Origin of the sequence: Novosphingobium cyanobacteriorum, from assembly GCF_029436685.1 — a bacterium.
Taxonomy (GTDB): domain Bacteria; phylum Pseudomonadota; class Alphaproteobacteria; order Sphingomonadales; family Sphingomonadaceae; genus Novosphingobium; species Novosphingobium cyanobacteriorum.
This window is the reverse complement of sequence record NZ_JAROCY010000007.1, coordinates 1-57,671: the sequence shown is the minus strand read 5'-3', so window position 1 is coordinate 57,671 and position 57,671 is coordinate 1. Positions and strand designations below refer to the sequence as shown.

The 57,671-nt window shown below is 67.0% G+C and carries 47 protein-coding genes, 1 tRNA gene and 1 pseudogene (1 of these 49 running past the window's edge); 38 read left to right on the top strand and 11 right to left on the bottom strand.

Going from position 1 to position 57,671, the window contains the following annotated elements; genetic code table 11:
- From POM99_RS09030 to POM99_RS09020, 3 genes are all read right to left on the bottom strand, one after another.
- Positions 1-673, bottom strand: partial view of an alkaline phosphatase family protein gene (locus POM99_RS09030; RefSeq protein ID WP_277276933.1) — the beginning only. Its footprint begins 692 nt before the window's first position; only the first 673 of its 1,365 coding nucleotides appear in the window; it begins with the start codon at positions 671-673; the stop codon falls past the left edge of the window.
- Positions 674-690: 17 nt separating this feature from the next.
- Positions 691-3,069, bottom strand: coding sequence for a TonB-dependent receptor (locus tag POM99_RS09025; protein ID WP_277276931.1), 2,379 nt, complete (start codon positions 3,067-3,069; stop codon positions 691-693).
- A gap of 211 nt (positions 3,070-3,280) precedes the next feature.
- A complete protein-coding gene (locus POM99_RS09020; RefSeq protein ID WP_277276928.1) occupies positions 3,281-3,598 on the bottom strand; it encodes a 2Fe-2S iron-sulfur cluster-binding protein in 318 nt (105 codons plus the stop codon).
- Positions 3,599-3,724: 126 nt separating this feature from the next.
- Between POM99_RS09020 and POM99_RS09015 the strand changes: the two genes are divergently transcribed.
- Together POM99_RS09015 and POM99_RS09010 are read left to right on the top strand one after the other, a co-directional pair.
- Positions 3,725-4,342 (top strand): DNA-3-methyladenine glycosylase family protein, encoded by a 618-nt coding sequence (locus tag POM99_RS09015; protein WP_277277221.1) that lies wholly within the window; start codon positions 3,725-3,727, stop codon positions 4,340-4,342.
- Positions 4,343-4,409: 67 nt separating this feature from the next.
- A complete protein-coding gene (locus tag POM99_RS09010; protein ID WP_277276926.1) occupies positions 4,410-5,207 on the top strand; it encodes an SDR family oxidoreductase in 798 nt (265 codons plus the stop codon).
- A 49-nt stretch (positions 5,208-5,256) separates the two neighbouring features.
- Here the strand turns inward: POM99_RS09010 and POM99_RS09005 are convergent, their stop codons facing one another.
- On the bottom strand, positions 5,257-5,610 hold the full coding sequence (locus POM99_RS09005; protein ID WP_277277219.1) for a 4a-hydroxytetrahydrobiopterin dehydratase: 354 nt from the start codon (positions 5,608-5,610) through the stop codon (positions 5,257-5,259).
- 11 nt (positions 5,611-5,621) lie between these two features.
- On the opposite strand from POM99_RS09005, the gene ccmA reads away from it, so the two are divergent.
- The 31 genes from ccmA to POM99_RS08850 all read left to right on the top strand — a co-directional run bounded on the left by ccmA (position 5,622) and on the right by POM99_RS08850 (position 38,955).
- Positions 5,622-6,212: a heme ABC exporter ATP-binding protein CcmA gene (gene ccmA / locus POM99_RS09000; protein WP_277276924.1), complete on the top strand. Its 591-nt coding sequence runs from the start codon at positions 5,622-5,624 to the stop codon at positions 6,210-6,212.
- Positions 6,209-6,883: a heme exporter protein CcmB gene (gene ccmB / locus POM99_RS08995; RefSeq protein ID WP_277276922.1), complete on the top strand. Its 675-nt coding sequence runs from the start codon at positions 6,209-6,211 to the stop codon at positions 6,881-6,883. The genes ccmA and ccmB overlap by 4 nt, the downstream gene beginning before the upstream one ends.
- Before the next feature lie 133 nt (positions 6,884-7,016).
- Complete coding sequence (locus POM99_RS08990; protein WP_277276920.1) at positions 7,017-8,009, top strand: cysteine synthase A; 993 nt, start codon at positions 7,017-7,019, stop codon at positions 8,007-8,009.
- A gap of 15 nt (positions 8,010-8,024) precedes the next feature.
- Positions 8,025-8,399, top strand: coding sequence for a hypothetical protein (locus POM99_RS08985; RefSeq protein ID WP_277276918.1), 375 nt, complete (start codon positions 8,025-8,027; stop codon positions 8,397-8,399).
- A 47-nt stretch (positions 8,400-8,446) separates the two neighbouring features.
- The gene (locus POM99_RS08980) at positions 8,447-9,130 is read left to right on the top strand and encodes a Gldg family protein (RefSeq protein ID WP_277276916.1); all 684 of its coding nucleotides are present in this window, start codon (positions 8,447-8,449) and stop codon (positions 9,128-9,130) included.
- Between the two features lie 415 nt (positions 9,131-9,545).
- Positions 9,546-9,953, top strand: coding sequence for an MraZ C-terminal domain-containing protein (locus POM99_RS08975; RefSeq protein WP_277276914.1), 408 nt, complete (start codon positions 9,546-9,548; stop codon positions 9,951-9,953).
- Positions 9,950-10,960, top strand: coding sequence for a 16S rRNA (cytosine(1402)-N(4))-methyltransferase RsmH (gene rsmH, locus POM99_RS08970; protein WP_277276912.1), 1,011 nt, complete (start codon positions 9,950-9,952; stop codon positions 10,958-10,960). Before POM99_RS08975 ends, rsmH begins: the two co-directional genes overlap by 4 nt.
- A complete protein-coding gene (locus tag POM99_RS08965; protein ID WP_277276909.1) occupies positions 10,957-11,742 on the top strand; it encodes a hypothetical protein in 786 nt (261 codons plus the stop codon). The genes rsmH and POM99_RS08965 overlap by 4 nt, the downstream gene beginning before the upstream one ends.
- Positions 11,739-13,478, top strand: coding sequence for a peptidoglycan D,D-transpeptidase FtsI family protein (locus POM99_RS08960; protein WP_277276907.1), 1,740 nt, complete (start codon positions 11,739-11,741; stop codon positions 13,476-13,478). Before POM99_RS08965 ends, POM99_RS08960 begins: the two co-directional genes overlap by 4 nt.
- A complete protein-coding gene (locus tag POM99_RS08955) occupies positions 13,475-14,926 on the top strand; it encodes a UDP-N-acetylmuramoyl-L-alanyl-D-glutamate--2,6-diaminopimelate ligase (RefSeq protein WP_277276905.1) in 1,452 nt (483 codons plus the stop codon). The genes POM99_RS08960 and POM99_RS08955 overlap by 4 nt, the downstream gene beginning before the upstream one ends.
- Positions 14,923-16,404, top strand: a complete 1,482-nt coding sequence (locus POM99_RS08950) for a UDP-N-acetylmuramoyl-tripeptide--D-alanyl-D-alanine ligase (protein ID WP_277276903.1) — start codon at positions 14,923-14,925, stop codon at positions 16,402-16,404. The genes POM99_RS08955 and POM99_RS08950 overlap by 4 nt, the downstream gene beginning before the upstream one ends.
- Positions 16,405-17,469, top strand: a complete 1,065-nt coding sequence (gene mraY / locus POM99_RS08945; protein WP_277276901.1) for a phospho-N-acetylmuramoyl-pentapeptide-transferase — start codon at positions 16,405-16,407, stop codon at positions 17,467-17,469.
- 4 nt (positions 17,470-17,473) lie between these two features.
- Positions 17,474-18,805, top strand: a complete 1,332-nt coding sequence (gene murD / locus POM99_RS08940; RefSeq protein ID WP_277276899.1) for a UDP-N-acetylmuramoyl-L-alanine--D-glutamate ligase — start codon at positions 17,474-17,476, stop codon at positions 18,803-18,805.
- A complete protein-coding gene (locus tag POM99_RS08935) occupies positions 18,802-20,037 on the top strand; it encodes an FtsW/RodA/SpoVE family cell cycle protein (RefSeq protein ID WP_277276897.1) in 1,236 nt (411 codons plus the stop codon). The genes murD and POM99_RS08935 overlap by 4 nt, the downstream gene beginning before the upstream one ends.
- Positions 20,034-21,218, top strand: coding sequence for an undecaprenyldiphospho-muramoylpentapeptide beta-N-acetylglucosaminyltransferase (murG, locus tag POM99_RS08930; RefSeq protein WP_277276894.1), 1,185 nt, complete (start codon positions 20,034-20,036; stop codon positions 21,216-21,218). The genes POM99_RS08935 and murG overlap by 4 nt, the downstream gene beginning before the upstream one ends.
- Before the next feature lie 97 nt (positions 21,219-21,315).
- Positions 21,316-22,740: a UDP-N-acetylmuramate--L-alanine ligase gene (gene murC / locus POM99_RS08925; RefSeq protein WP_277276892.1), complete on the top strand. Its 1,425-nt coding sequence runs from the start codon at positions 21,316-21,318 to the stop codon at positions 22,738-22,740.
- Positions 22,689-23,633 carry a UDP-N-acetylmuramate dehydrogenase gene (murB, locus tag POM99_RS08920; protein WP_279644556.1) on the top strand — a complete coding sequence of 315 codons (945 nt, stop codon included), beginning with the start codon at positions 22,689-22,691 and terminating at the stop codon, positions 23,631-23,633. The genes murC and murB overlap by 52 nt, the downstream gene beginning before the upstream one ends.
- Entirely contained in the window at positions 23,630-24,586 is a 957-nt protein-coding gene (locus POM99_RS08915) for a D-alanine--D-alanine ligase (protein ID WP_277276888.1), read from the top strand. The genes murB and POM99_RS08915 overlap by 4 nt, the downstream gene beginning before the upstream one ends.
- Positions 24,586-25,596, top strand: coding sequence for a cell division protein FtsQ/DivIB (locus POM99_RS08910; RefSeq protein WP_277276886.1), 1,011 nt, complete (start codon positions 24,586-24,588; stop codon positions 25,594-25,596). The genes POM99_RS08915 and POM99_RS08910 overlap by 1 nt, the downstream gene beginning before the upstream one ends.
- Positions 25,597-25,603: 7 nt before the next feature.
- Entirely contained in the window at positions 25,604-26,887 is a 1,284-nt protein-coding gene (gene ftsA / locus POM99_RS08905; RefSeq protein WP_277276884.1) for a cell division protein FtsA, read from the top strand.
- Positions 26,888-27,047: 160 nt separating this feature from the next.
- Entirely contained in the window at positions 27,048-28,484 is a 1,437-nt protein-coding gene (ftsZ, locus tag POM99_RS08900) for a cell division protein FtsZ (RefSeq protein ID WP_277276882.1), read from the top strand.
- A gap of 97 nt (positions 28,485-28,581) precedes the next feature.
- Positions 28,582-30,879, top strand: a complete 2,298-nt coding sequence (locus tag POM99_RS08895; RefSeq protein ID WP_277276880.1) for an SPOR domain-containing protein — start codon at positions 28,582-28,584, stop codon at positions 30,877-30,879.
- Between the two features lie 205 nt (positions 30,880-31,084).
- Positions 31,085-31,588, top strand: coding sequence for a type III secretion system chaperone family protein (locus POM99_RS08890; RefSeq protein ID WP_277277218.1), 504 nt, complete (start codon positions 31,085-31,087; stop codon positions 31,586-31,588).
- 131 nt (positions 31,589-31,719) lie between these two features.
- Positions 31,720-32,517 carry a pyrroline-5-carboxylate reductase gene (gene proC / locus POM99_RS08885; protein ID WP_277277216.1) on the top strand — a complete coding sequence of 266 codons (798 nt, stop codon included), beginning with the start codon at positions 31,720-31,722 and terminating at the stop codon, positions 32,515-32,517.
- 248 nt (positions 32,518-32,765) lie between these two features.
- Positions 32,766-33,506 carry a Bax inhibitor-1/YccA family protein gene (locus tag POM99_RS08880; RefSeq protein WP_277277214.1) on the top strand — a complete coding sequence of 247 codons (741 nt, stop codon included), beginning with the start codon at positions 32,766-32,768 and terminating at the stop codon, positions 33,504-33,506.
- A gap of 189 nt (positions 33,507-33,695) precedes the next feature.
- Positions 33,696-34,415 carry a hypothetical protein gene (locus POM99_RS08875; protein WP_277276878.1) on the top strand — a complete coding sequence of 240 codons (720 nt, stop codon included), beginning with the start codon at positions 33,696-33,698 and terminating at the stop codon, positions 34,413-34,415.
- A gap of 103 nt (positions 34,416-34,518) precedes the next feature.
- Positions 34,519-34,594 (top strand) — tRNA-Ala (locus POM99_RS08870).
- A 121-nt stretch (positions 34,595-34,715) separates the two neighbouring features.
- Positions 34,716-35,777, top strand: coding sequence for a GTPase ObgE (gene obgE, locus POM99_RS08865; RefSeq protein ID WP_277276876.1), 1,062 nt, complete (start codon positions 34,716-34,718; stop codon positions 35,775-35,777).
- A 52-nt stretch (positions 35,778-35,829) separates the two neighbouring features.
- A complete protein-coding gene (gene proB / locus POM99_RS08860; protein WP_277276873.1) occupies positions 35,830-36,963 on the top strand; it encodes a glutamate 5-kinase in 1,134 nt (377 codons plus the stop codon).
- The gene (locus POM99_RS08855) at positions 36,963-37,880 is read left to right on the top strand and encodes an NAD-dependent epimerase/dehydratase family protein (protein WP_277276871.1); all 918 of its coding nucleotides are present in this window, start codon (positions 36,963-36,965) and stop codon (positions 37,878-37,880) included. Before proB ends, POM99_RS08855 begins: the two co-directional genes overlap by 1 nt.
- 217 nt (positions 37,881-38,097) lie before the next feature.
- The gene (locus tag POM99_RS08850; protein ID WP_277276869.1) at positions 38,098-38,955 is read left to right on the top strand and encodes an acyltransferase; all 858 of its coding nucleotides are present in this window, start codon (positions 38,098-38,100) and stop codon (positions 38,953-38,955) included.
- Between the two features lie 133 nt (positions 38,956-39,088).
- Here the strand turns inward: POM99_RS08850 and POM99_RS08845 are convergent, their stop codons facing one another.
- Both POM99_RS08845 and POM99_RS08840 read right to left on the bottom strand, forming a co-directional pair.
- A complete protein-coding gene (locus POM99_RS08845) occupies positions 39,089-39,370 on the bottom strand; it encodes a hypothetical protein (protein ID WP_277276868.1) in 282 nt (93 codons plus the stop codon).
- 1,459 nt (positions 39,371-40,829) lie between these two features.
- A complete protein-coding gene (locus POM99_RS08840; RefSeq protein WP_277276866.1) occupies positions 40,830-41,771 on the bottom strand; it encodes a calcium-binding protein in 942 nt (313 codons plus the stop codon).
- A 115-nt stretch (positions 41,772-41,886) separates the two neighbouring features.
- Here POM99_RS08840 and modA point away from each other — a divergent pair, with 115 nt between their 5' ends.
- Positions 41,887-42,657: a molybdate ABC transporter substrate-binding protein gene (modA, locus tag POM99_RS08835; RefSeq protein ID WP_277276864.1), complete on the top strand. Its 771-nt coding sequence runs from the start codon at positions 41,887-41,889 to the stop codon at positions 42,655-42,657.
- Between the two features lie 2 nt (positions 42,658-42,659).
- Here modA and POM99_RS08830 read toward each other — a convergent pair whose 3' ends face one another.
- Complete coding sequence (locus POM99_RS08830; RefSeq protein WP_277276862.1) at positions 42,660-44,603, bottom strand: potassium transporter Kup; 1,944 nt, start codon at positions 44,601-44,603, stop codon at positions 42,660-42,662.
- A 640-nt stretch (positions 44,604-45,243) separates the two neighbouring features.
- On the opposite strand from POM99_RS08830, the gene POM99_RS08825 reads away from it, so the two are divergent.
- Positions 45,244-45,588: a hypothetical protein gene (locus POM99_RS08825; protein ID WP_277276860.1), complete on the top strand. Its 345-nt coding sequence runs from the start codon at positions 45,244-45,246 to the stop codon at positions 45,586-45,588.
- 75 nt (positions 45,589-45,663) lie between these two features.
- On the opposite strand, the gene POM99_RS08820 is transcribed toward POM99_RS08825, so the two are convergent.
- Positions 45,664-46,275: a lysozyme inhibitor LprI family protein gene (locus POM99_RS08820; RefSeq protein WP_277276857.1), complete on the bottom strand. Its 612-nt coding sequence runs from the start codon at positions 46,273-46,275 to the stop codon at positions 45,664-45,666.
- Positions 46,276-46,497: 222 nt separating this feature from the next.
- Between POM99_RS08820 and POM99_RS08815 the strand changes: the two genes are divergently transcribed.
- The 3 genes from POM99_RS08815 to POM99_RS08805 all read left to right on the top strand — a co-directional run bounded on the left by POM99_RS08815 (position 46,498) and on the right by POM99_RS08805 (position 53,827).
- Positions 46,498-48,021 carry a DUF4118 domain-containing protein gene (locus tag POM99_RS08815; protein ID WP_277276855.1) on the top strand — a complete coding sequence of 508 codons (1,524 nt, stop codon included), beginning with the start codon at positions 46,498-46,500 and terminating at the stop codon, positions 48,019-48,021.
- Positions 48,022-48,026: 5 nt separating this feature from the next.
- Positions 48,027-48,722: a response regulator gene (locus POM99_RS08810; RefSeq protein WP_277276853.1), complete on the top strand. Its 696-nt coding sequence runs from the start codon at positions 48,027-48,029 to the stop codon at positions 48,720-48,722.
- Positions 48,723-49,324: 602 nt separating this feature from the next.
- Positions 49,325-53,827 carry a VCBS domain-containing protein gene (locus tag POM99_RS08805; RefSeq protein WP_277276851.1) on the top strand — a complete coding sequence of 1,501 codons (4,503 nt, stop codon included), beginning with the start codon at positions 49,325-49,327 and terminating at the stop codon, positions 53,825-53,827.
- A 520-nt stretch (positions 53,828-54,347) separates the two neighbouring features.
- Here the strand turns inward: POM99_RS08805 and POM99_RS08800 are convergent.
- From POM99_RS08800 to POM99_RS08790, 3 genes and pseudogenes are all read right to left on the bottom strand, one after another.
- On the bottom strand, positions 54,348-56,117 hold the full coding sequence (locus POM99_RS08800; protein WP_277276849.1) for a TolC family protein: 1,770 nt from the start codon (positions 56,115-56,117) through the stop codon (positions 54,348-54,350).
- A gap of 10 nt (positions 56,118-56,127) precedes the next feature.
- Entirely contained in the window at positions 56,128-57,480 is a 1,353-nt protein-coding gene (locus POM99_RS08795) for an HlyD family type I secretion periplasmic adaptor subunit (RefSeq protein WP_277276847.1), read from the bottom strand.
- Positions 57,477-57,671 (bottom strand): annotated as a pseudogene (locus tag POM99_RS08790) (type I secretion system permease/ATPase); the annotation flags it as partial. The gene POM99_RS08795 and the pseudogene POM99_RS08790, both read right to left, overlap by 4 nt.

Sequence of the window (57,671 nt, the reverse complement as noted above, 5' to 3'; positions counted from 1 at the left end):
GCGCGGCGAGGTACACGGTCACGAAGTCCGGCCTGTGCGCCTCGATCAGCTTCACCGCGAACTTCGCGCGGTTCTGGTCGCCGGGCAGGCTCTCGTCTATCCCGTCGGCATAGGGGCCGCCGCAATCGTGCTCCAGCGCCTGCACCAGCCCCGGCGTGGCGAGCGCGCGGATCAGCTTGGCGTCGTCGGCATGGCCGGTGCGCCAGATCTGCGGCACGTTCCATGTCAGGTTGTGCGCGCCCACGCTGACAGGCCAGTGGACGTTGCCGGTGGACAGCCCGGCGTCATGCGCGGCGTCCCACAGGGTGCGCGCCTTCTCGTCCTCGGCATACCAGAACCAGCCTGACTGGTTGATCTGGGTGGGATCGAACGTCTGGTTGTTGACGATGCCGTGCGCCGCCGGGGCAACGCCGGTGATCAGCGTGGTGTGGCTGGGATAGGTGAGCGTGGGCAGCACGCCGACCACCCCGGTGGCGCTGACGCCTTCCTTCACGAAGCGGGTGAGGTTGGGCAGCTTCAGCCCGCGCTTCTCTGCCTCCAGCACGTCGCCGGGGCGCAGCCCGTCGATGGAAATGAGCAGCACCGGGCCACCCGTTTCAGACTTGGCTTGCGCCGGTGCGGCGAAGGCCGCCGCGCCAATCAGCGCGGCGGCCCCGAGGAGCAGTGATTTCATCGCTCCATTGTGCCGCATCAGAAGCCGGCCTTCAACGTAACGAAGACCTGCCGCGGCGCACCGGCAAGGAAGGTCCCGTTGTCGCCCACGTTGCCGAAGCCGTTCGAGCCGATGGTGGCGATGTACTTCTTGTCGAACAGGTTGGTGGCGTTCACCTGCAGCTCCACCTTTTCGCGCATGCCGATGTCCATGCGATAGCCGATGGCGGCATCGACAAGCGCCCGGCCGGGCACGAAGCCGAGGCCGTCGTTCGGGTTGTTCAAGCCGTTCGTGTAGGTGAAGAAGCGCTTCGACATGTAGTTCACGCCCACGCGACCGAACAGCGTGTCGCTGTCATAGGCGATTTCGCCGTGGGCGAGGTGCCTGGGCGAGTCGACCACGGTCTTGCCCGCCGTGGCGAAGGTGGCGGTCACGTTGCCCGCCCCATCGCGGATCACCACGTTGTCGCGATACTTGTTGTCGTTGTAGCTGTACGAGGCGAAGGCCGAGAGGCCGTTGCCGAACTTGTATTCACCGCTGGCTTCGATGCCCTGTGCGCGCACCGAGCCTACGTTCTGCAACGCGTTGGCCGCACCGACGATGCCGATCGAGGTCGGGATGGTCAGCAGGCGGTTCTTGAAGTCGACATAGTAGCCGCCAAGCACGCCCTGGAAGCCGCCAGTGGTGAAGCGCAGGCCCGCCTCATAGGTGTCGGACTTTTCCGGCTTCAGGAAGGGCTTGATCGCGTCGAAGCCGGCCTGGCTGGACGAGAACGGACCCGCCGTGGTGGCCGAAGCAAAGGCGCGCGTCACCGAGGTGAAGCCGGCGAACGCTTCCAGCCCGCCCATGAACTTGTAGTTCACGCCCACGTGCGGCTGGAACCAGTCCTTGGTGGACAGGTCGCCCTGGGTGCGGCCGCCGACCACGTTGGCGCGGGCATGGTTGGTAACCTTGAAGCCCTTCCAGCCGAGGTTCAGCGTGGCGTCGCCCAGCTTGATCTCGTCTTCCACATAGTACTGGAAGGTCTTGGTGTTCAGGTCGATGTCCCACTGCGTGAAGAACGGGTTCTTCATGAACTTCAGGTGATCCCGCCCTGCATTGGTGCGGCTCTGATAGGCGTAGAAGCGGCGTGCCTGGTTCAGGTCGTTGTTTTCATACCACGCACCGATGGTCAGCTTGTTGAAGGCGACATCGGCGCTCAGGCTGCCGAACACGCCCTTGCGATTGATGTCGTATTCGGTGGTGCGGACGGCCATCGGCACGCCATTGGGGCTGCCCACGAATGGCGTACCCCATGTGCCCTGGCCCCGGTTGGTGTGCAGGTAGGTCTTGACCTTGAAGGTCACCGCGCTGCCGATCGGCGCAGTCAGGCCGATCGAAGCGAGGTTGTCGCGACGCAGACCCGATGCGTCATAGTAGGAATCGTTGACCGAGGCGATCTTGCCGGGGAAGACGGTGCCGGCTGCCGGGTTGCTCGGCGGCAGGAACGTCTCGTCACCCAGTCCATCCGGGCCGGGAAGGCCGGTGGTGTTGTTCACGAAGTCGCGGTTGTTGGCGATGTCCGCCACGTTGATCGCGGTGGCATAGCCTGAAGGACCGAAGTTGTCCCAGTCATAGCCGAGACGGTTGATCATCTCGAGGCTGAGGTCCTGGTAGTCCTGCTCGGCGCGGTCCGAATGGCTGAAGAAGCCTTCGAGCTGTGCATCGCCGATCGGCACCACGCCCTTGGCGTTCACCGCCCACTGGCGCTGCCTGCCATCGCCCTTCCACTTGTCGGTGGTTCCATAGACGCCCGAGACCATCAGGCGTGCGGCATTGGCGTCACCAATGGCGAAGCGGGCGAAGCCGCGATAGGTGTTGTTGGAACCGGCGGTGCCGTTCACGTCCAGCGCATAGTGGCCGTCGGTCAGCATCGATGCCGGGTCCATGCTGCTGAACTGCAGCGTGCCGCCAAGGTTGTTGGTCGATTGCGTGTCGATCGAGCCCGAACCCTGCGAGACCAGCGTGGAACCGACGTTCTCGGAGATGATGGCGCGGCTGATGTGCAGGCCGTTGTAGTTGCCATAGCTCATGTCGCCCAGCGGAATGCCGTCAAGCGTGAAGCCGAGCTGGTTCTGGTTGAAACCGCGGATGGTGATGCGGGTCGACCATTCATAAGTGCCGAACGGGTCGGCCGACTGGAAGTTGACGCTGGGCAGCTTCTCGATCGCCTTCAGCGGGCTGGAGCCGGCGGCAAGGATGGCGATGTCGGCGCTGGAAAGCTCCTGCACCTGGCGGGTCTCGCCATTGCCGAACACCACGATTTCCGAAGCGTCAGCAGCGGGCGCGTCGGCTGCGGGAGCGGCCATTTCCTGCGCGAACGCGGGCTGGGCGAAAAGGACTGCTGCAGATGCCAGCAGCACGGGGGCAAGGCGCATTGTAAAACTCCCTCATAGAGCCTTGGTGATGCGGCGGCTGCTAAGAGGGGTGTTTTTCAGAATGATGTTGTTTCTGTGACGCTTAGGGTCACAATTCATCGCGTTATGCTGCGTTGCAAAAATGGCGCACAGGCTTTTGCGCACGAAAAAGGCCCGCTTCCGTCAGGAAGCGGGCCTTTTGTCTGTCACCTTGCCCGATGGGGCAGGAAAATCAGTCTTCCGGCGCGATCGTCACGCGCAGGCCTTCAAGCGCGTCGGTCAGCTGCACCTGGCACGAAAGGCGCGAGGTTTCGTTGCGGTGGTCCGAACTGTCGAGCAGGTCGCTCTCGTCCTCGCTCATCGGCGAGATCTTGTCGGCGAAAGCAGGGTCGACATAGACGTGGCAGGTTGCGCACGAGCAGCATCCGCCGCACAGCGCCAGCAGCTCATCGAAGCCGTTGTCGCGAATGGCTTCCATCACCGACAGACCGGCATCGGCGTCAACGGTCTTTTCTGCACCCGAACGGTCCACAACAATCAGCTTCGGCATTGTCCAAGTCTCCTTGCGGGGCAGGCCCCCTCTGTTCGCCTTTGGGCGCGGCTGCTATCGTCTGCATGGGTCTTTGGCAAGGATATCTGGCCACACATTGCCCATCTGATGAAAAAGGATACGCCGATGGGGCTCAGCGCCGCGCAGATCGCCGAAGGGCTGGACTTCATTGCCACCCGCAACCCCGCCATCGGTGCGGCAGTGGCACGCGTCGGCCATCCCGAACCGCGCATCCGGCCCACCGGCTATCGCACCTTGCTGCGCACCATCGTGGGCCAGCAGGTCAGCGTCTCGGCTGCAGCATCGGTGTGGAACAAGCTTGAGGCACTCCTGGGGGAAGACCTGCCCGCGCATGACCTGCTCGCCGCCGATTTCGATTCGCTGCGCGCCTGCGGCCTTTCACGACAGAAGCAGGGCTATGCGCGGTCGCTGTGCGAACTGGTGACGGCGGGCGAACTCGATCTGGATCGCCTGCCGGCTGATGACGAGGAAGCCATCGCCCAACTCACCCGCATCAAGGGCATCGGGCGCTGGTCGGCGGAAATCTACCTGCTGTTTGCCGAAGGACGGCCCGATATCTGGCCAGCCGGAGACCTCGCCGTGCAGGTGGGGCTGGGCAAGCTGCTTGGCCTGCCGGAGCGGCCCGACGAGAAAACCACGCGCGCGCTGGCCGAAGACTGGCGCCCACACCGGGGCGCGGCGGCGATCTTCACCTGGCATTGCTACAACAACCCTGCGCTTTAAGCCGGTACTTTCGCTCTGCTTACATTCGTGCAAGTATCGCCGCGATAACTGGGGAGAGTGCAACGGCATGGTGCGTAAGGCGATTTTCATTACCGGGGGCGGATCGGGCATTGGCAGGGCCGTGGCGGTTAAGTTCGCCGCGCAGGGCTGGATGGTCGGGCTGGGCGATATCAGCGAATCCGGCATGGCGCAGACCGCCGCGATGCTGCCGGCGGGAACGTGCTTCTTCGTGAAGCTGGACGTGCGCGACCGCGCAGGCTGGGATGCCGCGCTGTCTGCCTTTGCGGAAAGTTCGGGCGGGCGCATCGATGTGCTGTTCAACAACGCGGGCATTCCCATCGGCGGTCCGCTGGCCGATCTTGCCACCGACGAGATCGAGCGCACGTTGGACATCAATCTCAAAGGCGTCCTGTTCGGCGCGCAGGCGGCCTATCCTTACCTCAAGGCCGCAGGGCCGGGGGCGTGCCTGCTCAACACCGCCAGCGCAGCGGGGCTCTATGGCTCACCCGGCATGTCGGTCTATTGCGCCACCAAGTTCGGCGTGCGCGCCATTACTGAAAGCCTTGATGGCGAATGGGCGGCAGACGGCATCCGGGTGCGAGACCTGATGCCCGGCTTCATCGAAACCCCGCTGCTCGATCATGCGCCCAACCGTGGCAGCAACCACGACGTGCGCAGCCAGGTCGTCGGCGCGGGGCTGGAAATTACCCCCGCCAGCACCGTCGCGGACGCGGCATGGGCCGCCGTCCACGGCGAGAAACTCCACACCACCGTGGGCAAGACCGCCCAGCGCCTCGCCTTCTTTTCCCGCTGGGCCCCGGGAATGCTGCGCAAGCAGATGAAGGGCCGGGGGGTGATGGGATAGCCTGTGCTGATCCTCCCCATTTGCACTTCGTGAAAATGGGAGGACCGATCTAGGCGAACCCGTCCATCTCCCTCGCCAGCGCCACGTCGCGCTTGGAAAGGCCGTCTGCGTCATGCGTGGTCAGCGTCACCTCCACGCGGTTGTAGACGTTGAACCATTCGGGGTGGTGGTCGGCCTTTTCGGCGACGATGGCGACGCGGGTCATGAAGGCGAAGGCCTGCGCAAAGTCGGCGAAGCGGAAGGTCCGGCAGATGGCCAGGCCGTCTTCGCGCAGGGTCCAGCCCGGCAGGCTGGCGAGCGCGGCGTCGCGTTCGGCGTCGGTCAGGCGGGCGATGGTCATGGCGTGCTCTCCGTCTTGCCCTTTGCGGGCGGCCTGCTTGGCAGGTGCCGTGCTTTCCCCTATCGGCGTGAACGATGCAACCCGGCCTCAACAACGGCGCAAGGCTCGCCGCCTATGACATCGCCTGTCGGCGGGGGGATCGCATCCTGTTCAAGGGCGTGTCGTTCGAACTTGCCCCCGGCGATGCACTGCACCTGGCCGGGCCCAACGGCATCGGCAAGTCCAGCCTGATCCGCATCCTGTGCGGATTGCTGCGCCCCTATCACGGCCATGTCGAAAGCACCGGGCAGATCGCACTGTCCGACGAGCGCCCTGCGCTCGACATGCACCTGCCGCTGCAGGATGCGCTCGATTTCTGGCAGCGCATCGACGGGGCGGGTGAGGGGCGTGCCGATTTCGGCCTCGAAAATCTGCTCGATGTGCCGGTGCGCTATCTTTCCACCGGGCAGCGCAAGCGCGCCGGGCTGGCGCGCATGGCGGCGAGCGGCGGGCGGATCTGGCTGCTAGACGAACCGCTCAACGGGCTGGACACCCACTGGGGCGCGGCGGCACAGGCGGCGGTGGAGGCTCACCGGGCGATGGGCGGGATCGCGGTGATCGCCTCGCACCAGCCGCTGGGCCTTTCGCGCCTGCGCACGCTGTCGCTGCTGGATCACCTGCCATGAAGGGGCGCTTCCTGCCCGCCCTGCTGGCGGTGTTCCGCCGGGACCTGACCCTGCTGCTGAAAGGCAGCGTGGGGCGGGGCGGGGCGCTGTTGCCGCTGCTGTTCTTCATGGCGGTGGCAATGCTCTATCCCTTTGCCGTGGGGCCCGATGCGCGGCTGCTGGCGCGGACCGGGGCGGGGGTGATCTGGGTCGCCGCGCTGCTCGCCGCGATCCTGCCGCTGGACCGGCTGGTTGAGCCCGATCTCGAGGCCGGGTTCTTCGACCAGTGGGCGCTGCGCGGGCTTTCGGAAGAGGCGCTGATGCTGGCGCGGATCGTGGCGCACTGGATCAGCTTCGGCATCCCGCTGATGCTCGCCGCGCCGATTTCCGCCGGATTGCTGTCGCTGGATGGCGCGCAACTGCGCCTTGTCGAGATCGGGCTGCTGCTGGGCACGCCGGGGCTGGCGGCGATCGGGGTGACGATTGCGGCGTTGACGGCGGGTCTGCGGGCCGGGTCCGCGCTGGGCGGGCTGCTGGCGATTCCGCTGGCGGTGCCGCTGCTGATCTTCGGCGCAGGCTCGCTGCAGCCGGGGGGCGAGGGCGGTCTGTTCCTGCTGGCGGCAAGTTCGGTTGCCGCGCTGGCGATCGCGCCTTTTGCCGCGGGCGGCGCGATCCGGGCCGGCCGGGAGTGAAAAAGGCGTAGATTGAGAGCGACTGAGGCGGGGTTGAAACCGACTGAGAGCGGTTGAGAGCCGGTCTAGGCCGTTTGAAAGCGCATTTTCGTTGCCGATTGCGCAAGGGAACCTTACCTCCCGCACCATGACCGTGACCACTTCCCTTCCCGACACCCTCTCGCTCATCGGCAACACCCCGCTCGTCCTGCTGAAGGGACCGAGCGAGGCCGCCGGGGCCGAAATCTATGGCAAGTGCGAATTCGCCAACCCCGGCGCCTCGGTAAAGGACCGGGCCGCGCTGTGGATCGTGCGCGATGCCGAGGCCAGGGGCCTGCTGCAGCCGGGCGGGACGATCGTGGAAGGCACCGCGGGCAACACCGGGATCGGCCTTGCGCTGGTGGCCAATGCGCTGGGCTACAAGACCGTGATCGTGATGCCGGAAACGCAATCGCGCGAGAAGATGGACACGCTGCGCGCGCTGCGGGCGGAACTGGTGCTGGTGCCGGCCGCGCCGTTCAGCAATCCGGGGCACTTCGTCCACACCTCGCGCCGGATTGCCGAGGAGACGGAAGGGGCGATCTGGGCCAACCAGTTTGACAACATCGCCAACCGCCGCGCGCATATCGAAAGCACCGCACCGGAAATCTGGGCGCAGATGGAGGGGCGGATCGACGGCTTCACCTGCGCGGCGGGCACCGGCGGCACGATTGCCGGGACGGGCCTTGGCCTCAAGGAATTCCGCGACGACATCACCATCGCGCTGACCGATCCCCACGGGGCCGCGCTGTATAACTACTACGCCAATGGCGAGCTGAAGCCGGAAGGGTCTTCCGTGGCCGAGGGCATCGGGCAGGGCCGCATCACCGCCAACCTGGAAGGCGCGCCGATCGACACGCAGTTCCGCATTTCCGACGAGGAAGGGCTGTATTGGGTAACCCGCCTGCTGGCCGAGGAAGGGCTGTGCCTGGGCCTTTCCAGCGGGATCAACGTGGCGGGCGCGGTGGCGCTGGCCAAGCAGCTGGGCAAGGGGAGCCGGGTGGCGACGATCCTGTGCGACACCGGCTTCCGCTACCTCTCCTCGCTCTACAATCCGGCCTGGCTTGAGGCCAAAGGTTTGCCGGTATTCCCCTGGCTGAAGGAATGAGCTAAAAGCCCGGGCATGGGTTTCTTCGACAAGATCCCCGGACGGGACAATCGCGGGTTTGCCGGGGGGGCGTTTGCCCCCGCTGAAAGCGCGCCGGCCGGCCCGGTCCACCTGAAAGCGCCGAACACACGCGAACTGCGCACGCAGGCGGTGCACCGGCTGCAGGTGGGCCTGTTCGGCCTTGCCGGGATGCTGCTGCTGGTCAGCCTCGCCAACGTGATCATGGACCGCGCGCAGCAGATCGACGCCACCGCCGCCATGCCGACGGCAAGCGCCAGCGCGGCGCAGGCCAACGATCCGCTGGTGGACATGGGCGTGGCCCCGGAACTGCCGGTGGGGGCGAAGACCCCAACGCCGTCGCCTGCGCCCAAGGGCGGGCAGAACCACTGACCTTTCACAGACGACGCTGGTGGCTGGCGGCCATTGCCGCCTTTGCGGTGCTGATCGTGGTTGGCGTGCTGCGCTGGCAGGCGGCGCGTGCCGATGCGGCGCGGCCCGCGCTGGGCCTGTTCACCACGCTGCCGATCCTGTGGGCCGAAGCGCCCGATGTGGCCGCACAGCTTTCTGCCGAAGCGCCGCCGCATTGGGCCAGGGCGGCGCTGGAGCGGCGCTATCGCGTGAAGCCACTGGATACGCTGGATGACCTGCGCGGCCTGCGCCTGCTGGTGCTGGCGCAGCCGCGCGCCCTTTCCGCGCGCGAGAACGTGGCGCTGGATGCCTGGGTGCAGGGCGGCGGGCGGGTGCTGGTCTTCGCCGATCCGATGCTGACCTGGGAAAGCGCATTTCCGATCGGTGACCGGCGGCGACCGCAGGATGTGGTGCTGCTGTCCCCTATCCTGGCGCGCTGGGGGCTGGAACTGACCTTTGACGAGAGCCAGCCGGGCGGCCTGCGGGAAATTGCGGGAAGCGCCGTGCCGGTGAACCTTGCCGGCCAGTTGCGGCTGCGCCCCGGCGGGGTGGCGCAATGCCGGATCGGGCAGGGCGGACTGGTGGCTGAATGCCATGCAGGCCGCGGAAAAGCGACGATCGTGGCCGATGCCGCGCTGCTTGAGCCGGTGGATGATCCGGCACCATCCGCCCTGCAATTGCAGGCCCTGCTGGACCGCGCCTTCACCGGTTGAACCGGCAGGGCCAATCACGGGAAATTACGGGATCGGAGCGGGGCCTGCGCAGGCAGGCGGGGCGAGTCCTGCGGGAATCCTTGGGATTCCTTGGATGGCAATTTCATGCAACGACGGTGATGGTTATCGATTCATCGAAAAAGACTGCGTGGAATCAACGATTGGACGTGTTTTCCCGCATTTTCCCGTTGTAGCCCGCGCTGTCCCGGGTTATCACTTGTCCATCGGGACGAACTCCATGTCGCATCCGCGGGGGATGGTCGGCGGCGCATAGCGCCTGCCGGGACGGGAGATTTGTGTCGGGGCTGGTCGGGGTGCAGGGGTGACGGGAATTCCGTCAAATTATTGGGGGCAGGGCTTTTCGCCGCGTGGCGAGAAGAGCCGCTTTGTCCTCCCTGCAGATTTTCGTGCCACCGTGAAAACCGCCTCTGGCGACCAGCGCATCCTCTGCCTCGACAAGCACGCCAAGCATCCCTGCCTTGTCGGGTTCGGCCTGTCCCGCGCCGAAAGCTTTGCCGACCAGATCGCGCACGAGGAAGCCGTGGCCCTGCAGCGTGGCGAGGACTTCGATCCCGACATGCGTGCGGCGCAGCTCTATGGCTTCATCCGCACCTCTTTCGATGAGTCCGGTCGCTTCGTCCTGCCCGACCACCTGGGCGAACAGGCCGCAATCGGCGATGCGCTGTATTTCCATGGCGGCGGATCGTCGTTCACGATCTGGTCGCCCGAAGTGCTGTTCGAAATGGGTCCCGGCTGGGACAGCGCCAAGGCGACCTGCCGCGCGCTGATGGCCGAGGCTGCGGCCAAGGGGAAGCGCAAGTGACCCCCGAAACCCCCGCCACCCCCGTGTTTCCCGATCCGCGCGCGCCGCACGTTCCGGTGCTGCTTGACGAGGTCTTGGCCGCGCTTTCACCTGCGCCGGGTGACCTGGTCGTGGACGCCACGTTCGGTGCCGGCGGCTACACTCGCGCGCTGCTGGATTCGGGTGCGACCGTCCATGCCTTCGACCGCGATCCCGATGCGGTGGCGGCCGGGCGGCTCTGGGGAGAAACCTGTGGACAACCTGTGCGTCTGGTTCTCCATCCCCGGCGTTTTTCCGAACTGGCGGAAGGACTTGCGGAGGCCGGAATTGCGCGGGTTCAGGGCGTGGTCTTCGACATCGGCGTATCCTCGATGCAGCTGGACCAGGCGGAGCGCGGATTTGCGTTTTCCAGCGACGGCCCCCTAGACATGCGGATGTCCCAGGAAGGGCCCAGCGCGGCCGATTTCCTGAATGAAGCCGATGAGGGGGAAATTGCCGACGTCCTCTACCGTTACGGGGAAGAGCGTCAGTCGCGCCGGATCGCGCGGGCCATTGTCGCCGCGCGCCCCCTTTCCACCACCGGGCAGTTTGCCGCCGTTGTCCGCAAGGCATTGGGCTGGCGGCCCGAAGCACGGGGCAAGGGTGCGCCCAAGGACCCTGCAACCCGCAGCTTCCAGGCGGTGCGCATCCACATCAACGGTGAACTGGACGAGCTGGTGGCCGGGCTTGCCGCCGCAGAGCGCGTGCTGGCACCGGGCGGGCGGCTGGCCGTGGTCAGCTTCCACAGCCTGGAAGACCGCATCGTCAAGCAGTTCCTGCGCGAAGCATCGGGATCGATGCCCGCCGGATCGCGCCACCTGCCGCAGATCGCATCCGCCGTAAGCCCCGCCTTCGGGAAACCTTCCGCGGCGATCCGTCCGACACCCGCGGAAGAGGCGCGCAATCCCCGCGCGCGTTCCGCCACCCTGCGCTGGGCCGTCCGCACCGACGCACCCGCCAGGGATCTTCAAGGGAGCTTCGCGGCATGATCGTTACCGCAAACCGCCTCCGCTCTATCGGCTGGATCGCACTGCTGCTGCTGTGCGGTGCGCTGCTGATGGTGCTGGCGTTTCGCGTCAACGCGCTGCGCAGCCAGGTGCACCGGGCCGAGGCGAAGATCGTCGCGCTGAAGCAGGAGAAGATGTACCTCGAGACCGAGTTCGAGACGCGCGCCAACCAGCAGCAGCTGAAGGCGTGGAACGACGTTGAATTCGGTTATGTGGCCCCCACCGCCGGGCAATATCTGGAAAACGAGCGCCAGCTGGCCTCGCTCTCCATGCCGGCAGACCCCGGTGCGCCCGAGCCGATCCGCGTGGCCAGCATGGATGATGCCGTGGTGGCGCAGGCGGCGTTTCCGGCGATGGTTTCGCCGCTGACCGGCCAGCCGATGGGCGCCGATGCGCCGGCGGTGAAGATCGACGCGAGCGCCGATGGCGCGCAGCCGGTGAAGGTGGATCACGCCACGGCCGCCGCCTCGCTGGGCGAGAAGCTGGCGACGGTGCGGCGCAGCGATGACGAGCCCGCCAAGGCGAAAGTCAAGGACAAGGCTGACACCAAGGTCAAGACCGCCGGGAAGGAGTCCGTCAAGGCGACTGCCAAGACTGCGGCGAAGAAGACCGTGGAGAAGGTGGCCGCCAAGCCTTCCGTCAAGAACGCCGCGAAGCCTAAGGCTGCGGCGGTGAAGACCGCGAAAGCGGGCGATTCCAAGCCCAATCCCAAGACCACCAAGCCGGTGAAGCTGGCGATGAAGGACGAAAAGACCCGGAAGTGAACGCACTCACCGCCTCGGCCGCGATAGCGACTGGCCGCGTCCAGCTGGCCAATGTGCGCCAGCGCTCGCTGGTTACCGCCAAGGTGCGGGTGCTGTGGGTGCTGCTTCTGTTCGTGTTCGCCACGCTGACCGCGCTGGTGCGGATCGGGCAGCTGGGCCTGTTCGAACAGACGCCCGAACGCGCCTCGCTGGCCGAAGCGCTGCTGCCGCCGCGCGGCGAGATCACCGATCGCAATGGCGTGCCGCTGGCGCGCGCGTTTCCGTCCTATTCGCTGTGGTTCAATCCCAAGGCGCTGGGCGAGGGCGGGCTGCCGCTGGTGAAGACGCCCGAGGAAGTGGCCAAGGCGCTGGTCGCGATCTGGCCCGACGCCGACTACAACGACATCCTTTCGCGCCTGAAGGCCGGCAAGCCGAGCTACCTGCGCCGCCGCGTGCTGCCGGAAGAGGCGAACAAGGTGTTTGCGCTGGGCGAGCCGGCGCTGGAATTCCCCCGCGAGAACCAGCGCTATTACCCGCAAGGGTCGCTGGCGGCGCACGTTCTGGGCTTTGTCGACAAGGACGGCAACGGCCATGTGGGCATGGAGCAGGTGCTGGAAAAGCGCCTGCTCGATCCTGCGCAGCGCGGCACCCCGGTGCAGCTGGCCATCGACGCCCGCGTGCAGGGCGCGCTTGAGGACGAGCTGGGCCGCGGCATGATGGAATCCAACGCCAAGGGCGCGGCGGGCATCATCCTGGATGCCGACAGTGGCGAGGTGGTGGCGCTGGCCTCGCTGCCATCGTTCAACCCCAACCGTTCGGACCTTGCCTACAACGACCTGGTGTTCAACCGCGTGTCGAACCAGGTCTATGAACTTGGATCGGTGATGAAGCCGATCACCATTGCCGCCGCGATCGACGCGGGCGTGGTGACCAACATGGCAACGCGCTATCCCGCAGGGCCGTTGAGCATTGCGGGCTTCACAATCCATGACAGCCACAACTTCGGCGCATCTCTGAACGTGCCCGAGGCGCTGATCCATTCGTCCAACGTGGTGACCGCGCAAGTGGCCGACAGGCTTGGCGGGCCGGCGCTGAAGCGCACGATGATCGCGCTGGGGATGAACGAGCGCCCGACGATCGAGCTGCCCGCGCGCGGCTTCCCGCTGTTTCCGCACGGCACCGACAAGGCGGGTGACTGGGCGCGGATCACCACGATGACGGTCAGCTATGGCCACGGCATGGCGGTGACGCCGCTGCATCTCGCCTCTGCCTATGCCGCGCTGGTCAATGGCGGCATCTGGCGGCCGGCAACGCTGTTCAAGGTGGACCCGGCGAACATCCCGGCCGGGCGCCGCGTGTTCAGCGCATCGTCGAGCGCGCGGATGCGCCAGCTGCTGCGCCTGATCGTGCAGGATGGCACCGGGCGCAAGGCCGATGCGCCGGGCTTCCGCGTGGGTGGCAAGACCGGCTCTGCCGAAAAGCCGGGCACGGGCGGATACCGCCGGACCTCGCTGATCGCCACGTTCGCCGCCGCCTTCCCGATGGACAAGCCGCGCTTTGTGGTCGTCGCCATGCTTGACGAGCCGCAGGGCACGCAGGCCACCAGCGGGCAGCGCACCGCCGCGTGGAACGCCGCCCCCGTGGTCGGCCGCGTGGTGCCGCGCGTGGGCCCGCTGCTGGGCGTGGTGCCCGATGCCAGCCGCGATGTGGACATCACCGACCTTTCCCCGCTGGTGGGCAACGGAGAGGGCGAATGAAGCTGGCCGACCTTGCCACCGCAGCCGGCCTGCCCATTCCCGCCAACGGGGATGCGCAGGTGACCGGGTTCGCCATCGACCATCGCAAGGTGGCGCCGGGCACGGTATTCGGCGCGTTTCCGGGCACGCGCTTCAACGGCGAGGACTTCATCGAAGCCGCCGTGGCCGCAGGCGCGGTGGCGATCGTGGCGCGGCCCGAAGCGAAAGTGGAAGGCGCGGCCCACCTGGCCGATGCCGAACCGCGCCGCCTGTTTGCCCGCGTGGCGCGCGGCTTTTTCCAGCCGGTGCCCGCAACGGTGGTGGCCGTCACCGGCACCAACGGCAAGACGTCCACCGTCGAGATGGTGCGCCAGATGTGGCGCATGGCGGGGCACTCGGCCGCCTCCATCGGCACGCTGGGCGTGACCACGGCGGACGAGAGCGTCTCCACCGGGCTGACCACGCCCGATATCGTCACGTTCCTGTCCAACATGACCGGCCTTGCGCGTGAAGGCGTGACGCATGTGGCCTATGAAGCATCGAGCCACGGGCTCAGCCAGTTCCGCAACGAAGGGCTGCGCGTCATGGCCGGCGCCTTCACCAACCTGTCGCGCGACCATCTCGATTACCATGCGACGATGGAGGATTATTTCGCGGCCAAGATGCGCCTGTTTGACGAAGTCGTCTCCCCGGATGGAACCGCCGTCCTCTGGAGTGATGACGACTGGTCGGAACAGGCGGTTGAGCACGCCCGCCGAAGGGGGTTGCGGCTGCTCACGGTGGGAGAGCGGGCGGAGGGAATCCGCCTGCTCTCCCGCACACCGACGCATCTGGGGCAGGTGCTTGAGCTGGAGCACGAGGGCGCGCGCCGCAAGGTGACGCTGCCGCTGATCGGCGCATACCAGGCGGCGAACGCGCTGGTCGCCGCCGGGCTGGTGCTGGCAAGCGGGGGCGGGGCGGAGCGCACGTTCGAGGCGCTGGGCCGGCTGCAGCCGGTGCGCGGACGGCTGGAACGCGCGGCGATCAGCCGCACTGGCGCGCCCGTCTATGTCGATTATGCGCACACGCCCGATGCGATCGAGGCCGCCATCGCGGCGCTGCGCCCGCATGTGGCCGGGCGGCTGATCACGGTGTTCGGCGCCGGGGGTGATCGCGACGGGGGCAAGCGGCCCGAGATGGGCCGCGCCGCCTGCGCCGGATCGGACGTGGTGATCGTGACCGACGACAACCCGCGTGGCGAGGACGCAGCCACGATCCGCGCCGCCGTGCTGGCCGGCTGCGATGGCAAGGCGCGCGAAGTGGGCGACCGCCGCGCTGCCATTGCCGAGGCCGTGGCCATGGCCGGGCGTGACGATATCGTGCTGATCGCCGGCAAGGGGCATGAACAGGGCCAGATCATCGGGCGGGGCGAAGCGATGCGCGTCCTGCCGTTCGACGACGTCCAGGTTGCCCGGGAGTGCACTGCATGAACGCTCATCCCGCCATGCTGGCATGGCCCACCAGCCCCGATGACGATCGCGGCACCGCGCTGTGGACCGCGCGCGAGATTGCCGAGGCCACGGGTGGCCGCGCCTCTGCCCCGTTCGCCGTAGCGGGCGTGGGGATCGACAGCCGCGAGGTGATGGAGGGCGAGTTCTTCCTGGCGCTGAAGGGCGGGAATTCCGACGGGCACCGCTTCCTTGACGGCGCCTTTGCGCGCGGGGCGGCGGGCGCGTTGGTGGATCGGCCGGTGGATTACCCGCACGTGCTGGTGGAGGACACCACCGCCGCGCTCGAAGCGCTGGCCATCGCCGCACGCGCGCGGGTGGACGCGGGCGTGATCGGGGTGACGGGTTCTGTCGGCAAGACCGGGGTGAAGGAGGCGATCTTCGCCGCGCTTGACCGGGGCAGCCGGGGCCGCGCGCACCGTTCGGTGAAAAGCTACAACAACCACGTGGGCGTGCCGTTGAGCCTTTCGCGCATGCCATCGCGCACCCGGTTCGGCATTTTCGAGATGGGGATGAACCACGCGGGCGAGCTGGCCGCGCTGACCCGGTTGGTGCGCCCGCACGTGGCGGTGGTGACCACGGTGGGCCCCGCGCACATCGAGAACTTCAATGGCGAAGAGGGCATCGCCGACGCCAAGGGCGAGATCTTTGAAGGGCTGGAACCCGGCGGCACCGCGATCATCCCCGCCGACAACCGCCATTTCGAGCGGCTGAAGGCCAAGGCGGCGCGCCATGCGGGGCGCATCGTCTCGTTCGGAACGGCGGCGCATGCGGACGTGCGGCTGATCGATGCGGTGCCCGCGCCGGGCGGCGGCACGCTGGTGACGGCGGACCTCGAAGGGCGCAAGCTGTGCTATACCGTGGCGATGCCGGGCGAACACTGGATCGCCAATTCGCTGGCGGTGATGGCGGCGGTGAGCGCGATCGGCGGCGATCTTGGCGCGGCGGGCCTTGCGCTGGCCGAGATGGAAGGACTGGCCGGGCGCGGCGCGCGCCACCGCATCCCGGCATCGGGCGGCGACGGATCGGGCGAGGCGCTGCTGATCGACGAAAGCTATAACGCCAACCCCGCATCGATGCGCGCCACGCTGGCGCAGCTGGGGCTGACCCCGGCGGCACGGCGGGTGGCGGTGCTGGGCGCGATGCGCGAACTGGGCGCGGATGGCCCGCGCTATCACGCCGAGCTGATCGAGCCGCTGCGCGCGGCCAAGGTGGACCGGGTGATCCTCGTCGGGCCCGAAATGGCTCCGCTGGCCGAAGCGCTGGGGAAAAGCGATTCCCCGATGCTTGCGGGCGGGATTGAAACCGATCATGTCCAGACCACGGCCGAGGCGGCGGAATGCCTCGCTTCCAATGGTCCAAGGGGCGGACCGAGGGGCGGGGACGCCATCCTGGTCAAGGGGTCGAATTCTGTCGGGCTGGGTGCGCTGGTGCGTGCCCTTACGGCCAGGGAAAACTGAATGCTCTATATCCTGGCGCAATGGCTCCATTTCGAGGGGCTGGCCAACCTTATCCGTTACCAGTCCTTTCGGGCGGGCGCCGCGCTGCTCACCGCGCTGGCCATCGGCCTGTTGATCGGGCCGCGCTTCATCAACATGCTGCGCGTGCGGCAGGGCAAGGGCCAGCCGATCCGCGAGGATGGGCCGCAATCGCACCTGGCCAAGCGCGGCACGCCGACGATGGGCGGGCTGATGATCGTGATCGCGCTGACCGTGGCGCTGGTGCTGTGGATGGACCTGGGCAGCCGCTATGTGTGGGCAAGCCTTGCCGTCACGCTGGGCTTCGGACTGATCGGCTTCCTCGACGATTATGACAAGGTGACCAAGTACGCGCACAAGGGCGTGCCGGCCAAGGTGCGCCTGCTGGGCGAATTCGTGGTGGCGGGCGTCGCCGCGTGGCTGGTGGTGACCGACACCAACCTGCACGTGCCGGTGTTCAGCAACCTGTATATCCCGCTGGGGCCGTTCTATTACCTGTTCGCCGCCTTCGTGATTGTGGGTGCGGGCAACGCCGTGAACCTGACTGATGGTCTGGATGGCCTGGCGATCATGCCGGTGATCATCGCATCGGGCACCTTCGCGATCATCGCCTATCTGGCGGGCCGCGCGGACTATGCCGTTTATCTCGGCATTCCGCACGTGCCGCGCGCGGGCGAACTGGCGATCTTCTGCGCCGCCACGATGGGGGCGGGCCTTGCCTTCCTGTGGTTCAACGCGCCGCCCGCGGCCGTTTTCATGGGCGATACCGGCAGCCTTGCGCTGGGCGGAATGCTGGGCGTGATCGCGGTTTCGGTGCATCACGAGATCGTGCTCGCCATCGTGGGCGGCCTGTTCGTGATGGAGGCTGTTTCGGTGATCGTGCAGGTCTTCGTCTACAAGCGCACGGGCAAGCGCGTGTTCCGCATGGCGCCGATCCACCACCATTTCGAACAGCTTGGCTGGCGTGAATCCACCGTGGTGATCCGCTTCTGGATCGTCTCCATCGTGCTGGCGCTGCTCGGCCTTGCCACGCTGAAGGTACGATGAGCGGATGATCGTTTCCCCCGCCTTCGCCGGCAAGCGCTATGCCGTGCTGGGTCTGGCCCGTTCCGGGCTGACCAGCGTGGAGGCGCTGCTCGCCAGCGGGGCGACGGTAACCGCGTGGGACGGTCGCGAGGAACCGCGCGCGGGGATAGAGGGCAGGGCGGAGATCGCCGATCCGCTGACGCTGGACCTCAACGGCTATGCCGGGGTGGTGGTTTCGCCCGGCGTGCCGCTGAACCGCCATCCCATCGCCGCCCATGCCGCATCGTTCGGCGTGCCGGTGATCGGCGACATCGAACTGTTTGCGCAGGCGCGGGCGAACCTTCCCGCGCATCGCGTGGTGGGCATCACCGGCACCAACGGCAAATCCACCACCACGATGCTGGTGCATCACATCGTCAGCGCGGCGGGCATCCCGGCGCGGCTGGGGGGCAACATCGGCCTGCCGATCCTGGGGCAGGAGCCGCTGGGCGAAGGCGGTGTCTATGTGCTGGAACTGTCCAGCTACCAGATCGACCTGACGCGCAGCCTGGCCTGCGACGTTGCGGCGCTGATCAACATCAGCCCCGACCATCTCGACCGCTACGACGGGTTCGAGGGCTATGCCGCGTCAAAGGCACGGCTGTTTTCGATGCAGCATGAAGGCAACCACGCGGTGTTCGGCCGGGGGGACGCCAACACGCTGCGCATCGCGGGCGAAGCGGCCAATGCCGCAGGCGGACCGCAGGTGCACATTGTCGATCCCGACCAGCTTGCGGGACAGGCTGACTGGCCTTCGCTGCAGGGGCCGCACAACCTGCAGAACGCAGCCATCGCGGTGGAGATCGCGCGGCAGCTGGGCATTGGCGAGGACGTTTGGCGGCCTGCGCTGGCCAGCTTCATCGGCCTGCCACACCGCATGGAGCGCGTGGCCGAGGCCGATGGCGTGCTGTTCGTGAACGACAGCAAGGCAACCAATCCGGCCTCCACAGCGCCGGCGCTGGGTGCCTATCCGCGCATCCACTGGATTCTGGGCGGGCTGCCCAAGGGCGACGATCTAGACGAATGCGTCCCCTATTTCAGCCATGTGGTGCAGGCCTATACCATCGGCGAGGCGGGGCCGCGCTTTGCCCAGATCCTTGAGCCGGTGATGCCGGTGCAGCGCAGCGAGATGCTGTGCGATGCCGTGCGGCAGGCGATGGATGCGGCGCAGCCGGGCGACGTGGTGATGCTGTCCCCCGCCTGCGCCAGCTTTGACCAGTTCCGCGATTTCGAGGCGCGGGGCGAAAGCTTCCGCCAGATCGTGAACGCGCTGATTGCCGATCGGTCTGCGCCGTGCCCGCCGGTGGAGACGCCATGACCGCCACTGCCGAGCCGACCCGCCAGATCACCACGCCCACCCGCGATGGCGGCGTGAAGGTGATCGGCCGCGCCAACCGCTATCGCCGCAGCCGCCGCAGCGAGCTGGTGATCTGGTGGCGCGAGATCGACCGCGTGCTGCTGGGGCTGGTGATGACGCTGGTGGTGATCGGCACGGTGGCCGTTGCCGCCGCTTCGCCCGCCAGCGCGCATCGCCTGTCCACCGCGCAGAAGAACCTGGGCGATCTCTACTTCTTCTGGCTGCACCTGCGCTGGCTGGCAGTGGGCATGGTGGGCATGTTCGTGTGTTCGCTGCTGCCCAAGGAAACCGCACGGCGGCTGGCCATCGTGCTGGCGGCCACGATGCTGGTGGCGCTGGTGCTGGTGCCGCTGGTGGGCAGCGAGGTGAAGGGGGCCAAGCGCTGGCTGTGGATCGGCTTTTCGCTGCAGCCTTCGGAATTCCTCAAGCCCGGCTTCGCCATCGCGATCGCGTGGGTGCTTTCATGGAAAGTGCGCGATCCCAATATTCCGGTGCTGCCGATCACCATCGGCCTGATGGGGATGACCGGCGTGCTGCTGATGGCGCAGCCGGATTTCGGCTCCACCGTGCTGTTCGGCGGGGTGTGGTTCGTGCTGGTGCTGCTGTCGGGCCTTTCGGTGAACAAGATCCTCTACAGCTTCGGCGGCGGCATCGTGGTGGTCGTGCTGGCCTATCTGTTCTATCCCAACGCCACGCACCGCATCGATGCGTTCCTTTCGGGCGGCAGCGAGTTTGATCAGGTGGACCTTGCCATGCGCACGCTGCTCAACGGCGGGTGGAGCGGTGCCGGGCTGTGGCTGGGCAGCCGCAAGATGTCGCTGCCCGAGGCGCATACCGACTATATCTTCTCGGTGATCGGCGAAGAGTTCGGGCTGGTCGCCTGCGCCGTGATCGTGGTGATCTATTGCGCCATCGTGGTGCGCGTGATGCTGCGCATGATGGACGAGGAAGACCTGTTCACCGTGCTCGCCGCCGCCGGGCTGACCGCGCAGGTGGCGGGGCAGGCGTTCATCAACATCCTCGTCAACCTGCAGCTGTTCCCGTCAAAGGGCATGACCCTGCCGCTGATCTCCTATGGCGGGTCGTCCACCATCGCCCTGCTCATGGGCGTGGGCTTCCTGCTCGCCATCACGCGCCGCAATCCCTATCTGAGCCGCGAATCCTTCGACTTCAGGGAGCTTCCGCGGAAATGAGCGCGGTTTCACGGCACTATGTCCTCGCCGCCGGGGGCACCGGCGGGCATCTGATCCCTGCGTTCGCGCTGGCGGTGGAGCTGGAACGGCGCGGGCATCACGTTGCGCTGGTCACCGACGAGCGCGGCGCGAAGATTCCCGGCAAGCCCGCGTTCCTGCCCGCACACGTGCTGCCGGCCGGGCGCATGGCGAAGAATCCCATCGCCGCGCTGAAGGCGCTGCGCGCCATCTGGCAGGGGCGCGGCATGGCGCTGCGCCTGTTCGAAAGCTTCCAGCCTTCGTGCGTGATCGGCTTTGGCGGATACCCGGCGCTGCCCGCTTTGCTGGCGGCGCAGGCGGCCGGGATTCCCACCGTGATCCACGAACAGAACGCCGTGCTGGGCCGGGTCAACCGCTTCCTCGCCAAACGGGTGGACGCCATCGCCACCGCCTATGCCGATGTCGACCGGCTCGATCCCAAACTGTGGGGCAAGGTGCGGCTGGTCGGCAATCCGGTGCGGCCCGAAGTGCTGGCGCTGCGTGGAGAGCCTTTCCCCGAATTCACCGAGGACAGCCTGTTCCGCGTGCTGGTGACCGGTGGCAGCCAGGGCGCATCGGTGCTGTCAGAGGTTGTGCCCGACGGCCTCGCCATGCTGCCGCCTGCGCTGCGGCACCGGCTGCAGGTGACGCAGCAGTGTCGGCCCGAGGATATCGAGGCGGTGCGCGCGCGCTATGCCAGCCACCACATCCCGGCCGAACTGGGCACCTATTTCGAGGACATGGCCGGCAGGCTGGCCGAGGCGCACCTATTCATCGGGCGCGCGGGCGCATCGACCATTGCGGAGCTGACCGCCGTGGGCCGCCCCGCCATCCTCGTGCCGCTGCCCATCGCCACCGACGACCACCAGGCCTTCAATACCCGCGAGATCGTGACCGCGGGCGGAGCCAGGGCCATCCGCCAGTCCGGCTTCACTCCCAAGGAACTCGCCAAGCAAGTGCAGACCATGGCGCTTCACCCGCAAACCCTGTGCAATGCGGCGCACGCCGCGTGGAACTGCGGCCTGCCCAACGCGGTGGGCGACCTTGCCGACCTGGTGGAAAGCTTTGGCGGTGAACCGCTGATGGACGTGATCCGCGTGGATACGGGGGCAAAGGCCGCGCATGCCGGTTCGGAAGCGCTGGCGCGGGAGAACGCACAGTGATCCTTCGACACGCTCAGGATGAGCGGATTCAGATCTTTATCCTTACCCCGCTCGTGCTGAGCCTGTCGAAGCACGCTGGCGCAACCGGAGCCGCAGAGTGAAGGGCGTCGGGACCGAGATCGGGACGATCCACTTCGTCGGCATCGGCGGCATCGGCATGTCCGGCATTGCCGAGGTGATGCACAACATGGGCTATTCGGTGCAGGGGTCCGACATCGCGGAAAGCTATGTCGTCGAAGGCCTGCGCCAGCGCGGCATCGCGGTGATGATCGGGCACCGCGCGGAAAACGTTGACGGCGCATCGGTGGTGGTCACCTCCACCGCGGTGAAGCGTGACAATCCCGAGGTCGTCGCCGCGCTCGAAGCGCGCGTGCCGGTGGTGCGCCGCGCGGAAATGCTGGCCGAGCTGATGCGGCTGAAGAACACCGTGGCGGTGGCCGGCACCCACGGCAAGACCACCACCACCTCGATGGTCGCCTGTCTGCTCGATGCCGGCGGGGTCGATCCCACGGTGATCAACGGCGGCATCATCAACTCCTATGGCTCCAACGCGCGGCTGGGTGACAGCGACTGGATGGTGGTGGAAGCCGACGAGAGCGACGGCTCCTTCCTGCGGCTCGATGGCACGATCGCGGTCGTCACCAACATCGATCCCGAACACCTCGATCACTATGGCAGCTTCGACAAGGTGAAGGACGCCTTCGTCGAATTCATCGAGAACGTGCCGTTCTATGGTGCGGCGATGCTGTGCATCGATCATCCCGAAGTGCAGGCCATCATCCCCAAGGTGCGCGATCGCCGCGTGGTGACCTATGGCTTTTCCGCGCAGGCCGACGTGCGCGGCGAGGGCGTGACTCCGATCCCCGGCGGCAACCGCTTCACCGCGGTGCTGCGCCAGCGCGATGGGTCGTTCCAGCGGATCGAGGATATCGAGCTGCCGATGCCCGGTCGCCACAATGTGCAGAATGCGCTGGCCGCCGTGGCCGTGGCGCGCGAGATGGGCTGCTCGCACGAATGCATCCGCACCGGCTTTGCCAAGTTCGGCGGGGTGAAGCGCCGCTTCACCAAGGTGGGCGAGGTTGCCCTTGATGGTGGGGGCGTCACCATCATCGACGATTACGGCCACCACCCGGTGGAAATCCGCGCCGTGCTCGCCGCCGCGCGCGAAGGGGTGAAGGGCCGGGTGATCGCCGTGGTCCAGCCGCACCGCTTCACCCGCCTGCGCGATCACATGGAAGACTTCCAGGGCGCGTTCAACGATGCCGACGTGGTCTATGCCGCGCCGGTCTATCCCGCGGGCGAACAGCCGATCGAGGGCGTTGACAGCGCCGCGATGGTTGAAGGGATCAAGGCCCGCGGCCACCGCAGCGCGCACCTGATCGCCGGGCCGGAGACGCTGGCGGTGGAACTGGCCGGCACGATCCAGCCGGGCGACATGGTCGTGTGCCTGGGCGCGGGCGACATCACCAAATGGGCCGCAGGCCTTGCCGCCGCGATCGAGCGCGAGAAGGCACCGGCGTGACCACGCTCACCGCCATCCCTCCCGTGCGCGGCAAGCTGACGCCCAATGCGCCGCTCGCGCCGCTGGTCTGGTTCAAGTCCGGCGGCATGGCGGAATGGCTGTTCGAGCCGAAGGACGTGGCCGACCTGCAGGACTTCCTCGCCGCGCTGCCGCCGCAGGTGCCGGTGATGGCGCTGGGGCTGGGGTCCAACCTGATCGTGCGCGATGGCGGGGTGCCCGGCGTGGTGGTGCGGCTGGGCAAGGCCTTTGCCAAGGTCGAAGCCGTTGACGAACTCACGCTCAACTGCGGCGGCGGGGCCAGCGGTATCCTCGTGTCCAGCACCGCGCGCGACCATGGCATCGCCGGCCTCGAATTCCTGCGCTCGATCCCCGGCACAGTCGGCGGCTTCGTGCGGATGAACGGCGGTGCCTATGGCCGCGAGGTGAAGGACATCCTCGTCGATTGTGACGTGGTGATCCGCAGCGGCGAGATCGCCACGCTGCCGCTGTCCGAACTCGGCTACACCTACCGCCATTCCGATCTGACCGACGGCTCCATCGTCGTCGCCGCGCGCTTCCGGGGCCATCCCGGCGAACCCGCCGCCATCCAGGCCGAAATGGACCGCATCAGCGCCGCGCGCGAAGCCAGCCAGCCGCTGCGCAGCAAGACCGGTGGCTCCACCTTCAAGAACCCGGATGGCGGCAAGGCGTGGGAACTGGTCGACAAGGCCGGCTGTCGTGGCCTGACCATGGGCGGGGCGCAGGTGAGCGAGAAGCACACCAACTTCCTGATCAACACCGGCACCGCCACCAGCACCGAGATCGAGGCGCTGGGCGAGGAAGTGCGGCGCCGGGTGAAGGATCAATCCGGCGTGGAACTGCAGTGGGAAATTCAAAGGGTAGGGCGTCCGTGACACTTCCGAAACTTCATGTCGCGGTTCTGATGGGGGGCTGGTCGTCGGAACGGCCCGTTTCGCTCATGTCGGGCGAGGGCGTGGCCAAGGCGCTCGAGTCCAAGGGCCACACCGTGACGCGGATCGACATGGACCGCGACGTCGCACTGCGCCTCGCCGAAGCGAAGCCTGATGTGGTGTTCAACGCGCTGCACGGCTCGCCGGGCGAGGATGGCACGGTGCAGGGGATGATGGACCTGATGGGCCTCACCTACACGCACTCGGGCCTCACCACTTCGGTCATCGCCATCGACAAGGAGCTGACCAAGCAGGCGCTGGTGCCGCATGGCGTGCCCATGCCCGGCGGCCGCGTGGTGAAGACCGAGGAGCTTTACGCCCGCGATCCGCTGCCGCGCCCCTATGTGCTCAAGCCGGTGAACGAAGGTTCCTCGGTCGGCGTCGCCATCGTCACCGCAGACGGCAACTATGGCGATCCGATCAGCCGTGACAGCGTGGGCCCGTGGCAGGAATTCGACGAACTGCTGGCCGAACCCTTCATCCGCGGGCGCGAGCTGACCACCGCTGTCCTTGGTGACAAGGCGCTGATGGTCACCGAACTGCGTCCCAAGTCCGGCTTCTATGATTTCGACGCCAAGTACACCGACGGCATGACCGAGCATGTCTGCCCGGCGGAGATTCCTGACGAGATCACGCAGGCCTGCAAGGACATTGCCCTGCGTGCGCACCAGCTGCTGGGCTGCAAGGGCACCAGCCGCAGCGATTTCCGCTGGGATGACGAACAGGGCGTGGAAGGCCTGTTCCTGCTGGAAGTGAACACCCAGCCGGGCATGACCCCGCTCAGCCTCGTGCCCGAACAGGCGAAGGCGCTGGGCATGGACTACCCCACGCTGGTAGAAGCGATCATTGCCGAAGCGTTGCAAGGGGCTGACGCGCGGCAAGGAAAGGGCGGCTGATGGCGCAGACGATCCGGCGTGGCGGCAAGGGCGTGCGGCGGGCCGCCGCCACGCGCAACACGCGCGCCAAGGTCGCCACCGCGCGCAAGCAGACCGGCACCATCGTCGATCAGGCGGTGCGCGCGCTGCCGTTCAGCGACGAGACACTCCACCGCATCGTGATGACGGTGATCTTCGGCATCGCGGCGATCCTGCTGTGGGTGATCATCCAGATGGCTGGCATCCCGCTGCTGGTGGAAGAGCAGGCGGCCACGCTTTCGTCCAAGGCGGGTTTCAAGGTCGTCCACCTGCAGGTGCGCGGCGTCAACCGCATGAACGAGCTGAAGATCTATGACAAGATCCTGGGCCAGAGCGATCAGGCGATGACCCGGCTCGATCTGGAAGGCGTGCGTGAACAGGTGCTGCAGCTTTCGTGGGTGAAGGACGCGCGCGTATCGCGCCAGCTGCCCGAAACGCTGGTGGTCGATATCGTGGAGCGCAGCCCGCACGCGGTGATGCGCGGTGACGATGGCAAGCTGACGCTGATCGACGAGACCGGCCATGAACTGGAAGCCGTGTCCAAAGCCCGCGCGCGCGGCCTGCTGGTGCTTTCGGGAGAAGGCGCGGAACAGCACGTGGTTGACCTGGGCAAGCTGCTGGAAGCCGCGCCCGCGCTGAAGCCGCAGGTGGCCGAGGCCGAATGGATCGGCAACCGCCGCTGGAACCTAACCTTCAAGACCGGCCAGGTGCTGGCGCTGCCCGAAGGTGACCGGGAATCGGCCGGCGCGCTGCTGACCTTCGCCCGCATGGACGGCGTGGACCGCCTGCTGGGCGGCAAGGTGGCGGCGTTCGACATGCGCGCGCCCGATCGCATCTATCTGCGCGTTCCCGGCCATGCCGACCAGATGGCCGCCGATGCCAAGGCCGCCGCTGCCGCAAAGGCTGCGGCGAAGAAGGCCGCACCGACCGCCACCGCCACCGCCGATGCCAGCCTTGCCGCCGCCAAGGCGCCCAAGACGGCGCGGGATTGACGCCAGGATGGCCATTCCCCGGATCACCAAGGTCTTTGCGGCCGTCAACATCGGTTCGTTCCGCACCTCCGCGATGATCGCGGGGCTGTCAGAGAACGGCGAGATGGTCGTGCTTGGGTCCGGCCACCGCGCCAGCCAGGGGATCAAGCGCGGTTATGTGACCGACATGCAGGCGGCGACGCATTCGGTGCGCGACGCGATCGAACGTGCTGAAAAGATGGCCAACGCCAGCGTGCAGAGCGTGTGGATCGGCTGTTCCGGCGCCGGCCTTGCCAGCACCACCGCGCGGGTCGAGGTGGAAATCGGTGGCCGCCGCATCGAGCAGGACGATATCGAACACCTGCTGGTGGCGGGGCGCGAGGTGATCCAGCCCGACGGGCGCAGCGTGCTGCATGCCCAGCCTGCGCACTATACGCTCGATGGCGCGCACGGCGTGCCCAATCCCAAGGGCCTTCATGCCGAGCGGCTGGCCGTGGATATCCACGTGATGCTGGCCGATGGCGCGCCGGTGCGCAACATCAAGGAAACGGTCGAGAACGCGCACCTGAAGGTAGAGGCCGTGGTCGGCGCGCCGGTGGCGGCGGGCCATGCCTGCCTCACCCCGGAAGAGCGCGAGATCGGCGTGGCGCTGGTGGAATTCGGCGCGGAGGTGACCACGGTTTCGGTCTATGCCTCGGGCATGTTGCTGGGGATGCAGGTGATCCCCTTCGGATCGGGTGACATCACCGACGCCATCGCCAGCGCCTTCGGCATCCGCCGCTATCAGGCCGAACGGCTCAAGTGCATGTCGGGCTCGGCCATCGCCAGCCCGGCTGACCACCGCGAGATGATCCCGGTCAACGCGCCGGGCGATCCCGAAGGGGCAGGGCCGCTGGCGCGCCATGCCGATGACAAGAACCGCATTCCCCGCGCCGAGCTGATCTCGGTGATCACGCAGCAGCTGGGCCACTTTACCGAGGAAGTCTCGCGCGCGTTGAAAGCCATGGGCTTTACCGGGCAGCGCGGGCAGCAGGTGGTGTTGACCGGAGGCGGCGCGCAGTTGCCGGGCCTTGCCGATTTTGCGCAAGGGGCGCTGGGCCGGCCGGTGCGCATCGGCTCTCCACCCACCATGCTTGGCCTGCCGCCGGGCCATGCGACTCCAAGCTCGTCCACGCTTGTCGGCCTGGTGCTCTATGCTGCGGCCGATCCGGTGGACATTCGCGCCATCGGCCCCAGCTTTCGCCCTGACGAGGGATATAGCGGATTCGGCCTGTTTCGCCGGATCTGGCGCGCCATTCGGGAATACTTCTGACGTGGATAGGGGCCTTGCCGTATGCGCCGTCGCAAAACCGACGCATATTGGCGATGCGAACTGTGGAAAAGCCGGGTTTGGCTTTGATTAGTCAAATCCATTCGTGCCAAAGCAGCAGTTGAAACATTGGCACAAACGTAACCCCATCCGGGAGACCGACATGAGCATCAACATCGGACCGCCGGCGATCGACGAGCTTCGGCCCCGCATCACGGTGATCGGGGTGGGTGGCGCAGGCGGAAACGCCATCGCCAACATGATCAACGCCAAGATCGAAGGCGTGGATTTCGTCGTCGTCAACACCGACGCGCAGGCGCTGAACAATTCGATCGCGGAAAACCGCATCCAGCTCGGCCCTGATATCACGCAAGGCTTGGGCGCGGGCGCCCGTCCCGAAGTGGGCCGCGCCGCCGCCGAAGAGACGATGGAAGACATCGAGCGCGCGCTTGATGGCGTGCACATGTGCTTCATCGCCGCCGGCATGGGTGGCGGCACCGGCACCGGCGCCGCGCCGGTCATCGCCGAAGTGGCCCGCCGCAAGGGCGTGCTCACCGTGGGCGTGGTGACCAAGCCGTTCCTGTTCGAAGGCACGCGCCGCATGCGCGCGGCGGAATCGGGCATCGAGGAACTGCAGAAGCACGTCGACACCCTGATCGTCATCCCCAACCAGAACCTGTTCCTGGTGGCGAAGGCGGAGACGACCTTCAAGGAAGCGTTCCAGCTGGCCGACGAAGTGCTGCAGCAGGGCGTGCGTTCGATCACCGACCTGATGGTGATGCCCGGCCTGATCAACCTCGACTTTGCCGACGTGCGTTCGGTGATGGGCGAGATGGGCAAGGCGATGATGGGCACGGGTGAGGGCGATGGCCCCAACCGCGCGCTGGAAGCGGCCGAACGCGCCATCGCCAACCCGCTGCTCGATGGCGTTTCGATGCAGGGCGCGAAGGGCGTGATCATCTCGATCATCGGCGGCGACGACATGAAGCTGCTCGAAGTCGACGAAGCCGCCAACCATATCCGCGAACTGGTCGATCCCAACGCGAACATCATCTGGGGTTCGGCGTTCAACCCAGACCTTGATGGCAAGATCCGCGTCTCGGTGGTCGCCACCGGCATCGAACAGAGCGCCGAACAGGCAGAGATCGCCTCGCGCCCGATGAACCTGGGTGGCGCGCGTGCGCCGTCGTTCCCCGGTTCCGCCGCTCCGGTGCGCGCGCCCGAACCGGCGCCTGCGCCCGCCGCCGCGCCATTCGCGCCGCCCCCTGTGGCCGAGCCCGAGCCGGTCGTCGCGGCAGAGCCCGAGCCGGAGGAAGCGCTCGACCTGACGCTGGACCTCAGCGAGGAACCGGCTCCGGCCGCCGAGCCCGAGGAACTGCAGCTTGGCCCGGCGGACGAGGAAGAGCCGCCGCTGCCGCCGCGTTTCGGCCGCGCCCAGCCGGCGGCTGCCGCGCCCAAGCCGGCCGCGCCGGCTGCCGGCAGCACGCTGTTCGAACGCATGGCCAACCTCTCGCGCGGCGCCGGTCGCGAGGATGAGGCGGAAGAAGAGGGCGGGTCGCTCAACATCCCGCGCTTCCTCGGCCGCCAGAACAACCAGTAATGCATTGGCGGCGCGGCCTGTCCCTCTGGATGGGCCGCCCGCCGCATCGGCGACGCGTGTTGTCGCCGCTTCAGGAAGGCCCCGCTAAGCGGGCAGCATGATGCGCCGATTCGCTTCCTTCACTGCGCTGGCCCTTGCGCTTGCCGCCGCGCAGCCCGCCTTGGCCCAGCAGGCGGATGACGACGAGGGCCCCGCCACCGTCTCGCGCCCGGTGGTCCAGCCGATCGGCCAGAACGCCGGGCAGCAGCTCAACTCGGCGCTCTCCCGCCTGGCCCGCGATCCGCGCAATGTCACCGCGCTGGTCGATGCCGGCAACGCCGCGATGGCCCTGGGTGACAACGACGCCGCCATCGGTTTCTTCACCCGCGCCGATCAGGTCGCGCCCGGCAACGGCCCGGTCAAGGCGCAGATCGCCTCGGCCATGCTGCGTGGGGAAGACCCGCTGGCTGCGCTGCGCTGGTTCGACGACGCCGAGCGCGCCGGGGCAGACCCCGTCGCCATGGCGCTGGATCGCGGTCTTGCCTACGACCTGGTGGGTGACAACGTGGCCGCGCAGGCGCAATATCGCCTCGCCCTTTCACGCGGGCCGAACGAGGAAGCCAGCCGCCGCTATGCGCTGAGCCTCGCCATCGCGGGTGACCGGCAGGGCGCGGACCTGATGCTCGCGCCGCTGCTGCAGCGGCAAGAGCGCGCCGCGTGGCGCACCCGGACCTTCATCCTTGCCATCACCGGCAATCCGGACGAGGCGGTTTCGATCGCCCGCGCCTCGATGCCGCCGGATCTTTCCGCCGGGATCACGCCCTATCTGCGCTACATGCCCCGGCTCACCCCGGCGCAGCAGGCGGGCGCGGCGAATCTCGGCCGCTTCCCGCGCGCGGCGGACATCGGCCGCGACGATCCACGCGTGGTGCAATACGCCGCGCTCCACCCGCGCCCCGTGGTCCGGGTGGCCGTGGCCCCCGCGCCGCAGGGCCAGACGCTGGGCGGCCGCCGTGACGACAAGTCGAAGCGCCGCCGTCCGGGCAGCAACGACCGCCCGGTGCAGGTCGCTGCGGCAACACCGGTGCAGACCAGCGCGATTCCGCTGCCACCGCCGCCTCCGCCGCCGGGGCAGGCCAGCGTGTCCGCTGCGGCCAGCCCATGGAGCGTGCCGCTGCAGCAGCAGGCCCGGCAGCAGGCGCGCCCCGCTGCCACCACGCCGCCGGTCCAGTCCGTTTCGCGCCCGGTGGTCCAGCCGACGCCCCAGCCGACGCAGCAGTCAACCAGGCCCGCGCCGACTCCCGGCTTCGATCTGGCGCAGGCGGGTGGCAGCAGCGTCACCACACCCGCCCCCACCACGCCCCCCTCCACCACAGCCGCGTCCACCTTGCCCGCGCGCCCCACCGTGCTGTCGCGGCTGGACGTGCCGCCCGGTGCCATCCGCCCGCCGGTGCCCACGCCGGGGCCGGTCGCCGCTGCTACGACCCAGCCGGTGCCGACTGCCTCTGCGGCCACCGCCGCTTCGCCCACCGTGGCGCCGGCACCCACGCAGCTCGCGCTGGCCACGCCCCAGCCACAACCTCAGCTGCAACCCCAGTCCCAGTCCCAGTCCCAGTCCCAGGCCCAGCCAGCAACCGTCGCCACCGTTTCGCAGCCGGTGGTCCAGCCCCTGCCGCCTGCCGCCACGCCGCCAGCGCCGCCCCCGCCGGCGGAGGATTTCCGCAGCCTGTTCAACGGTTTCGAACCGCCCGCCGACGAGCAGGCGAGCAAGGTTGCCGCGGTCGACATCACCCGCATTCCCGCGCCCGTGCGCAAGAAGCCCGAGCCCAAGGTCGAGCCGAAGCCTGAGCCCAAGCCGGAAACCAGGCCAGAACCCAAAGTCGACGCCAAGGTCGCCGCGAAGAAGGGCAAGGACCTGGCGGAAGACATCGCCGATTGCGAACCCGCGCCCAAGGGAAAGGCCGCCAGGGGCAAGCCCGCCCCTGTGGCCAAGGGCAAGCGTGGCGCGAAGCAGGCCGACACCTGCGTCACCAGCACCCGCGGCGAACGGCCAGATGGCCCGACCGCGGTTTCCCGCACCGAGGAAAAGACCGTCAAGGGCGCCAAGGGCAAGGATACCCGGGAAGCCAAGGCCGCTGTCAGCCATCCCAGCCGCATCTGGGTGCAGGTGCTGACCGGATCGGACCGCGATCGCATGGGCGGCGAATGGCGCAGTCTGGTGCGGCAGGCGGCGGCGCTGAAGGGCAGGAAGCCGTTCATCACCCCGTGGCGCAGCAACTTCCGCCTGCTGACCGGCCCGTTCGAGAGCGAAGGGGCCGCGCAGGATTTCCTGAAGACACTGCGCAAGGATGGCGTCAGCGGCTTCCAGTGGACCAGCCCGGCGGGGCAGGTCGTGGATACGCTCGCGCTCAAGTAACGCCCTTCGCGGCCGCAGCGGGAACTGCCGCAGCTTGCGCCTGTTCACCTCCTGTCCACAGCTTTTGAACAGGGTTGTCGAGTTTTGCCCAACGCCCTGTTAACCTGCCGTTGCCGTTGATCGCGTGCTCCGCGATGAAGCGGCAGGACGAACGGCCGGGATTTTCTGGCCGTCGATCAGGGCGATAGCCCCGGAGAAATGCGTGATGCGGACCGGCCACGACGACAGCGAACGCGAGGACGCGGCGCCCGTCGATATGCTTGCCTCGCTGTTCGAGGCGCGCGGGTGGCCCTGCGAATTCGTGTCCGATGACGAGATCCAGGGCGAGATCCAGGGGTCCTGGGCGAATTACCAGATCCGCTGCGTATGGCGCACCGAAGATCACGTGCTGCAGATCCTCTGCCTGCCCGATATCCGCGTGGCCGAAGACAAGAAGGCTGCGGTCTACGAAGTCATGGCCCTGATCAACGAACAGGTGTGGATCGGCCACTTCGACATGTGGTCCAACGGCAGCGTGCTGCTCTATCGCCACGCGCTGATGCTGGGCGATGATGGCTTGCTCAGCCTGGGCCAGGCGCAGGCGGCGATCGAGGCGGCGGTTGACGAATGCGACCGCTTCTACCCCGCCTTCCAGTTCATCCTGTGGGGTGACAAGAGCCCCGCCGAAGCGCTCGCCAGCGCACTGGTCGACGCCGCGGGCGAGGCCTGACGCACTCTTTCCTCTCCCCAGGGGGAGGGCGATGAAGTGCCCCCTCAGCGTACGCAAAATCTCTCCGCCCGCTTGCGGGCGGGGGCAGGGGTGGGCAAAGCCGCAGCCACAGGTTCAGCGGAGATTCGGTGATGCATTTCCTCCAGTTCGGTTGCGGCAATATGGGTGGCGCGATGCTCGCCGGATGGCTGGCCGGCGGCTTCGCGCCGGAAAGCTTCACCGTGGTCGATCCCTATCTTGCGCAGGCGCCGCAGGGTGTGCGCCTGCTGCCGGCCGCGCCGGCGGGTGAAGCGCCCGCCGATGTCGTGCTGCTGGGCTTCAAGCCGCAGCAATTGTCCGATGCCGTTGCCTCGGTGCGCCCGCATGTCGGGCCCGGCACGCTGCTGCTCTCGATCCTCGCCGGGGTTGACATGGCCACCCTGCGCGCCGCCTTTCCCGATGCGCAGGCGATCGTGCGGGTGATGCCGAACCTTGCCGCCGCGCTGGGCAAGTCGCCCATCGCGCTGGTCGGCGATGCGCAAGGGGATGCGAAGGCGCTCACCGAGAAGCTTATGGCCCCGCTGGGCCAGGCCGAATGGCTTTCGGGCGAGGACCAGATGGACCTCGTCACCGCGCTCGCCGGTTCCGGGCCGGCCTTCGTCTATCGCGTGATCGATGCGCTCGCCACCGGCGCGGCCAACCTCGGCCTGCCGCGTGACCAGGCGGACCGACTGGCGCTGGCCATGGTAGAAGGCGCTGCGGCGCTGGCCGCGCAATCGCCCCATGCGCCTGCCGAACTCGCCCGCCGTGTCGCCAGCCCCGGCGGCGTGACGCAGGTCGGCATCGATGTGCTCGACGCCGACGATCGCCTGCTGCGCCTGATGGAAGACACCCTGCGCGGGGCGCGTGACCGCAGCGCCGAGATGACCGAGCTGGCGCGGGCGAAGTAAGAGGGCTCCAAATGCCCCTCTCCTTCAGAGGATGTGTTGGATAGGGCTGACTTGCTCTCATGCCCGGTGGGGAGGGGCCGGGGGTGGGGGTTCAACCCATCAATCAACCCCATGAAACAAAGCCTTAATTCCTGCCAGATACAATTTGTCACACTCGCTTCTGTCCGGTTTCGCTTGAAAGCGGATCGGTGGAGGACGATATTGGCCGCATCGGGCCATCGTGGCCCGCATTTGGAGAGATGAAGCACATGGCAAACTGGAACGACCCTCAGCCCGGGATGGGCTTCGGCGCGTCTCCGAGCCTTTCCGGTGCCACCGGCCGCGGCGAGGTCTTCGACGCCGGGCTGCGCAAGCACATGCTGTCGATCTACAACTACATGGCCTCCGGCGTACTGCTGTCGGGCGTTGTCGCGCTCGTCTTCGCCACTTCGGGCATGGCCGAGGCGGTGTTCGCCACCCCGCTGCGCTGGCTGATCGCGCTTGCCCCGCTGGCCTTCGTCATGGTGATGAGCTTCGGCGTCAACCGCCTGTCCACCACCACGTTGCAGGCGCTGTTCTGGGCCTTTGCCGGCGTGATGGGCATGTCGCTGTCGTCGATCTTCTTCGTGTACACCGGCCCTTCGATCGCGGCGACGTTCTTCGCCACTGCGGGCGCCTTCGCCGGTCTCAGCCTGTTCGGCTACACCACGCAGAAGTCGCTGTCGGGCCTCGGCACGTTCCTGATCATGGGCCTGTTCGGCATCCTGATCGCGTCGCTGATCAACCTGTTCCTGCAGTCGCCGGGCCTTGCCTGGGGCATCAGCTTCCTTGGCGTGCTGATCTTCGCGGGCCTCACAGCCTATGATACGCAGCGCCTGAAGAACGAATATGCCTATGTCGCGGGCACCGAATATGCGGGCAAGTCGGTGGTGATGGGCGCGCTGACGCTCTACCTCGATTTCATCAACCTGTTCATGATGCTGCTGCGCTTCATGGGCGATCGTCGCTGATCGTCGCGTAACGCAGGGGCTTCGCCCCCGGATCGGCATCGGTCCGTCGCATAAATGTCCGGCCCGGCGGGTTTTTTCACCCGCCGGGCATTTTCTTTGGTTTCCGCCCGGTTTATCCAATCAGTTCAACTTGGCGAAAGCGCCGCGCCGCACATTGCTGCACAACGGCTGCTTTTCGGGGGAGTATCGATGTTCCGTTTTCCGCGCGTTCCCGCGCCTGTCCTCATGGCCTCGGGCCTCGCCATCGCGCTGGCGTCCTGCGCGCCCAAGGCGCCGCCACCGCCGCCTCCCCCGCCGCCGCCCAAGGTGGTGATCGTGCCACCGCCCAAGCCGATCCCGCCCAATGGCGCTTCTGACAATCTGGTGTTCCCTCCTGCGGACCAGAACGGGTTGCGCGTGTCGGTCAATCGCAACATCACCACCGCGCAGATGCTGTGGAATCTGCGCTCGGCCTACAACGTCGCGGCGCTCAACTGCAGCGGGCCGGCTCATGCCGAAATCCTGCCACGCTATCGCGCCTTCCTCACCGCCAATGCCAAGGTGCTGACGGCGGCGAACAAGAAGGTCGATGCCGAATTCAAGAGCCGCTTCGGCACGAAGTTCGTCGCCCCGCGCGAGGCGTACATGACCTCGGTCTACAACCACTTCGCCCTGCCGCCCACGCTGCCCGATTTCTGCGATGCGGTGCTGGCCGTCAGCCGCGATGCGATGACGGTGAAGCCGGTGGAACTGGAACAGTTCGCGGTGCGCAGCCTGCCGAACATCGAAGTGGTGTTCGACGATTTCTATCGCCGCTATGAAAAGTACCGGACGGACCTGGCCGAATGGAACGCCCGCTTCGGGCAGACCACGTCGGCCGCGCCCACGGTGGCCCTGCCACAGCCTTCGGCGGGCGGTGTGTCGCACTGATCTGCGGCTGAAAAAAGTCACGCGGGGTCTTGGCAGGGCGGTGGCCCTGCGCTAATGGCCGCGCTCTCGCCGGGCTTTGGTCCGGGCGGGCGATACTGGGAACGGGGCCGTAGCTCAGCTGGGAGAGCGCGTCGTTCGCAATGACGAGGTCAGGGGTTCGATCCCCCTCGGCTCCACCAGATCCCCAAAGGGCCGCCGGTTCGTCCGGCGGCCCTTGTGGTGTTTGGCCCCGGTTTTGGTCTTGCGTGGCAGCGCGGAAGGTCCAGATAGATTGCACCAGCTGCCGGAACACGATTTGCCATGCATTTTCTCGACCAGGCCAAGATCTATATCCGTTCGGGCGCGGGCGGCCCCGGCGCGGTCAGCTTCCGGCGCGAAAAGTACGTGGAGTATGGTGGCCCTGACGGCGGCAACGGCGGCAAGGGCGGAGATATCATCTTCGAGGCGGTGGCCGGGCTGAACACCCTGATCGACTTCCGCTACAGCCAGCACTTCAAGGCGCAGCGCGGCATGGGCGGCGCAGGCCAGAACCGCACCGGCGCGGGCGGCAACGACCTCGTCATCAAGGTCCCGCTCGGCACGCAGGTGCTGGATGACGAGCGCGAGACCGTGCTGGCCGACTTGACCGAGCCGGGCCAGCGCGTGGTGCTGCTGCGCGGCGGCGATGGCGGGCGCGGCAATCTCAGCTTCAAGTCCTCCACCAACCGCGCCCCGCGCCAGGTCGGCCCCGGCTGGCCGGGCGAGGAAATGTATGTCTGGCTGCGGCTGAAGCTGCTTGCCGATGCGGGCCTCGTCGGCCTGCCCAACGCGGGCAAGTCCACCTTCATCAACCAGATCACCAACACCAAGGCAAAGGTCGGCGCCTATGCCTTCACCACCACCCGGCCGCAGCTGGGTGTGGTGCGGCACCGGACCCGCGAATTCGTGCTGGCGGACATCCCCGGCCTGATCGAAGGCGCGGCCGACGGGGCAGGGATCGGTGATCGCTTCCTTGGCCACATCGAACGCTGCCGCGTGCTGATCCACCTGATCGACATCCACGGTGATACCGACCCGGTGGAGGCGATGCAGATCGTCGACGAGGAACTGTCCGCCTATGGCGCCGGGCTTGATGAAAAGCCCAAGCTGGTGGCGCTGAACAAGATCGACCTGGTCGACGCCGAACTGGTCAGGGCGTTCAGCGAGGAACTGCTGGAAGCGGGCGCGGATGAAGTCTTCCCGATCTCGGGCGCGACGGGCGCGGGCATGGATGCGCTGCTCGATGCGGTGCTGGCCTACCTGCCGGTGGCGACCGTGACCGAACGCCCCACCGGAGAGGTGGAGGAAGAGGAAGACCGCAAGCCGTGGTCTCCGCTCGGCTGATCGCGTCCAACGCCCTTCACCTGCCGTCACAATTCGCCTAAGCGCCGTGGCCATGAAGATTGCCGCGCTCGCCCAACTTGCCGATCCCGCCCGCTGTCCCCGGCTGGTGGTGAAGGTCGGCTCTGCCCTGCTGGTGGGCAAGGACGGGCAGCCGCGCCGCGAATGGCTGAGCGCCCTGGTGGCGGAGATCGCCGCAGCGCGCGCCGCCGGGCAGGAAGTGATCGTCGTGTCGTCCGGCGCCATCGCCCTTGGCGCGCGGCGGCTGGGGCTGGCCAAGGGCGGGCGGGGCAGCCTGTCCGATGCGCAGGCCGCCGCCGCCGTGGGGCAGATCGCGCTGGCGGGCCTGTGGGCCGAACTGCTGGCCGGCCATGGCCTCACCGCCGCGCAGGTGCTGCTGACGCTTGAGGATCTCGAGGACCGGCGCCGGTACCTCAATGTCACCGCCACGCTGGGCACCTTGCTGGCGGCGGGCGCGGTGCCGGTCATCAACGAGAACGATACCGTCGCCACCAACGAAATCCGCTTTGGCGACAACGATCGGCTGGCGGCCCGCGTAGGCCAGGCGGCGGGCGCGGCGGGCGTGCTGCTGCTGTCCGACATCGACGGGCTGTATGATCGCGATCCGCGTCAGCCCGGCGCGGTGCGCATCCCGGTGGTGAAGGGGGTGACGCCCGAGATCCACGCCATGGCCACCGGCGGTTCCTCCTCCGGGCTCGGTTCCGGCGGGATGACGAGCAAGCTGCAGGCGGCCGAGATCGCCGAACTGGCGGGCATCGCGCTGGCCATCATCGACGGCCAGCCCACCGCGCCCATCGCCACCGCGTTCGGTGCGGAGCGGGGCACGCTGTTCCTGCCGCGCGGGCGCAAGCAGGCGCGCAAGGCGTGGCTGGGCGGCAAGCTGCGCATGCGCGGCTCGGTGCATGTCGATGCCGGGGCGGCCAGGGCGCTGGAAGGCGGATCGAGCCTGCTGGCGGCGGGGGTGACGCAGGTGGACGGCGAGTTCCAGCGGGGCGATGCGATCGCCGTGCTGGGCCCGGATGGTGCCGTGCTGGCGCGCGGGCTGTCGGAATATGATGCGGCGGAGTGCGCCCGGCTGATGGGCCGGCACAGCCGCGAGCACGAGGCGCTGCTGGGCTATGCCCCCCGGTCCGCGCTGATCCACCGTGACCAGCTGGTCCTGCTGTAATGGCGCATGAACTGCTGGCGGTGACCGGGGCGACCGGGTTCGTCGGGCAATCGGTGCTGGAGTATGCCGCGCGGCAGGGCTTCGAGGTGCGCGCGCTCGCCCGTCGGCCGCAGGAGGCGCGCAGCGGCGTGGAATGGGTGCAGGGTGACCTGGGCGACGAGCGGGCGCTGAAGCGGCTTGTGGCGCGGGCGAGCGTGGTGCTGCACATCGCCGGCGTGGTCAACGCGTCCGATCCGGCCGGGTTCGAGGCGGGCAACGTGCGCGGCACGCTGAACGTGGTGAACACCGCGCTTGCGGCCGGGGTCAACCGCTTCATCCACGTCTCCTCGCTTTCGGCGCGCGAACCGCAGCTTTCGGTGTACGGGGCCAGCAAGCTGCGCGGGGAAAAGATCGTGCGCGCCAGCAGCCTGGACTGGACGATCGTGCGCCCGCCTGCGGTGTATGGCCCGCGCGACACCGAAATGCTTGAGCTGTTCAAGCTGGCAAGGCGCGGGCTGGTGCCTTTGCCGCCGGCCGGCAGGCTTTCGATCATCCACGTGGCGGACCTCGCCCGCCTGCTGCTGGCGCTGGTGCCGGATGGGGAAGACGTGCGGCACATGGTGTTCGAGCCCGATGACGGACGGCCCGGCGGCTGGACCCATGTGGAGCTGGCCCGCGCCATCGGCCGCGCGGTGGGCACGCGCGCCACGCCGCTGCCGCTGCCGCGCCGCGTGCTTGATTGGGCGGCCAGGGGCGATCGTCTGGTGCGCAAGGACAAGGCCAAGCTAACGCCCGACCGGGTGGGATACATGTGCCACCCGGACTGGACCGTGGGCGCAGGCGCCACCCCGCCGCCCGCGATCTGGACCCCCCAGGTCGAAACCCAGATGGGCCTCCACGCCACGGCCGGCTGGTATCGCGAAGCCGGCTGGCTGTAACGCGCGCTTCCCCCGGCTGACGGCGGAACCGGTTCCGCCCTGCCAATCCGCCCGGTGCTGGCCTGTGTCACGGCATCCATCACCATCTTGCCGACGCGGACTGTCTCCGAAGTTGTTCCGGTTCGGTCCCAGCCTCGCTTGACCGGGCATGGTCCTTTGCAGAGAGACCGGCGCTCCCATGTCGCCGCGGCGGCATTATCCTTGGACGAGAGCTGGCATGGCGTTCCTGCAAAGGAAACTTGGCGAACTGACCGCCCGTATTGACCGCGCCCGTCGCATGCTCGGCCTTGCCCGGTCGCGGCGGCTCGATGCGGCGCGACAGCGCGATCTTGAAGATCTGCTGGCACGCAGGCATCGCTGGCTCGGCCATCCCGGCTTTCCGCAGCCTTCCTTCGCCAATGCGCGGTTGATTGCCGTCGGCCCGCGCGGGCACGGCAATTGCATCGTGCTGCTGGCCGGTGCAGGAACCCGCGTTGGAACCGCTTTCCATTTCGCCCGCGGGGCAAGGAACAACATTCTCGTCATCGGTGCCCGTGCCCGTGCGCCCCGCAAGGTCGATTTTCTGGCGTCGCATGGACTGGTCGTGATCGGTGAAGAGACGGCCGGGCTGATGAGCATGGATATCGAACTCAATTCGGACGATGGCCTCGTCTCCATCGGCCCGCGCTGCAATGCCAACGGCACGTCAGTTATTCTGCAAGGCGTGGGGCAAAGCCTGATCGTCGGCGAAGACTGCATGTTCGCCATGGACACGGTCATCCGCACCTCGGATCGCCACGCCATCAGTGGGCCAGACGGCCAATGGATGAACCCGCCTGCCGATATCCGCATCGATCCGCATGTCTGGCTGGGTGAGGGCGCCTTCGTGCTCAAGGGCGTGCATATCGGCACCGGCGCAGTTGTTGCCGCCCGATCGGTGGTGTCGCGCAACATTCCGCCGTTCACCGTCGCAGGCGGCGCGCCCACACGCCCGCTCCGGTCTGACATTTACTGGGAACGTTCCAGCGAGCCGACCCTGAACGATAGCGCCAGGTGGCGAGACGTTGCCGACAAGCTTGAGAACGCAGCCGCGTGATATAGCCGGGGACAGGGCCGACGGGGCGAGCGTGGCAGGATCATCGTTCCCGGCGCAATCCCTCTCCGTGACTCTGCGCGATTGAGTTCCTCCGCTTCGTCGCGCCTTCGCGTGAAACCCCTTCAGAAGCCGCTCAGTCCAGTTCCAGCATCGCCCGCGCGCCGTTGAAGGTCTGCTCCAGCGATTCGAGCACTGCCGCGCGGGTCAGGTCTGGGCCGATCGCGGCACCATGGTCCTGCACCATGGTATCGGCGGTGCGCAGCAGGATCGCTTCCATCCGGGTCAGCCACGCTGCCGGATCGGGCGAAAGACGCGCCATTTCAGGCAGCATCAGCGTGACCATCAGGCGCAGCGTCTGCACGTGGATGGCCATGGCGCCCGCCTGTCCGGCGGCGTCGCGCGGTTCCAGCAACATTGGTGTTCCCCCTTGGTGTGCGACCCGCTCCCCGCAAGGGCGGTTTGGTTACCATAAGGGTACTCTCCAGAAAGACAGGCAAGGTATTTGATCCAGATCAATGACCGCGCCCTAAGCATCAGTTTTGCGACGTCCTTTTTGTGTCCGATCCGGGCCAAAATGGTCGGATTGAATTTTCGCTGTCCTACAAGCCCCCGTTCGATGTAATCATGTTCCGTTTTTGTTCTGATTTAGACGCAAACGGAGTCTGGCCCATGGACCATGCAAGCACCCCTGAAAGCTCAACCGGCTTCGGCCGCGGCATCACCCCCGCGGGTGGCGATATCGGCCTGCCGGGGGATGATCGGACGATGGACTGGCGCGCCTGGGTCGATGCCGTGCCGCCCTTCGCGCCCATGCCAACGCCACGGCCATCTTCATCGCGGTGGGCTGGCGCTACCACTTCAGACTCCCCTCCCCACCGGGAAGGGGCCACCATTTCAAGCTCCCCTCACCACTGGGAAGGGGCCAGCATTTCAAGCTCCCCTCCCCATTGGGGAGGGGTTGGGGGTGGGGGTGGGGGTTCCCCCTCCGCCGCCTGGGACAGCCTCGCCGATGACTGGCCGCCCGCCCGCAGCGAACGCGCCGCCGATTTCACCGCCCCGCGCCGCGCCCGGTTCCTGCAGGCATTGGCCCATCACGGCCAGGTGCGGCGCGCCTGTGCGGTCGTCGGGGTTTCGGCGCAGGCGGCCTATCTGCGGCGGCGGCGCGATGGCCGCTTCGCCGCCGGGTGGGATGCCGCGCTGGTGCATGCGCGCGATCATGCGGCGCAGGTGCTGGCCGATCGTGCGCTCAACGGCGTGGTCGAAAGCGTGTTCTATCGCGGGCAGGAGGTTGGCACCCGCGTGCGCTTTGATTCCCGCCTGCTGCTGGCGCATCTCGCCCGGCTCGATCGCATGGCCGAACGGACCCCCGCCGCCGCGCTGGCCGATAGGTTCGAGGAAGTGGTCGAAGAGGTGCTCGATTCCGGCGAGGATGCCGCAACGCATGGCTGGCAGCCCGAAGCCATCCCGCTGGCCGATGCGGTCGCCGAAGCCGAAGCGCGCGCGGCTGACGATTTTCCCGATGCGATGGAGGCCATCGGGTCAGACGCGCTGGCTGACCTTGCCCGCGAAGCCGGCCTGCCCGCCGATTTCCTCGACCTGCCGCCCGATCGCGCGTGGGCGGACCTGCGCACCGCCCACATCCGCCGCGCCCGTCAATCTATCCTTCAGTCCCACGCCACCCGCGCCAGCCAGCGCGCCCAACGCCTCGACCAACTCACCGCCAATCCTCCCCTGGAAGGGGAGGGGGACCGCCCACAGGGCGGTGGAGGGGTAGCGGACGCACCCGACCTCGAGTTCAAATCCGCCGCCGCAAAGCCCGTAACTGTGTCAACCGTGTCAACCTCGCACCGCCCGGGTCGAGGCAGACTGCAGGCTTACAGCACGAAGTCCGCGGCCACCGGCGCGCCGTTGAACGCAATCATCACAAAGGCGTATTCCACCCCGTTGTCGCTGTCGGTGCTCAACTGCACCTGCCACAGGAACGGGCTGTTGGGGTTTACCTGCTGAACCCGCACTTCGCCCGGTGTGCCGGCATGGAACGCGGCGGTGCCGATGAAGGTGAAGTCCTGGTTGCCGCCCATGGTGCTGTTCGCGTCCAGCGAGCGCAGGTCGATCAGGTCGCCATCGTTGTGCGCAAAGTCGCGGATGAAGTCTGCGGCGAACGCGTTGCTGGGGTTGTAGGCGCCGAAGTCGGCAAAGTTGGTGAAGCGGAACGTGTCCACACCACTGCCGCCGTTCATCTGGTCGAACCCGGTTCCGCCCTGCAGCACGTCGTTGCCTGCGCCGCCGCTCATCCGATCGTTGCCGGCCCCTCCGGTCAGCTTGTCGTTGCCGATTGCGCCCACCATGATGTCGTTGCCGTTGCCGCCAAAGATGCGGTCGCTGCCGGTGCCGCCGTTGATGGTGTCGTTGCCGTCGTTGCCATACAGCATGTCGGCCCCGCCAAAGCCAAAGATCGTGTCGTCGCTGGCCCCGCCGTTGATCGTATCGGCCCCGCCCCACAGCGCGCGGTTGATCGCATCCAGGTCCCCATCGCGCACGGTCTGCAGGAATGTCAGCAGGTCATAACTCAGGGCGGAAAGCTGGGTGTCGCCAGTGTCCACCCCATTGATCGTGCCGTTCAGGTTGTCGACGAAGCCGGCATCGGAAAAGAACTCCGCCGTGTCTCCACCCACGAAGCTGAAGGTCAGTGTCGATTTGTCCACACTCAGGGATGACGGTCCGCTCTGCTGGAACTGGAACAGCATCAGCGTTTCTTCAGTGAACACATTGGTCCAGGTGTCGCCCGCCAGCGTCGCCGTCGTTGCAATCGTCATCACCCACTCCCGCCGATATTGTGGTTAACTTCGGTTTATCTTGCACTTTCTTGGTCAAGTCCAGCAAAAGCAACGCAGCCTTTCTCCCGCAACGGTACAGGTCTATGTCCCGGTCATGCCCCTGCTGAACCGCCTGCTTGCCGCGCTGCTCGCGCTCCTCGCCCTCGTCCAGCCGGCGCGGGCCGAGCCGCAGGGGCCGCTGGTGCTGGCGGCGGCGAGCATGCAGGAGGCGCTGACCGCCGCTGCCGACGCCTGGGCCATGAAGCGCCACCCGCGCCCGGTGCTCAGCTTCGCCGGCACACCCGCGCTGGCGCGGCAGGTGCAGGCAGGCGCCCCGGCAGACCTGTTCGTTTCCGCCGATGCGGAATGGGCCGATACCCTGCAGCAGCAGGGCCTGCTCGCCCCTGGCACGCGCCGCAACCTGGCGGTCAACGCGCTGGTGCTGGTGGCGCCGGCGGGCAGCCGCCTCAGGCTCTACCCCGCACCCGGGTTCCCGCTGCTGGCCGCGCTCGGCGCCGAAGGGCGGCTGGCGATGGCGGACCCGGACAGCGTGCCCGCCGGGCGATACGGCCGGCAGGCGCTCACCCGCTTCGGGCTGTGGGACGCGGTGGCGCCGCGGGTGGCGCGGGCGGAAAACGTGCGGGCGGCGCTGGCGCTGGTGGCGCGCGGCGCGGCACCGCTGGGCGTGGTCTATGCCACCGATGCGCGGGCCGAACCGGCGGTGCGGGTGGTCGGCGTGTTCCCCGCCGGCAGCCACCCGCCGATCGTCTACCCCATCGCCCGGCTGGCGGGGTCGACCCACCCCGATGGCGAACCCTTCCGCCGCTTCCTGCTCTCGGGAGCTGGGCGGGCGATCCTCCGCCGCTTCGGCTTCGTGGCGCGCTGAACCTAGATCTCCAGCTGGCTGCCCAGTTCGATCACGCGGTTGGTGGGCAGGCGGAAGAACTGCATCGCGCTTTCGGCGTTGCGCACCATCCACGCGAACAGCTTCTCCCGCCACACCGCCATGCCCTGCCGATCGCGCCGCTTCGAAGCGATCAGGGTCTGGCGGGCGAGGAAGTAGCTGGTCTCCATTGCCTTGAACGGGCCACCGGCGCGGGTCTCCGCCACCAGTTCCGCCGGGATGTCCGCCTCGTCCATGAAGCCCACGCGGATGACCAGGCGGTAGAAGCCGTGATCGAGCGGGCGCACCTCTCGCCGCTGCGCCGGGGCGACATGGGGCACGCCTTCGGTCACCACGGTCAGGATCACCACCCGTTCGTGCAGGACATGGTTGTGCTTCAGGTTGTGCAGCAGCGCGGGCGGGATGCCATCGGCGTTGGAGGCGAGGAACACCGAGGTGCCTTGCACCCGCCGCACCTTGCCGGCGATCGAGCCGACGAACAGATCGAACGGCATCGCATCTTCGGCCAGCCGCTGGCGCAGGATGCGCCGCCCGGTGGCCCAGGTGGTCAGCACCGTGAAGGTAACCGCCGCCACCAGCAGCGGAAACCACCCGCCATCGGGAATCTTGGTGAGGTTCGAGGCGAAGTAGGCGCCATCGATCAGCAACGCGGCCCCGGTCACCAGCCCGGCCAGCAGCGGGTGCCACTTCCACACCGCGAAGGTCAGCACGCCCAGCATCAGCGCGGTGATGAACATCGTGCCCGTCACCGCGATGCCATAGGCTGAGGCGAGGGCGGAGGAGGAGCGGAAGCCGAGCACCAGCAGGATCACCGCCACCAGCAGGATCCAGTTGACCAGCGGCACATAGATCTGCCCCGCCGCCTGCGCGCTGGTGTGGCGGATGCGGATGCGCGGCAGGAAGCCGAGCTGGATGGCCTGCTGGCTGACCGAGTAGGCGCCCGAGATCACCGCCTGGCTGGCGATGATGGTGGCCATGGTGGCCAGGACCACCAGCGGCAGGCGAAGGGCTTCCGGCGCCATCAGGAAGAACGGGTTCTCCACCATCGCGGGATTCCTGAGCAGCAGCGCCGACTGGCCCATGTAGTTGAGCAGCAGGCACGGGAAGGCGACCCACAGCCACGCAACCATGATCGCACGGCGGCCGAAGTGGCCCATGTCGGCATAGAGCGCCTCTGCCCCGGTCACGGCGAGGACGACCGAGCCGAGCGCGAGGAAGGCAAGCTGCGGATCGAGCAGAAAGAAGTTGAGGGCATACCAGGGATTGAGCGCCCACAGGATTTCCGGCGCCTGCACGATGCCGGAAATGCCGAGCACCGCGATCACGAGGAAATAGACCAGCATCACCGGCCCGAACAGCCGCCCGACCATGGCAGTGCCGCGCGACTGGATGGCGAAGAGGCCGATCAGGATGGCGATGGACAGCGGCAGCACGAGATGTTCGAAGCTGGGCGAGACGACTTCCAGCCCCTCCACCGCAGAGAGCACCGAGACCGCCGGGGTGATGATGGCATCGCCATAGAACAGCGCGGTGGCGACAAGGCCGAGCATGGCCATCGCCGCCGACCAGCGCGTTTCGCCCAGCTTGCGCCCGATCAGCGCCATCAGCGCCAGGCTGCCGCCTTCGCCCTTGTTGTCGGCACGCAGGATCACGGCGACATACTTGAAGGTGACGATGAAGGTCATCGTCCAGAACACCAGCGAGAGCACGCCGAAGACATGCGCCGGATCGACCGCCAGCGGGTGCGGCCCGATGAAGCTTTCCTTCAGCGAATAGAGCGGGCTGGTGCCGATATCGCCGAACACCACCCCGATCGCGCCGACGGCAAGCGTGCCAAGGCCCTGGCCACCGTGGTGGTCGGCGTGGTGGTGCGCGGCGGGTTCGGGAGAGGGGGAGAGGGCGGCGGACGAGGGCAGGGCTTGTTCCATGCTCGTGGGGCTAGGCCCGTCGGATGGGCGGTGCAGCAATCTTTACGCGTTCTTTATGGGCGGGGTTTGCGGGTGTTGGTTTCGCGCTGGGGTTAAGGGGTGGGGAGGAAGGTTTTGGTTTCGCAAAGAGTTCGCGGAGGGCGCAGAGTTCGCGGAGGGCGCAGAGAGAGGGAGGAAGAAAAGAGGGGGTTTCGCGCGAAGACGCGAAGACGCGAAGGGGTCGCGCTTAGCGGCTTTGCTGCTTCAGTCCTGCGGCGACTTGGCCGTTTGTCGCCTGCGGCGCGGTCTTTCCTGCTGATACGTCTTGCCCAACCCCGCTCACCCTGAGCTTGTCGAAGGGTGCTGGCGCCGGGCGTCGGGCGTGGCGCTGTTGTGGTTCGACAGGCTCACCACGAGCGGTTTTTGCGGGGTTGGCAGGTCTTGGGGAGGTGGAGCGCGCGGCGCTAGGACGCGGATTTTGGTGGGAAGCGGAGGGGGCTGCGGGTATGCTCTGCCGATGGGAGCGTCTTTACCCCTCCGTTGTGCAAGCGGGCTGTTCCTTGTCCTGGCGACAGCGGGGTGTGGCGGTGCCGGTCCGACGAAGCCCATTTCGGTCGACGAGTTCATCGCGAAGATTGATCAGCTGAACGGCCGGACGGTCGTGGTTACCGGCTACCTGGGCGAGTGCGAGGCGCTGAGCTGCATGCTCTACCGGACCAAGGCGGAGTCCGACGAGGTGGATCGCGCCATGGCGAAGATGCGCGCCGCGGTGGACAATGGGGCCACCAACGTATCGGGCTTCCCTGTCCCGGATCATCCAGCCGTTTCGATCGGACCGGCAGCGCAGTCCTCGTTCTTCGGCTGGGCCGCCTATTTCCATTCTCATGGATACGTGGTGATTACCGGCAAGGCGAGCAATCAGTGCCGTTCGAAGAACTCGCTTTGCTTCGACAGAATGGGCGATCTCAAACCTGTCTCCATCAATGGAGCATCTGCGCCATCATAGCGACAATAGGGCCGCGGAAGGTGCGCGATTGGACGGGTGTGGCCAGTCTGCTTTGGGTGGAAACGGTGTCTCTATTCAGCGAAGCGCTGAGAGCCAAATCGCCCGCCGGATGGTCTGCTCAACGCGACAGTCAAGATAGACGACGGGTGCTATGGTCCCGTTGTCAAACTCGGCTGCCTTAGACTTGCAGAACGGGTCTCGGTAGTTTGCCCAGCGCCGTTGTGCTGACCTTAGGCGACCTCGGTTGTTAGGCGAGAAGCGCCCCAAGACGTTCTGCCAAACGCGGTTCAGCGTCTGGTCTTGACGGGCAAACTCATCTTGAAAGCAGCGGATGTTCGCACTCGTTGCCACAGCAGCCTTTTGGCAGTTGCGGAACGCGATGGTGTAGTGGCTCTCGATGTTCGCATCAACCGGCCCCTCTTCCGGTGTAGTCACGAACTTATATGCGAACTGGTCCGGTGCGCTGGCGTAAGCGGGAACGGACAGCACGGCGCTGAGATAAAGTAATTGCTTGAACATCGAAGCCACATAGCCAAGGAGGGTTTCTCGCTGCAACGGCAACATTTGAGCGATAGCCGGCACTTCCATTTTGCCCGAGCCTTGATCCGACCCCGCCCACCCTGAGCTTGTTGAAGGGTGCTGGCGCCGGACTTTGGGCATTGCGCTGTTGTGGTTCGACAGGCTCACCACGAGCGGTTTTCCTCGGGACAGGGGGCTGCCGGGGGCGATGCGGCTGCGCGCAACCCATTCGCGTCTTCGCGCCTTTGCGCGAAACCCAATCTTCTCTCTGCGCCCTTTGCGGGCTCTGCGCGAACCATCCTTTTTCCGGATCCGCGCCGCCCCCGCGAACAAGGCCTTCCTCCACCAAATCCCTCGACAGCAGCGCAAGCAGGGAGCAAGCCGCGTCGGATGGCGAACGGGGTGATTCCGCGGGGCGATGAGGGACGGTGGGGCACGGCGGTGGGCCATGCGCTGACGCTGCTGCTGGTGGGGCTGGTGACGCTGGCGGGGCAGGTGCTGTTCGCGCGGGGGGAACTGGCCGACATCGGGCTGCTCTATCTGGTGCCGGTGATGTATGCCGGCACGCGGCACGGGCTGGTGACCGGGATCGTGGCCGGGCTGGTATCCACGCTGGCGTACAACTTCTTTTTCATTCCGCCGATCCACACGCTGGCCATTGCCGAGCCATCGCACATCGTGACGCTGCTGGTGCTGCTGGGCGTGGCGGTGACGGGCAGCCAGCTGGCCGCGCGGGTGCGCGAGCAGGCGGCGCTGGCGCAGAGCCGGGCGGATCGCGATGCGGCGCTGGCCGGGTTCGCGCGCGTGCTGATGGGGCTGAACACGCGCGCGGCGCTGTGGCCGGTGCTGGCGCAGGAGATCGCCCGCCAGTTCGAGGTGCGCACGGTGGTGGTGGCGGCGCACGAGGGCGCGGAAGCGCAGCCGGTGGCGGCAACGCCGCCGGTGGAGCGGCTGGACCTGATCGACCGCGCGGCGGCGCAGTGGTGCCTGGATCATGGGCAGGCCGCAGGACCGGGTGCGGCGGCGCTGACCACCAGCGAGTGGCTGTTCCTGCCGGTGCGCGGCGGTGGGCGGGCGCAGGCGGTGCTGGGCGTGGCGCGTGGCGACGCCGGAGAGCCGCTGGCCGGGGCGCAACGCGCGCTGCTGGAAAGCCTGCTGGACCAGACCGGGCTGGCGCTGGCGCGGATCGCCGCCGAGGAGGAGATGATCGCGCTGGGCAAGGTGCAGGAGCGCGACCGGCTACGCGCGGCGCTGCTGCAATCGCTGGGGCATGACCTGCGCACGCCATTGACCACGGTGTTGGGCGCGCTGCGGGCGATCCGGCCCGCCGATGCGGCGCAGGGCGAACAGATCGATCTGGCGCGGGGCGAAGCGGAGCGGCTGGAGCGGTTCATCGCCAACCTGCTCGACATGGTGCGGATAGAGGCGGGGGCGATCGAGCAGGCGCGCGAGCCGGTGGACCTGCGCGAGGCGGTGACGGCCGCCTGCGAGGACATGGCACGCGCGCTGGCCGACGCCCGCGTCGAGATGGCGGTGGCGGACGATCTGCCGCTGGTGCAGGTGGACCCGCGCCTGCTGCACCATTGCCTGATCAACCTGCTGGACAATGCGGCCAAGCATGGCGGCGGCGGGCCGATCATGGTGCGGGCGCAGGAGAGTGCGGAAGGGCTGGCGCTTTCGGTGCTGGACCGCGGGCCGGGGCTGCCAGCGGGCGAGGAAGCGCGCGTGTTCGGCGTGTTCACCCGGCTGGAAGGATCGGACCGGCGCGGCGGCACCGGGCTGGGCCTTGCCATTGTGCAGGGCTTTGCCGGAGCGATGGGGCTGCAGGTGCGGGCGGGCAACCGCACGGATGGGCCGGGCGCGGACTTCACGCTGGTGTTTCCGCATGACCTGCTGCGCCGGGTGGAGGGGTGAGCGCGATGCCGGATGCCAAGGTGCGTGTGCTGGTGATCGAGGATGACGCCCCGATCCGCCGCCTGCTGCGCGAGGCGCTGGAACAGGCGGGATACGGCGTGGTGGAGGCGGCCAATGCGGCCGAAGCGCTGGCGCTGGTGCAAGAGACGCCGCCGCTGCTGGCGCTGCTGGACCTGGGCCTGCCCGATCGCGACGGGATGGAACTGGTGCCGCTGCTGCGCAAGGCGGGCCTTGCCGTGCTGGTGCTGTCAGCGCGCGATGCCAGCGCGGAGAAGGTGGCGGCGCTGGACCTGGGCGCGGACGATTATGTGACCAAGCCGTTCGATGCGGGTGAGCTGCTGGCGCGCATCCGCACCGCGCTGCGCCATCGCGCCGCACCGCAGGCGCTGGCCGCCACGGTGGTGCGCGGCGATGTGGAGATCGACCTGGCCGCGCGGATCGTGCGCCGGGGCGGAGTGCCGGTGCACCTGGCGCCCAAGGAATATGCCGTGCTGGCCGAACTGGCGGCCCAGCCGGGACGGGTGATCACCCATGCCGCCCTTCTGCGCGCGGTGTGGGGGCCGGGGCATGAAGGCGACGTGGAATACCTGCGCGTGGCGGCGCGCGGCATCCGCCGCAAGCTGGAGCAGGAAGGGAGCGGGGCGGCGGGCGGGCTGATCCGCAACGAGCCCGCGGTTGGTTACCGCCTGAGTGACAGTTAACCAAAGCGTTTCGTTTTCAGCTCGTTACTAACGCCAGCTACTGCCGTGCCGAAGCGGGACCGATCACAAAAAATCGTTTGCCCGGATGTGGATCAAATCCAGAACACGGTCTTATCTAAAGTGTATCCGGACTGGTGGGCATCGCACCGTGGTTGCAGCCCCGACCAAGATTTCGGCCATAGATCCCAGACAGTCGAGATTGCCTAACCAACGATCGTCAAGACCATGTTCCTTCGGGAAAATCGTGTTCTATCCAACTGTGCTATCCAGCGGCATCGGTGGCCCAGTCAGCCGTGATGTAAGAGAATCCGACAGGTGATCCATTACTGCATGGTTACGTTAGATGATTAACGTATTCCCAATCGCATCAGCCATTCTCGGACAGATATTTACTAAAGTTATAACTAACTACGTCTGGTGGTATATTGTTCTACGCTACCACCGGCCGTAAGCAGGATGCTGCACAGGCTGGTTAACGGCAGCCGGCACAGCAATTGTCGTTATGGGAAAGGGCCTTAGGGAATCGCCTTATCACACCTGAACCGGTGTGCGCGATTCGTTAACCCATCCGGTAAGCGGCGGGCGGCAACAGGGGAAGCAAGATGGCAAGCACGAGCACACCGGCCAAGACGACCGTGAAGGTCGCCCTGACCAACAACGCGGCGAAGGACGACACCTTCAGCAGCACCGACAGCAAGTATTCCTTTCTCTCCGAGAACGGATCGCTGAAGGGCAACCTCGACGTTCTGGCCAATGATCCCGGCGCCGCCACGCTCTATTCCGTGCAGACCGCCCCCCCGGTTTCGACCACCGCGCAGATGGCGAAGGAAGCCGTCGGATCGACCGACAAGTTCTTCGTGACGTTCGAGGGCCAGTCCTACGAAGGCAAGCTGACGCTGAACGCCGACGGCACCGTTGGCTTCGACCTTTCGTCGCTCGCCAACGCCACCGACGCGAATGGCGGTCGGCTGCTCGACCACATGGCGCAGGGTGAATCGTTCACCACCACTTTCTGGTACACCGCCAAGATGGCCAACGGCACCCTGTCGACCTCGCGCGTCGACGTGGTGATCACCGGCGCCAACGACGGCCCGACCATCGCCGCCACCACCGTCGCCTGCGGCACGGTGCAGGAAGACGGCACCACGCTGGTGCAGGGCCATGTCGACGGCAAGGACGTCGACCACGGCGCGGTGCTGACCTACACGGGCAATGCCACCGGCACCTATGGCAGCTTCAGCGTGAACAGCGCCACCGGCGCCTGGACCTACCAGCTCGCCAACGGCGCAGACAACGTGCAGGCGCTGGCCCAGGGCGAGACGCAGTACGAAACCTTCACCGTTACGGTGAGCGACGAATTCGGCGCGACCGCCACGCAGACCATCACCGTCAAGGTGCAGGGCACCAATGATGCACCCACTGTCGAAGCGGCGCTGACCGGCTCGGCGGACGAAGACGGCGCCTCGTTCGGCATCAACCTGCTGACGGGTGCGAAGGACGTGGACCACGGCGCGACGCTGTCGGTCACCAACGTCAGCGACCTGCCCGATGGCGTGACGCTTTCCGGCAATACGCTGACGGTCGATCCTTCGGACGCCTCGTTCCAGTCGCTGGCCGTCGGTGAGACCGCTGAAATCGTCGTCAGCTACAACGTGACCGACGAGCATGGTGCGAGCGTTGCCCAGAGCGTGACGATCACCGTGACCGGCACGAACGACGCACCCAAGGTCGAAGCAGCGCTGACCGCCTCGGCCAACGAGGACGACGCTGTGTTCAGCGTCGATCTGCTGGCGGGCGCGAGCGACGTTGATCATGACGCGGTGCTGCACGTGACCGACGTGAGCGTACTGCCGGACGGCGTGACCCTGGTGGGCGATACACTGTCGATCGATCCCTCGGACGTTTCGTTCCAGTCGCTGAAGCTGGGCGAGACCACGGAACTCGTCGTCAGCTACAACGTGACCGACGAGCACGGTGCAAGCGTTGCGCAGAGCGTGACGATCACCATCACCGGCACCAACGACGCGCCGACCGTCGAAGCGGCGCTGACCGCCTCGGGCAACGAAGATGGCGCTGCGTTCAGCATCAACCTGCTGGCGGGTGCGAGCGATGTCGACCATGACGCGGTGCTGCACGTCACCGACGTGAGCGCGCTGCCGGAGGGCGTGACCCTGGTGGACGACACGCTGTCGGTCGATCCCTCGGACACCTCGTTCCAGTCGCTCAAGCTTGGTGAATCGACCGACATCGTCGTCACCTACAACGTGACCGACGAACATGGCGCGAGCGTTGCCCAGAGCGTGACGATCACCGTCACCGGCACCAACGACGCGCCGACCGTCGAAGCGGCGCTGACCGCCTCGGCCAATGAGGACGACGCCGTGTTCAGCGTCGATCTGCTGGCGGGCGCGAGCGACGTTGATCATGACGCGGTGCTGCACGTGACCGACGTGAGCGCGCTGCCGGACGGCGTGACCCTGGTGGGCGATACGCTGTCGGTCGATCCCTCGGACGTTTCGTTCCAGTCGCTGAAGCTGGGCGAGACCACGGATCTCGTCGTCAGCTACAACGTGATCGACGAACATGGCGCGAGCGTTGCCCAGAGCGTGACGATCACCGTCACCGGCACCAACGACGCGCCGACCGTCGAAGCGGCGCTGACCGCCTCGGCCAACGAGGATGACGCTTCGTTCAGCGTCGACCTGCTGTCGGGCGCGAGCGATGTCGACCATGACGCGGTGCTGCACGTCACCGACGTCAGCGACCTGCCGGCCGGCGTCACCCTTTCGGGCGACACGCTGTCAGTCGATCCCTCGGATCCTTCGTTCCAGTCGCTGTCGCTGGGCGATACCAAGGACCTCGTCGTCAGCTACAACGTGACCGACGAACATGGCGCGAGCGCCGCGCAGAGCGTGACAATCACCATTACCGGCACCAATGACAAGCCGACCGTTTCGGCCGAAGTGACCGCCGCTGCCGACGAAGACAGCGGCAACCTGGTCGTCGATCTGCTGGCCGGCGCCAGCGATATCGACGCCAATGACCATCTGCATGTGACCAACGTGAGCGCGCTGCCTGATGGCGTTCTGTTGCTCGATGACTCGCTGGTCGTCGACACCAGCGATGCGTCGTTCCAGTCGCTTGCCGAGGGTGACACCAAGGACATCGTCGTCACCTATGAAGTGAGCGATGGCAATGGCGGCACCGTGGAGCAGAAGGCCACGGTCACCATCACCGGCACGAACGACGTGGCTTCGATCACGGGTGACACCACCGGCGGTGTGCTGGTGGAAGACCAGATCACCACCGTTACCGGCAAGGTCAACGTCAGTGACGCCGACCACGACCAATCCTTTGCCGAAGCTGGCAGCGGAACGGGCGACTTCGGCAGCTTCAGCGTGGATGCCGACGGCAACTGGTCCTACGTGCTCGACAATGACAGCAACGCCGTGCAGCGCCTGGCCATTGGCGAGACCGTTCAGGAGAAGTCCTTCACGATCTATTCCGCTGATCATTCGGCCTTCGTGACGCTGCAGTTCAGCGTGACCGGCACGAACGATGCGCCGAAGGTGACGCTGAGCCAGACGGCGACGGCTACGCAATACGGCCTGCCGGCCACCCTCAATGCGCTGGCTGGCGCAACCGACGTCGATCACACCGACAGCCTGTCGGTGACCTTCTCGTCGCTTCCGGCGGGCGTTACCTACAATGCCAGCACCGGCCTGTTCATGCTGGACACCTTTAACCAGACCTACTGGCATCTTCCGGCTGGGGTGAGCGAAACGATCACTGTTAACTATGGCATCAGCGACGGTACGACCACGACGCCGGCCAGCGTGAAGTTCGTGATTACCGGTGTCAACGACCCAGGCTACTCGGTTAATGATGAGAGTGTTGCCTTCGATAACCAAGTCACAGAAGCCGGCGGTATCAACAACGGCAACGCAGGGGACCCGAGCGCTTCCGGCAAGGTGATTGTCCGCGATGTGGACGATGGTGAAGCCAAGTACCAGGCGCCAGCCACTCTTGCGGGCAAATACGGCAACTTCCAGTTTGATGCGAATACCGGGGTGTGGAGCTACACCTTGGATAACAGCAAGGCGACCACACAAGGTCTCGTGGCGGGAGCCGCCGATGTCGACCTGCTTCGTATCAAGACGTACGACGGCAACAGCTCAGAGATCTTCGTCGTCGTGAACGGTGCCAACGACACGCCGACCTTCGGCGGCACGTCGACCGGAGCAGTGACGGAAGACGCCACCACCACGACGGCCACCGGATCGCTGACGATCAATGACGTTGATACCGGACAGAGCGCGTTCCAGGCGCTGACCAACCAGGCCGGCACCTATGGCAGCCTGACCTTGGGCACAAACGGCGCATGGACCTACACGCTCGACAACGCCAATACAGCGACCAATGCCCTCAACAATGGTGATGTGAAGCACGACATCTTCACGGTCACGTCGGTCGATGGCACCACCACAACGATCGACGTGACGGTGAACGGCAAGACGGACTCGGGCGATCCAAACAACTTCGACAGTTCAGGTCTGCCCGGTGTCCAGAATCTTACCGGCGGGAACGGTGCCCAGACGCTCTATGGCGGTGCGGGCGATGACATCATTGATGGCGGGCAGGGCAACGACAAGCTCTATGGTGGCTCGGGCAACGATAACCTGCTCGGCGGCCCGCTGACCGGCAACCCCGCGGACAACGACACGCTCTATGGTGGTTCGGGTTCCGACACCATTAACGGTGGTGACGGCAACGACGCAATCTATGGCGGCGACTTCGGTGACAATCTGACTGGTGGCATCGGGGCCGACACATTCTATTATCTGTCGAGCAATGACTCCTCTATCTTCCTGCCCGATACGATTACGGATTTTGTGCACGGCTCAGACAAGATCGACCTGTCTGCCGTCTATTCCGGGACACTGGGTTTTGGTGGGGCGGCAGGGTCAGCCTTCAACGTGAATGTCTCTGAATTGGGTGGGAAGACCGTGATTCAGATCGATACCAACGGGCTGCAGGGTTCCGATATGGTGATAAACCTGACCGGAACGGGCCTTGGCCTGACCGCCAGCGACTTCGTCCTCTAATCAGGACTGACCTGGACAGGGAAATGGGGCCGGCGAGAAACCGCCGGCCCTTTTCTTTTGGCGATTGTCGACAGGCCGCCACGGGATCGCGGCGGGGTGGACGGCGGCTCGATGATCCGGGTTCGGGGTTAGGGGGGAGCGTATGTGCTGCGGCGTCTCGACTTTGCTCGACGCAAGCGGTTTCGGATTCGGGATTGCCGGTGACGCGTCTGTGCTGCGGCGTCTCGGCTTCGCTTGACGCGAGCGGATTTGGTTGGTTTGCCGGTGGCACAGCTATGCTGCGGTGTCTCGACTCCGCTCGACACGAACGGAATTTGGGGCGCGCTGCCGACGTTGGGGGGCGAAGTCGTGCCAGTGTCCCGCCTTCGCTCCGCTCGAGCGGGATCGATATGTCCGAGCGATCCGGCGCTGCCTTGGCCGCTGGTTACGCGGCATTGGCCAGCGCCCTGTCGAACGCGCCGTGACGAAGACGCTGCGCGGCTCTATGCCGCTGTGGTCGCCCGCCGGGCCCGCCCCGGCCTTACTGCGTCTTCGCCACCACTTCGGCCGAAACGCTCGGCTTCACCGCGGGCGTTTCCACCTGTGTGCCGGGGTCGCGCAGGGCGCGGCGGTCGGCGGGGCCGACGGAGAGGCCATCGAGCGCGCGCATCAGCGGGGTGAACAGGGGAATCTGGCCCTTGTTCTTCACCTTGTCGAAATGAACCTGCGGATTGTAGCGCGGGTCATCCGGCAGCAGCCAGCGCGGTTCAAGCGCGCCCATCAGCGCCAGCACGCGGGCCTGGCTGATATAGGCCGACGCGATCGAATTGTTGTAGCTGCTGCGCACGTTGAGCAGGTCACGCGCCAGTTCAAGCACGTCGAGCGTGGTGATCAGTCCGGCGCGTTGCTGCAGCCGCGCGCCATCGAGCGCGCTCTGGGCGGATTCGACCGAGAGGGCGAGGCGTTCGGTCGCGGCTTCCTGCGCTTTCCAGTCATTCCATGCGGCGGCGAGCGCGGCGCGGTTGTCGCGCACGGCACCGTCGAGCAGGCGCCAGTCGGCATCGTTGGCGGCCTTGGCTTCGCTCACCTTGGCCTGGCGCAACCCGCTTTCATAGATCGGCCCGGAAATGATCACTTCGCCGCGCTGTTCCTTGATGCGCGAGGCGTTGTTGTAGGGGCTCTGGCTGCCATAAAGCGCGGTACCCTGGAAATCCACGCGGGGCATCAGGTCCGCCTTGGCCTGCACCATGGCCGCGCGCGAAACGAGTTCACGATAATGCGCAGCCTGCAGCACCGGGCTGTTGGCCTCGGCATAGGCATAGGCTTCCTCGAGCGTGCGCACCGGCAGGTCGAGAGGGTTGGGCGCGGCAAGCGTGCCGGCGGGCGCGCCCACCTTCTGCGCAAAGGCGGCCTCGCTCGACGCGGCATCGCGCTGCGCGGCGAAGAGCTGCGCGCGGGCGAGTTCGGCGCGGGTGATCACCTGCTGCACGTCGGTGGCGGTCACCTCGCGCACCTTGAAGCGCGACTGCGTATCCGATTGCTGGGTGGCAAGGATTTCGAGGTTGTCGCTGGCGATGGCCACGGCGGCGCGATCGCGCAGCAGGCCGACATAGCTGGAAATCGCTTCGAACAGGGCCTGGGTTTCGGTGCTGCGCAGCACCTGCGCCTGGAAATTGCGCTGGGCAATGGAGAAGCGTTCGGCGGCGAAGTTGCGGCCGAAGGTGAACAAAGGCTGGGTCAGCACGGCCGAGGCTGAGGTGCTGAAGCCCTTGCGCTCGGTTGAGCGGGTTCCGGGCGCGGGGCAGAAGATCGATGGCGTGCCGGGGGCGCAGCGCTGCGGTTCAAGGCTGTCACGCTGGTAGGCGTCGGTCAGCTGGTAATCGAGCTTCGGCCCGAAGTTGGCGCGGGCCTGGGTGACGCTGTAGTCGGTGCTCTTCACCGCGGAGCGTTGCGCCAGTACGGCGGGCGAGGTCCAGTAGGCGAGACGCAGCGCATCGGTGAGCGCGGTGACCGGGGCGCCGCCCTGCGCCAGCTGAGCAATGTCGGCCGGGGTCTCGGGCGGCAGGTCCGCCATCATCGCCATGCGGTGCTCTTCGGCATCGGCGGCATAGCTGCTGCTGCCGTCGGAGCTGCCCGCGGAACCACCATCGCCACCGGCATCGGCGGCATCAGCGGAATAGGCCGCTTCCGGCGCGGCGTCGTCCACTGGCCCCATCGTGCCTGGCCCGTCCGCCGCAGCGAGCGGACCCGCCACCAGCAGGGCGAGGGGGGCGGCGGCGGAAAACAGCTGGGGAAGTGAAACGCGACGCATGGGCACCTGCTCAGTTATCGCGGAAGGAGCGCATGAACTGGTCGCGCAGCGGCTTGGTGATGTAGGACAGGAGCGAACGGCTGCCGGTTTCGATATAGACTTCGGCAGGCATGCCGCTGCGCAGGTCGAGCCCTTCCTTCTTCACCCGCGCCTGGTCTACCTCGATCCGCACCATGTAGTACGACGAGCGGGCCTCGGTGTTCTCGGTGCGGTCGGTGGCGACATAGACGACCTTGCCGGGAATCTCCGGCGTGGTTGCGCGATTGAACGCGCTGAAGCGTACGCGGGCGTTCTGGCCCTTCAGCACCTGGTCCACGTCGGACGGGCTGATCATGGCTTCGACCACCATCACGTCCTTGTCGGGCACGATCTCCATGATCGGCTCGGCCGGGCGCACCACATCGCCCACGGCTGAGAAGGCGATCTTTTCCACGGTGCCGGAATAGGGCGCGCGGATCTCGCTGCGGTTCTGCTGGTCGCTGGCGGCCACGCTGCGCAGCTGCTGCTGGTTGAGCGCGGTGTTGACCTGGGCAAGATCCTGCCCTGCCTGGACGCGGCGGGTCTGTCCGAGCTGGATCGACTGTTCCTGCGCCTCGGTGATCTTGGCGCGGGCCTGCGCGATCTGCGCGTTGAGCGATCCGATCGAGCCTTCCATGTCGACCGCGGTGCGTTCAAGCTGGTTGAGGCGGTTGATCGTGACCAGCTGCTTGTCCCACAGGTCTTTCACGCCCTGGCGTTCGGGCTCGATCAGGCGGCGCTGTTCCTTCAGCGCGGCGATCTGCGACTGGATGCCGGCGATTTCCTGGTTGTACTGCTGCATGCGGGCGGCAAGCTGCGCGCGCAGGTCAGCCTCTTCGGTCTGGCGCATCACGAACTGGTGCTGTTCGTCAGCCATGGCCTTGCGCGCGCTGGCGGTGTTGGCGCGGGCGAGTTCGGGCGGGAAGGTGATGCCGCCTGCTCCCAGCCGCTCCGCCTCGAGCCGCGCCTTCTGGGCAAGCAGCTGTTCAACGGTGAGGTTGGAATACTGCGCGTCGGCCCCGGTCACCCGGTCATCCAGCCTCATCAGGAGATCACCCTCCTTCACATGCTGGCCATTGTGGACGAGGATCGACGAGATCACGCCGCCGGTGGGGTGGGCAATGCGCTTCACCCGCGATTCCACGCCGACCTGGCCGCCGCCGATCACCGCGCCGCCAATGGGCACGACGGCGGCAAGCACGAAGAGCACGAGGAACAGGCCGCCGATGGTGGCGAGCAGGCGCTGCAGCAGGCGGGGAGCCTTGGCCTTTTCAGCCGGATCTTCCCACAGGGTGGGCAGCAGGTTGCGCGCGGCCTCCGCATTCGGGCTGACGGGCATGTTCATGCGGCTGCTCCTTGCGCCGAGGCCGGCTTGGCACCGTCGGCCGCACCATTCGCATTCACCTTGGGCGGTTCACCCTGCATGCGCTTCATCACTTCGTCACGCGGACCGATATCGGCCAGCCGGCCACCGTTGATCACGGCAAGGTGCGTGGCGGGGCCGAGCGTGGCGGGGCGGTGGGTGATCATGATGAC

Coding starts and splice junctions, on each gene's coding strand:
- ccmB (WP_277276922.1), top strand. CDS start 6,209: ATGAAGGGGCGCTTCCTGCCCGCCCTGCTGGCGGTGTTCCGCCGGGAC.
- POM99_RS09015 (WP_277277221.1), top strand. CDS start 3,725: ATGGGGCTCAGCGCCGCGCAGATCGCCGAAGGGCTGGACTTCATTGCC.
- murB (WP_279644556.1), top strand. CDS start 22,689: ATGGGCCGCAGGCCTTGCCGCCGCGATCGAGCGCGAGAAGGCACCGGC.
- proB (WP_277276873.1), top strand. CDS start 35,830: ATGAAGATTGCCGCGCTCGCCCAACTTGCCGATCCCGCCCGCTGTCCC.
- POM99_RS08805 (WP_277276851.1), top strand. CDS start 49,325: ATGGCAAGCACGAGCACACCGGCCAAGACGACCGTGAAGGTCGCCCTG.
- POM99_RS09020 (WP_277276928.1), bottom strand. CDS start 3,598: ATGCCGAAGCTGATTGTTGTGGACCGTTCGGGTGCAGAAAAGACCGTT.
- POM99_RS08850 (WP_277276869.1), top strand. CDS start 38,098: ATGGCGTTCCTGCAAAGGAAACTTGGCGAACTGACCGCCCGTATTGAC.
- mraY (WP_277276901.1), top strand. CDS start 16,405: ATGCTCTATATCCTGGCGCAATGGCTCCATTTCGAGGGGCTGGCCAAC.
- POM99_RS08800 (WP_277276849.1), bottom strand. CDS start 56,117: ATGCGTCGCGTTTCACTTCCCCAGCTGTTTTCCGCCGCCGCCCCCCTC.
- POM99_RS08855 (WP_277276871.1), top strand. CDS start 36,963: ATGGCGCATGAACTGCTGGCGGTGACCGGGGCGACCGGGTTCGTCGGG.
- modA (WP_277276864.1), top strand. CDS start 41,887: ATGCCCCTGCTGAACCGCCTGCTTGCCGCGCTGCTCGCGCTCCTCGCC.
- POM99_RS09025 (WP_277276931.1), bottom strand. CDS start 3,069: ATGCGCCTTGCCCCCGTGCTGCTGGCATCTGCAGCAGTCCTTTTCGCC.
- POM99_RS08985 (WP_277276918.1), top strand. CDS start 8,025: ATGGGTTTCTTCGACAAGATCCCCGGACGGGACAATCGCGGGTTTGCC.
- POM99_RS08890 (WP_277277218.1), top strand. CDS start 31,085: ATGCGGACCGGCCACGACGACAGCGAACGCGAGGACGCGGCGCCCGTC.
- POM99_RS08795 (WP_277276847.1), bottom strand. CDS start 57,480: ATGAACATGCCCGTCAGCCCGAATGCGGAGGCCGCGCGCAACCTGCTG.
- POM99_RS09010 (WP_277276926.1), top strand. CDS start 4,410: ATGGTGCGTAAGGCGATTTTCATTACCGGGGGCGGATCGGGCATTGGC.
- POM99_RS08880 (WP_277277214.1), top strand. CDS start 32,766: ATGGCAAACTGGAACGACCCTCAGCCCGGGATGGGCTTCGGCGCGTCT.
- murD (WP_277276899.1), top strand. CDS start 17,474: ATGATCGTTTCCCCCGCCTTCGCCGGCAAGCGCTATGCCGTGCTGGGT.
- POM99_RS08810 (WP_277276853.1), top strand. CDS start 48,027: ATGCCGGATGCCAAGGTGCGTGTGCTGGTGATCGAGGATGACGCCCCG.
- proC (WP_277277216.1), top strand. CDS start 31,720: ATGCATTTCCTCCAGTTCGGTTGCGGCAATATGGGTGGCGCGATGCTC.
- POM99_RS08895 (WP_277276880.1), top strand. CDS start 28,582: ATGATGCGCCGATTCGCTTCCTTCACTGCGCTGGCCCTTGCGCTTGCC.
- POM99_RS08965 (WP_277276909.1), top strand. CDS start 10,957: ATGATCGTTACCGCAAACCGCCTCCGCTCTATCGGCTGGATCGCACTG.
- murG (WP_277276894.1), top strand. CDS start 20,034: ATGAGCGCGGTTTCACGGCACTATGTCCTCGCCGCCGGGGGCACCGGC.
- ftsZ (WP_277276882.1), top strand. CDS start 27,048: ATGAGCATCAACATCGGACCGCCGGCGATCGACGAGCTTCGGCCCCGC.
- POM99_RS08935 (WP_277276897.1), top strand. CDS start 18,802: ATGACCGCCACTGCCGAGCCGACCCGCCAGATCACCACGCCCACCCGC.
- POM99_RS08950 (WP_277276903.1), top strand. CDS start 14,923: ATGAACGCTCATCCCGCCATGCTGGCATGGCCCACCAGCCCCGATGAC.
- POM99_RS08840 (WP_277276866.1), bottom strand. CDS start 41,771: ATGACGATTGCAACGACGGCGACGCTGGCGGGCGACACCTGGACCAAT.
- POM99_RS08815 (WP_277276855.1), top strand. CDS start 46,498: ATGGCGAACGGGGTGATTCCGCGGGGCGATGAGGGACGGTGGGGCACG.
- ccmA (WP_277276924.1), top strand. CDS start 5,622: ATGCAACCCGGCCTCAACAACGGCGCAAGGCTCGCCGCCTATGACATC.
- POM99_RS08910 (WP_277276886.1), top strand. CDS start 24,586: ATGGCGCAGACGATCCGGCGTGGCGGCAAGGGCGTGCGGCGGGCCGCC.
- POM99_RS08845 (WP_277276868.1), bottom strand. CDS start 39,370: ATGTTGCTGGAACCGCGCGACGCCGCCGGACAGGCGGGCGCCATGGCC.
- POM99_RS08830 (WP_277276862.1), bottom strand. CDS start 44,603: ATGGAACAAGCCCTGCCCTCGTCCGCCGCCCTCTCCCCCTCTCCCGAA.
- obgE (WP_277276876.1), top strand. CDS start 34,716: ATGCATTTTCTCGACCAGGCCAAGATCTATATCCGTTCGGGCGCGGGC.
- POM99_RS08955 (WP_277276905.1), top strand. CDS start 13,475: ATGAAGCTGGCCGACCTTGCCACCGCAGCCGGCCTGCCCATTCCCGCC.
- ftsA (WP_277276884.1), top strand. CDS start 25,604: ATGGCCATTCCCCGGATCACCAAGGTCTTTGCGGCCGTCAACATCGGT.
- POM99_RS08875 (WP_277276878.1), top strand. CDS start 33,696: ATGTTCCGTTTTCCGCGCGTTCCCGCGCCTGTCCTCATGGCCTCGGGC.